Source organism: Corynebacterium sp. HMSC034A01 (assembly GCF_001838175.1).
In the GTDB taxonomy this organism is placed as follows: Bacteria; Actinomycetota; Actinomycetes; order Mycobacteriales; family Mycobacteriaceae; genus Corynebacterium.
In genome coordinates, this window is the sequence record NZ_KV835979.1 from 96,592 (window position 1) to 145,137 (window position 48,546).

At 64.9% G+C, this 48,546-nt stretch carries 49 protein-coding genes and 1 tRNA gene (1 of these 50 only partly in view); 15 read left to right on the forward strand and 35 right to left on the reverse strand.

The window, feature by feature from the left end; translation table 11 throughout:
* The 7 genes in view from tatC to dop are tightly spaced (at most 35 nt apart) and all read right to left on the reverse strand, a layout consistent with a single transcriptional unit that may run on beyond the window.
* On the reverse strand, positions 1-137 hold the 5' portion of the coding sequence (tatC, locus tag HMPREF2791_RS10960) for a twin-arginine translocase subunit TatC (protein ID WP_246825512.1). The gene continues 874 nt to the left of window position 1, outside the view; 137 of the gene's 1,011 nt are visible here — the first part of the coding sequence; the start codon lies at positions 135-137; its stop codon lies off the left edge, out of view.
* Between the two features lie 9 nt (positions 138-146).
* Positions 147-410: a Sec-independent protein translocase subunit TatA gene (gene tatA, locus HMPREF2791_RS10965; RefSeq protein WP_070845303.1), complete on the reverse strand. Its 264-nt coding sequence runs from the start codon at positions 408-410 to the stop codon at positions 147-149.
* A gap of 35 nt (positions 411-445) precedes the next feature.
* Entirely contained in the window at positions 446-1,408 is a 963-nt protein-coding gene (locus HMPREF2791_RS10970; protein ID WP_070845305.1) for a helix-turn-helix transcriptional regulator, read from the reverse strand.
* Positions 1,408-2,379, reverse strand: a complete 972-nt coding sequence (locus HMPREF2791_RS10975; protein WP_070845307.1) for a helix-turn-helix transcriptional regulator — start codon at positions 2,377-2,379, stop codon at positions 1,408-1,410. The genes HMPREF2791_RS10970 and HMPREF2791_RS10975 overlap by 1 nt, the downstream gene beginning before the upstream one ends.
* A gap of 6 nt (positions 2,380-2,385) precedes the next feature.
* Entirely contained in the window at positions 2,386-3,753 is a 1,368-nt protein-coding gene (gene pafA / locus HMPREF2791_RS10980) for a Pup--protein ligase (protein ID WP_141764983.1), read from the reverse strand.
* Positions 3,754-3,781: 28 nt separating this feature from the next.
* Positions 3,782-3,973, reverse strand: a complete 192-nt coding sequence (locus HMPREF2791_RS10985; RefSeq protein ID WP_070845309.1) for a ubiquitin-like protein Pup — start codon at positions 3,971-3,973, stop codon at positions 3,782-3,784.
* A 10-nt stretch (positions 3,974-3,983) separates the two neighbouring features.
* Entirely contained in the window at positions 3,984-5,483 is a 1,500-nt protein-coding gene (gene dop / locus HMPREF2791_RS10990; RefSeq protein WP_070845311.1) for a depupylase/deamidase Dop, read from the reverse strand.
* A 66-nt stretch (positions 5,484-5,549) separates the two neighbouring features.
* Between dop and HMPREF2791_RS10995 the strand changes: the two genes are divergently transcribed.
* On the forward strand, positions 5,550-7,034 hold the full coding sequence (locus HMPREF2791_RS10995; RefSeq protein WP_070845313.1) for a peptide MFS transporter: 1,485 nt from the start codon (positions 5,550-5,552) through the stop codon (positions 7,032-7,034).
* A gap of 38 nt (positions 7,035-7,072) precedes the next feature.
* Here HMPREF2791_RS10995 and pdxS read toward each other — a convergent pair whose 3' ends face one another.
* Positions 7,073-7,948, reverse strand: coding sequence for a pyridoxal 5'-phosphate synthase lyase subunit PdxS (pdxS, locus tag HMPREF2791_RS11000; RefSeq protein WP_070845315.1), 876 nt, complete (start codon positions 7,946-7,948; stop codon positions 7,073-7,075).
* Between the two features lie 70 nt (positions 7,949-8,018).
* Between pdxS and HMPREF2791_RS11005 the strand changes: the two genes are divergently transcribed.
* Entirely contained in the window at positions 8,019-9,389 is a 1,371-nt protein-coding gene (locus HMPREF2791_RS11005; RefSeq protein WP_070845365.1) for a MocR-like pyridoxine biosynthesis transcription factor PdxR, read from the forward strand.
* Between the two features lie 2 nt (positions 9,390-9,391).
* Here HMPREF2791_RS11005 and arc read toward each other — a convergent pair whose 3' ends face one another.
* From arc to HMPREF2791_RS11020, 3 genes are read right to left on the reverse strand one after another with little or no spacing between them, the layout of a single operon-like run.
* A complete protein-coding gene (gene arc, locus HMPREF2791_RS11010; protein ID WP_070473883.1) occupies positions 9,392-10,912 on the reverse strand; it encodes a proteasome ATPase in 1,521 nt (506 codons plus the stop codon).
* A 29-nt stretch (positions 10,913-10,941) separates the two neighbouring features.
* Positions 10,942-11,775 carry a tRNA (adenine-N1)-methyltransferase gene (locus tag HMPREF2791_RS11015; RefSeq protein ID WP_070473884.1) on the reverse strand — a complete coding sequence of 278 codons (834 nt, stop codon included), beginning with the start codon at positions 11,773-11,775 and terminating at the stop codon, positions 10,942-10,944.
* A gap of 15 nt (positions 11,776-11,790) precedes the next feature.
* Positions 11,791-13,002 (reverse strand): M18 family aminopeptidase, encoded by a 1,212-nt coding sequence (locus tag HMPREF2791_RS11020; RefSeq protein WP_070473886.1) that lies wholly within the window; start codon positions 13,000-13,002, stop codon positions 11,791-11,793.
* Positions 13,003-13,028: 26 nt separating this feature from the next.
* Between HMPREF2791_RS11020 and HMPREF2791_RS11025 the strand changes: the two genes are divergently transcribed.
* Positions 13,029-13,889 (forward strand): RecB family exonuclease, encoded by an 861-nt coding sequence (locus HMPREF2791_RS11025; protein ID WP_070474052.1) that lies wholly within the window; start codon positions 13,029-13,031, stop codon positions 13,887-13,889.
* Here HMPREF2791_RS11025 and HMPREF2791_RS11030 read toward each other — a convergent pair.
* The 7 genes from HMPREF2791_RS11030 to HMPREF2791_RS11060 form a co-directional block, all read right to left on the reverse strand.
* Positions 13,886-15,553, reverse strand: coding sequence for a formate--tetrahydrofolate ligase (locus HMPREF2791_RS11030; RefSeq protein ID WP_070845317.1), 1,668 nt, complete (start codon positions 15,551-15,553; stop codon positions 13,886-13,888). The genes HMPREF2791_RS11025 and HMPREF2791_RS11030 overlap by 4 nt on opposite strands.
* A gap of 5 nt (positions 15,554-15,558) precedes the next feature.
* The gene (locus HMPREF2791_RS11035) at positions 15,559-16,869 is read right to left on the reverse strand and encodes an anaerobic C4-dicarboxylate transporter (protein WP_070473890.1); all 1,311 of its coding nucleotides are present in this window, start codon (positions 16,867-16,869) and stop codon (positions 15,559-15,561) included.
* An 85-nt stretch (positions 16,870-16,954) separates the two neighbouring features.
* Entirely contained in the window at positions 16,955-18,394 is a 1,440-nt protein-coding gene (gene aspA / locus HMPREF2791_RS11040) for an aspartate ammonia-lyase (protein ID WP_070473892.1), read from the reverse strand.
* A gap of 54 nt (positions 18,395-18,448) precedes the next feature.
* Complete coding sequence (locus HMPREF2791_RS11045; RefSeq protein ID WP_256381008.1) at positions 18,449-19,117, reverse strand: HAD family hydrolase; 669 nt, start codon at positions 19,115-19,117, stop codon at positions 18,449-18,451.
* Positions 19,110-19,508 (reverse strand): hypothetical protein, encoded by a 399-nt coding sequence (locus HMPREF2791_RS11050; RefSeq protein WP_070473896.1) that lies wholly within the window; start codon positions 19,506-19,508, stop codon positions 19,110-19,112. The genes HMPREF2791_RS11045 and HMPREF2791_RS11050 overlap by 8 nt, the downstream gene beginning before the upstream one ends.
* Positions 19,509-19,532: 24 nt before the next feature.
* Positions 19,533-20,747 (reverse strand): cysteine--1-D-myo-inosityl 2-amino-2-deoxy-alpha-D-glucopyranoside ligase, encoded by a 1,215-nt coding sequence (mshC, locus tag HMPREF2791_RS11055; protein WP_070473897.1) that lies wholly within the window; start codon positions 20,745-20,747, stop codon positions 19,533-19,535.
* A gap of 16 nt (positions 20,748-20,763) precedes the next feature.
* The gene (locus HMPREF2791_RS11060; RefSeq protein ID WP_070474054.1) at positions 20,764-21,609 is read right to left on the reverse strand and encodes an undecaprenyl-diphosphate phosphatase; all 846 of its coding nucleotides are present in this window, start codon (positions 21,607-21,609) and stop codon (positions 20,764-20,766) included.
* A 70-nt stretch (positions 21,610-21,679) separates the two neighbouring features.
* Here HMPREF2791_RS11060 and HMPREF2791_RS11065 point away from each other — a divergent pair, with 70 nt between their 5' ends.
* A complete protein-coding gene (locus HMPREF2791_RS11065) occupies positions 21,680-22,732 on the forward strand; it encodes a YncE family protein (RefSeq protein ID WP_070473899.1) in 1,053 nt (350 codons plus the stop codon).
* Between the two features lie 11 nt (positions 22,733-22,743).
* A complete protein-coding gene (locus tag HMPREF2791_RS11070) occupies positions 22,744-23,823 on the forward strand; it encodes a quinone-dependent dihydroorotate dehydrogenase (protein ID WP_070845321.1) in 1,080 nt (359 codons plus the stop codon).
* On the opposite strand, the gene HMPREF2791_RS11075 is transcribed toward HMPREF2791_RS11070, so the two are convergent.
* From HMPREF2791_RS11075 to tetA, 4 genes are read right to left on the reverse strand one after another with little or no spacing between them, the layout of a single operon-like run.
* Complete coding sequence (locus tag HMPREF2791_RS11075) at positions 23,820-24,176, reverse strand: hypothetical protein (protein WP_070473903.1); 357 nt, start codon at positions 24,174-24,176, stop codon at positions 23,820-23,822. The genes HMPREF2791_RS11070 and HMPREF2791_RS11075 overlap by 4 nt on opposite strands.
* A gap of 10 nt (positions 24,177-24,186) precedes the next feature.
* On the reverse strand, positions 24,187-24,720 hold the full coding sequence (locus tag HMPREF2791_RS11080; protein ID WP_070473905.1) for a YbhB/YbcL family Raf kinase inhibitor-like protein: 534 nt from the start codon (positions 24,718-24,720) through the stop codon (positions 24,187-24,189).
* A 21-nt stretch (positions 24,721-24,741) separates the two neighbouring features.
* Positions 24,742-26,547 (reverse strand): ABC transporter ATP-binding protein, encoded by a 1,806-nt coding sequence (locus HMPREF2791_RS11085; RefSeq protein WP_070473907.1) that lies wholly within the window; start codon positions 26,545-26,547, stop codon positions 24,742-24,744.
* Positions 26,548-28,110, reverse strand: a complete 1,563-nt coding sequence (gene tetA, locus HMPREF2791_RS11090) for a tetracycline efflux ABC transporter TetAB subunit A (protein WP_371336030.1) — start codon at positions 28,108-28,110, stop codon at positions 26,548-26,550.
* 109 nt (positions 28,111-28,219) lie between these two features.
* On the opposite strand from tetA, the gene HMPREF2791_RS11095 reads away from it, so the two are divergent.
* Positions 28,220-28,308, forward strand: a tRNA-Leu gene (locus HMPREF2791_RS11095).
* A gap of 213 nt (positions 28,309-28,521) precedes the next feature.
* Here the strand turns inward: HMPREF2791_RS11095 and HMPREF2791_RS11100 are convergent.
* The gene (locus tag HMPREF2791_RS11100; RefSeq protein WP_070473911.1) at positions 28,522-28,794 is read right to left on the reverse strand and encodes a hypothetical protein; all 273 of its coding nucleotides are present in this window, start codon (positions 28,792-28,794) and stop codon (positions 28,522-28,524) included.
* Positions 28,781-29,341, reverse strand: coding sequence for a hypothetical protein (locus HMPREF2791_RS11105; protein WP_070473913.1), 561 nt, complete (start codon positions 29,339-29,341; stop codon positions 28,781-28,783). The genes HMPREF2791_RS11100 and HMPREF2791_RS11105 overlap by 14 nt, the downstream gene beginning before the upstream one ends.
* 38 nt (positions 29,342-29,379) lie before the next feature.
* Between HMPREF2791_RS11105 and HMPREF2791_RS11110 the strand changes: the two genes are divergently transcribed.
* Together HMPREF2791_RS11110 and HMPREF2791_RS11115 are read left to right on the forward strand one after the other, a co-directional pair.
* A complete protein-coding gene (locus HMPREF2791_RS11110; protein ID WP_070473915.1) occupies positions 29,380-30,075 on the forward strand; it encodes a TVP38/TMEM64 family protein in 696 nt (231 codons plus the stop codon).
* A 176-nt stretch (positions 30,076-30,251) separates the two neighbouring features.
* Positions 30,252-30,821, forward strand: coding sequence for a MarR family transcriptional regulator (locus HMPREF2791_RS11115; RefSeq protein ID WP_070473917.1), 570 nt, complete (start codon positions 30,252-30,254; stop codon positions 30,819-30,821).
* Here the strand turns inward: HMPREF2791_RS11115 and HMPREF2791_RS11120 are convergent.
* Genes HMPREF2791_RS11120 through HMPREF2791_RS11130 form a run of 3 tightly spaced genes read right to left on the reverse strand, consistent with a single transcriptional unit; the run spans position 30,793 to position 33,356 of the window.
* Positions 30,793-32,064: an SPFH domain-containing protein gene (locus tag HMPREF2791_RS11120; RefSeq protein ID WP_070473919.1), complete on the reverse strand. Its 1,272-nt coding sequence runs from the start codon at positions 32,062-32,064 to the stop codon at positions 30,793-30,795. The genes HMPREF2791_RS11115 and HMPREF2791_RS11120 overlap by 29 nt on opposite strands.
* Positions 32,065-32,493 (reverse strand): NfeD family protein, encoded by a 429-nt coding sequence (locus HMPREF2791_RS11125; RefSeq protein WP_070473921.1) that lies wholly within the window; start codon positions 32,491-32,493, stop codon positions 32,065-32,067.
* Between the two features lie 20 nt (positions 32,494-32,513).
* A complete protein-coding gene (locus tag HMPREF2791_RS11130) occupies positions 32,514-33,356 on the reverse strand; it encodes a DUF3097 domain-containing protein (protein ID WP_070473923.1) in 843 nt (280 codons plus the stop codon).
* 40 nt (positions 33,357-33,396) lie between these two features.
* Here HMPREF2791_RS11130 and HMPREF2791_RS11135 point away from each other — a divergent pair, with 40 nt between their 5' ends.
* Entirely contained in the window at positions 33,397-34,149 is a 753-nt protein-coding gene (locus tag HMPREF2791_RS11135; protein WP_070845323.1) for a hypothetical protein, read from the forward strand.
* On the opposite strand, the gene HMPREF2791_RS11140 is transcribed toward HMPREF2791_RS11135, so the two are convergent.
* From HMPREF2791_RS11140 to HMPREF2791_RS11150, 3 genes are all read right to left on the reverse strand, one after another.
* The gene (locus HMPREF2791_RS11140) at positions 34,146-35,183 is read right to left on the reverse strand and encodes a ferrochelatase (protein ID WP_070473927.1); all 1,038 of its coding nucleotides are present in this window, start codon (positions 35,181-35,183) and stop codon (positions 34,146-34,148) included. The two genes, HMPREF2791_RS11135 and HMPREF2791_RS11140, sit on opposite strands and share 4 nt — an antisense overlap.
* 18 nt (positions 35,184-35,201) lie before the next feature.
* On the reverse strand, positions 35,202-36,920 hold the full coding sequence (locus HMPREF2791_RS11145) for a DIP1281 family NlpC/P60 protein (RefSeq protein ID WP_070473929.1): 1,719 nt from the start codon (positions 36,918-36,920) through the stop codon (positions 35,202-35,204).
* Positions 36,921-37,467: 547 nt separating this feature from the next.
* Positions 37,468-37,941, reverse strand: coding sequence for an Rv1476 family membrane protein (locus tag HMPREF2791_RS11150; RefSeq protein WP_070473931.1), 474 nt, complete (start codon positions 37,939-37,941; stop codon positions 37,468-37,470).
* 209 nt (positions 37,942-38,150) lie between these two features.
* Here HMPREF2791_RS11150 and acnA point away from each other — a divergent pair, with 209 nt between their 5' ends.
* The 3 genes from acnA to HMPREF2791_RS11165 all read left to right on the forward strand — a co-directional run bounded on the left by acnA (position 38,151) and on the right by HMPREF2791_RS11165 (position 42,333).
* On the forward strand, positions 38,151-40,928 hold the full coding sequence (gene acnA, locus HMPREF2791_RS11155) for an aconitate hydratase AcnA (RefSeq protein ID WP_210383714.1): 2,778 nt from the start codon (positions 38,151-38,153) through the stop codon (positions 40,926-40,928).
* 93 nt (positions 40,929-41,021) lie between these two features.
* Complete coding sequence (locus HMPREF2791_RS11160; protein ID WP_070845324.1) at positions 41,022-41,573, forward strand: TetR/AcrR family transcriptional regulator; 552 nt, start codon at positions 41,022-41,024, stop codon at positions 41,571-41,573.
* Positions 41,574-41,610: 37 nt separating this feature from the next.
* The gene (locus HMPREF2791_RS11165; RefSeq protein WP_070845326.1) at positions 41,611-42,333 is read left to right on the forward strand and encodes a glutamine amidotransferase-related protein; all 723 of its coding nucleotides are present in this window, start codon (positions 41,611-41,613) and stop codon (positions 42,331-42,333) included.
* On the opposite strand, the gene HMPREF2791_RS11170 is transcribed toward HMPREF2791_RS11165, so the two are convergent.
* Positions 42,330-42,998, reverse strand: a complete 669-nt coding sequence (locus HMPREF2791_RS11170) for an NAD(P)H-binding protein (RefSeq protein ID WP_070845327.1) — start codon at positions 42,996-42,998, stop codon at positions 42,330-42,332. The two genes, HMPREF2791_RS11165 and HMPREF2791_RS11170, sit on opposite strands and share 4 nt — an antisense overlap.
* A gap of 41 nt (positions 42,999-43,039) precedes the next feature.
* On the opposite strand from HMPREF2791_RS11170, the gene HMPREF2791_RS11175 reads away from it, so the two are divergent.
* Positions 43,040-43,309, forward strand: a complete 270-nt coding sequence (locus tag HMPREF2791_RS11175) for an ACT domain-containing protein (RefSeq protein WP_070473941.1) — start codon at positions 43,040-43,042, stop codon at positions 43,307-43,309.
* 9 nt (positions 43,310-43,318) lie between these two features.
* Positions 43,319-44,683: a PFL family protein gene (locus HMPREF2791_RS11180; protein WP_083327999.1), complete on the forward strand. Its 1,365-nt coding sequence runs from the start codon at positions 43,319-43,321 to the stop codon at positions 44,681-44,683.
* Between the two features lie 992 nt (positions 44,684-45,675).
* On the opposite strand, the gene HMPREF2791_RS11190 is transcribed toward HMPREF2791_RS11180, so the two are convergent.
* The 4 genes from HMPREF2791_RS11190 to HMPREF2791_RS11950 all read right to left on the reverse strand — a co-directional run bounded on the left by HMPREF2791_RS11190 (position 45,676) and on the right by HMPREF2791_RS11950 (position 47,610).
* Entirely contained in the window at positions 45,676-45,921 is a 246-nt protein-coding gene (locus tag HMPREF2791_RS11190; protein ID WP_070845331.1) for a PLDc N-terminal domain-containing protein, read from the reverse strand.
* Positions 45,922-46,427: 506 nt separating this feature from the next.
* Positions 46,428-46,820 carry a hypothetical protein gene (locus tag HMPREF2791_RS11940; protein ID WP_141764984.1) on the reverse strand — a complete coding sequence of 131 codons (393 nt, stop codon included), beginning with the start codon at positions 46,818-46,820 and terminating at the stop codon, positions 46,428-46,430.
* 6 nt (positions 46,821-46,826) lie between these two features.
* The gene (locus HMPREF2791_RS11945; protein ID WP_141764985.1) at positions 46,827-47,123 is read right to left on the reverse strand and encodes a hypothetical protein; all 297 of its coding nucleotides are present in this window, start codon (positions 47,121-47,123) and stop codon (positions 46,827-46,829) included.
* Between the two features lie 73 nt (positions 47,124-47,196).
* On the reverse strand, positions 47,197-47,610 hold the full coding sequence (locus HMPREF2791_RS11950; RefSeq protein WP_141764986.1) for a hypothetical protein: 414 nt from the start codon (positions 47,608-47,610) through the stop codon (positions 47,197-47,199).
* A 227-nt stretch (positions 47,611-47,837) separates the two neighbouring features.
* Between HMPREF2791_RS11950 and HMPREF2791_RS11195 the strand changes: the two genes are divergently transcribed.
* Positions 47,838-48,546: hypothetical protein (locus HMPREF2791_RS11195; RefSeq protein ID WP_141764987.1), on the forward strand; the 709-nt coding region annotated here is incomplete at its 3' end.

Here is a 48,546-nt window from a genome sequence, read left to right on the forward strand (position 1 = left end):
ATGATGGTGCCAACCACAATGGCGGCCAGCGAAATGATGACGCGGCGGCGCAGCTCCTGGAGGTGCTCCACCAGCGACATCTCGCCGGTCGGGTTCTTCTGTTTCTTCGGCCTCTTGGGGGTTTTCGTGCGTGCCATTAGGCGGACTTAGCGCGGATTATTCTCCGGACGCTCCCAGAAGTCCGCCTCCTGGGCAGCGCTGCGGGTCTCCTGCGCCGGCGCGGCGTCGATCTGACGCTGCTGGGTCGGGGTTTCCGCCTCGTCTTCGTTGCGCATCTCCTTGACCTCGGACTTGAAGATGCGTGCGGAGCGACCCATGGAACGCGCCAGGTCCGGCAGCTTGTTTGCGCCGAACAGCAGCAGCACGAGGAAGATGACGATGATGAGCTCGGTCCATCCAATGTTTGGCATGGGTTGTCCTTTCCGAAAACGGTCTAACGCGCAGATTAGTCTAACGCTTCCAAGCCGCGCTGCACGCGGGACATGGCCTCGTCGGCGAGAGCTGCGGGTTCGACGATGCGCACCCGGTCCGCCTGGCTCAGGCAGAAGCGCACCAGCCAGTCGTCGCTGCCGTAGCGCATGGTCGCGCGGATCCACTCCCCTGACGCTTCGGCACCTACTTGGTCTTCCCCCGAAGGCTTATCCAGCTCGATCTCCCAGTAGTCCGCCAGCCACGTGGCGTCCGGGTGGATCAGCAGGCGGGCTTGGGCGCGGTCGGCCATGCCGAACGGGTCAGCGGGATCGAAGTCGGTGTCGAAGTCGGTGCCGGTGGCGTCCGAAGGGGCGTCGAGAAGCTCGGCGCGTTGAATCCGGTCCAGGCGGAACGTGCGCATCTCGCCGTTGTGCGCCGCGTGCAGGTAGGTGGCGCCGGACTGATGGAACAGGCGCGCGGGGTCGACCTCGCGCTCGGTGACGGTGTCCGAAGACGCCGAGTAGTACGTGATGCGCAGCTTGCGCTTGGCGGCGAGTGCGTCGGCGACGGTGCCGGCAACGCCCGCCTCACCGGTGTGCTCCGCGTCGCCGACCGCCTGCGACTTGGTCACCGCGCGGATCTTCTCGGCGGCGGTGCGCACGGCGCGGCCGTCCACAAGTCCCGGCATGGTTTCCAAAGAATCCAGCAGGATCAACAGCGCGCTGGCTTCCGCGGGCGACAGGCGCAGCGGCGTGGTCATCCCCTGGTCGTCTTTGATGTTGACGCCCTTCCAGGAGTACTCCAGGTCGATCATCTCACCCGGCCCGGTGCCCACTCCGGAGAGGAACAGCAGCTCGAAATCGTCGCGCACCTGCATCGGGTCCGCGCCCAGGTCGCGGGCGATTTCCATCGGGGTCAGCCCCGGGTGGTTCGAGGAGTAAGCCAGCAGGTTGAGCAGTCGCACCACGCGCTCTTGGCGCTTGAAGTCCACAGCCATCAGTTCTCCCTTTCCAGCGCGGTGCGCAGCAGCTTGACGACGTCCTCACGGACCTCCAACGGCTCCACCTCCACCACGTTTCCGGCGAGGCTGGCGATGGTGCGCACGGCCCAGTCGCGGTCCACGCCGCGCAGTGTGATGGTGTCGATTTCCTCTTCCGTGCCGACTTTGGAGGTACGGGAGCCGACTTTGGAGGCGCGGGTGCCGCGCTGGGCGAGTTCCTCGCCGGTGCCGTGGGTGACGGTGACGGTGGCGTCGATAAGCTCGCCGCGGAGCGTTTCCGCCACCAGCGCCTGCAGGTCGCCCGCGCGCTCGTGGAACGCGTCCGAGTGGCGCACCTTCTTCAGCCGGGAGACCTTTTTCAGGCGGAACACGCGCACGTCGTCGCGGTCGATGTCGTAGCCGACGAAGTAGGCGCGGTTGTTCAGGGAGACCACGCCCCACGGGTCGGCCACGCGGCGCTCCGGGTCCTTGCCGGGGGCGCGCACGAAGTCGAAGGAGATGCGCTGCTTGGCCTGCACGCACTTCACGATGGCGCGCAGTGTGTCGGGGCGCAGCTGGAAGATGTCGTTGGACACGTTCATCAGCGCCGGCGCGTCCATGGAACGCGTCGCCCCAGAGGCGGCGAGCTTGGTCCAGCCTGAGCGGGCGAACTCGCCGAGCGAGCCTGGCTTGCTCAAATCCGCGGCGAGACCCACCACGGAAGCCTCCTCGGCGGTGAGGTCAACTGCCGGCAACTCGTAGAGGTCCTTGACCACCCACACTTCGCCGTCCTGGTAGCGCGCGGGCACGCCGAGGTCGCGCAGCTCACGCACGTCGCGCTCAATCAGGTGCGCGGCAGCGTCGCGGGTGCGGCCGCCGTAGCCGTCCACGTGCTTCTGCACCCAGGCCACGTCGCGTTTTGCGGGCGAGGCCAGCAGGGCAAACGTGAGCCCGACCTGACGCACGACCATGTCGTTGTCGTTGGCCACCGCGACCTACCCTTCTTCGGTTTCTTGCGCCCGCACCCAGCTGATCAGGTCGGCTGCGGCGTCGTCCGTGGTAGCGAACGGGTCCTGCAGCTCCACCGTGCGGGCTTCCGGGCGGTTGACCTTCAAGTGCACCCAGTCGACATTATGCGCAAGGCCCCGCTCGCGCACGGCGGAAAGGAACTCGCCACGGATGGCGGCGCGAGTGGTCACCGGCGGGTTGTCCACCGCCTCCTCGATGGCCGCGTCCTCGATCCAGCGCGCTGCCAGCCCCTTGCGCTCGAGCAGGTAGAACAAACCGCGTTCGGGGTTGATGTCGTGGTACGTCAGATCGATCTGGGCGAGCTTCGGGTGGTCCCAGCCGCAGCCAAGCCGGTCCTTGAACTGGGTGAGCAGCTTGCGCTTAATCATCCAATCGATCTCCGTGTCCACGCCCGAGAAATCCTGCGTGGCAATGGCGTCGAGCACCCGGGTCCACAGGTCCACCACTCGGGCCATCTCCTCGTTCGGCGTGCCCTCGTCCGGGCGCTGTGTGAGCCAGCGCTTCGCGGCGTCGAGGGTGCGCTGCTGCACCTCGAGCGCAGTGACGGTGCCGCCCGCTGCAAGGGTGAGTTCGGTGGCGCCCGTGGGGTCGGCCGCGATGTCGCGGATGTGCGCGATCGGGTCCGCAAGCTCCATATCCGGCAAGTCGAAGCCGACCTCCAGCATCTCGATGACCAGCAGCATCGAGCCGACCTTCAGTGCGAACGTGGGCTCGGACATGTTGGAATCTCCCACGATCACGTGCATTCGGCGGAAGCGGTGGGAGTCCCCGTGCGGCTCGTCTCGGGTGTTGATGATCGGCCTGGTGCGCGTGGTGGCCGACGAGACGCCTTCCCACACCTGGTCCGCGCGCTGGGAGATGACGAACTTCTCGCCCGCGATCTTGCCGGCGCCGCAGATGAGCTGGCGCGTGATCAGAAACGGCAGCAGTTGTTGCCCGAAGGATTTCAGCGCGAGCTCGCGGCTGATCAGGTAGTTCTCGTGCGCGCCGTAGGAGTTCCCGCGGGAATCCACGTTGTTTTTGAACAGGTAGGTCGAACCCGCGAAGCCGTCGTTACGCAGCGCCTCATCGCACTGCTGCGACAACCGGTGGAAGATGCGCTCCCCCGCCTTGTCGTAGGCCAGAAGCTGGCTCAGCGAGTCGCACTCCGCGGTCGCGTACTCCGGGTGCGAGCCCACATCCAGGTACAAACGCGAGGCGTTGGCGGTGAACACGTTGGAGCTGCGGTGCTTCGCGACCACTGGGCGAAACAGGTAGCGCGCCACCTCCTCGGGCGTGAGCACTTGCCGTGAGCCGTCGTAGGCGGCCACGCCGAACTCTGTTTCCACGCCCATCACGCGGCGCGGGTAGCTGGTTGCCAGCTTACTGCCCGCCCTTCTGCACAAACGACTTCACAAACTCCTCCGAGTTGGAGTCCAGCAGCGCGTCGATTTCGTCGAGCAGGTCGTCGGTGCCGGAGGTGTTGATCTGGGCCTGGCCGGCAGATTCCGCGGCGACGTCCTCGCCGTGGTTGTCCCCGCCGCCACCGGAAGCGTGTGTCTGTTGCGTAGCCATAGATGCAACCTTAGCGTTCTGGAGCCAGCCCCAGGCCGGAAAGCAGCTCGCGTGTTGTCGCAGACGTTTCAATCAGCTCGCCCACGTCCGCCTTGGTGTGGCTGCCCAGCAGGTCCAGCGGCACCCGGTAGAGCTGCCCGTCCACGGTGAACAGCATGGACTGCCAGTTCGAAGCGGTTAAGTCTTCGGCGAACTTCTCGCCCGCACGCCCCCGGAAGTAGGCGCGGGTGTCCTCCGGCGGGTGCACTGCGGCGCGCGCGATCTCCTCCGCGCTGACCATCGTGCGCATCGCCCCCTTGCGCACCAGCGCGTGGTACAGGGAGCTTTCGGGGTCGATGTCCGCGTACTGCAAATCAATCGCCTGCAGCTTGGCCTGGGTCGCCCCGCGCTGCTCAAACCTGCGCACCAGCGCCCACTTCGCCGTCCAATCCAGCCGGTCTGCGGTGGACAGCGGGTCGCGCTCAAGGTCGTCGAGGACCTCGCCCCACATCTCGAGCACTTGCTTATCGACGTCGCTCCGCACTGCACACCTTCTCCTGTATTCACGGAGGATAGAGATCGCGGACAACCTTTGGCCGTCGAGAAGCTCGAGCTCATGTGTGAGCGTGGGATCGTGGCTGACCGCCTTAATCTCTTCGACCGGGTTTTTCAGGCGCAGGTCCGAGAAATCCACGCCGGCCTCGATGGCGTCGAGCACGAGCGAGGTCATGCCGAGTTTGAGGAAATTGGAGAACTGGCTCATGTTTGCGTCCCCCACGATGACGTGCAGGCGGCGGAAGTGCTCCTCCGGTGCGTGCGGCTCGTCGCGTGTGTTGACGATGCCGCGGTTGAGCGTGGTCTCCAGCGAAACTTCCTGCTCGAAGTAGTCCGCGCGCTGCGAGATTTGGAAGCCCGGTGTCTCCGACTCCTGGCCGATGCCCACACGTCCCGCGCCGATGATGACCTGGCGGGTGACGAAGAACGAGATCAGCGCCTGGGTGAGGTGTTCGAAGTTGGTGTGGCGCGAGTACAGGTAATTCTCGTGGCTGCCGTAGGAGCGGCCCTTGCCGTCGACGTTGTTTTTGTAGAACTTCAGCGGCGGGCACGGCTCGTGCTTGGCTAGCACGGAGATCTGCTGCTCCCACAGCTCGCGTATGCAGGCGGCGGCGTCGTTGAGGACGATGTCGCCGGCGGCGTCAAAGACCATGGCGTCGAAGGCGTTCGAGCACTCCGGGCTGGAGTACTCCGGGTGCCCGTGGTCGACGTAGTAGCGCGCGCCGTTGGTGGTGACCACGTTGGCCACCCCGATCGCGTTTGCGTCCACAACCGGCACGCTGCGGTAGCGCTGCAGGTTGAAGCCGCGGGCGTCTTTCAGCGGGGCTTCTTCCGCATAGTCCCAGCGGGTGCGGGCCTGGGTGCGCAGCGCCGCGTAGGCAACCACCGCGTGCGTGGAGGTGACCAGCGGGCTGATCTGCGGGTTGTCTGGGCAGGTGATGCCGTACTCCGTCTCGGTTCCCAAGTAACGCGTCATAGGTGACGAGCCTACAGGCGTGTCCGTGTTTGGAAGATAATACGATCAGACGTATTTTATTTGAGTATGACTTCCGTAACACAGCCCGGTGCGGCCGCGCCGCAGACCGAGCGCAAATTTTTCGGTCAGCCCTGGGGGCTGGCCAACCTCTTCGGCATTGAGCTGTGGGAGCGCTTCAGTTTCTACGGCATGAATTCGCTGCTGGGGTACTACATGTACTACTCGGCAACCGAGGGTGGTCTCGGCATTGACGAGACCACCGCGCTGAGCCTGGTTGGTGCCTACGGCGGGTTTGTGTACATGATGGCGCTGCTCGCCTCTTTCGTGGGCGACCGCATCCTCGGCGCCGAACGCACCCTGTTCTACTCGGCGATCCTGGTCATGGTCGGCCACGTCGTGCTCGCCCTCGTTCCGGGCGCCGCAGGACTCGCCATCGGCCTGGTGTGCGTCGGCATCGGGTCCGGCGGCGTGAAAACGGCGACCCAGGTGGTGCTCGGCGACCTGTACACCCGCGAGGACCCGCGCCGCGACGCAGGCTTTTCCATCTTCTACATGTCCGTCAACATCGGCGGCCTGCTCGGCCCCTGGCTCACGGGCTTAGTGTGGGGACAGGCAGGCTTCCACTGGGGCTTCGGTCTGGCCGCCATCGGCATGGCAATCGGCCTGGTGCAGTACATACTCATGCGTAAATCCACCATCGGCGCCGCCGGTGCCGAGGTGCCCAACCCGCTGCCGCGGTCGAAGTGGGCACCCCTCGGTTTTGGCGCTCTGGCAGTTGCCGCGATCGTGGTCGGTCTGCTCACCACGGGCATCCTACCGCTGGACTTGTTGAGCTGGGTCGTCTTCGCCATCGCCCTTGCTGCGACGGTCATCCTGCTGTGGGAGATGTTTGCCTCCGACAAGGTCACCGCCCACGAGAAGTCGCGCCTGACCGGCTACATCCCACTGCTCGCCGGCTCCGTGGCGTTCTTCGCCATCTTCCAGTCGCAGTTCACCGTAGTGGCGCTGTACACGGATCAGCGCGCTGACCTGACCTTCTTCTGGACTGAGCTCGAGCCCTCACAGGTGCAGTCCTTCAACCCGCTGTTCATCATCATCTTCGCGCCGATCTTCGCCACCATGTGGACGAAGCTGGGCGAGCGCCAGTGGGCCTCCGCCACGAAGTTCGGCGTGGCCAACATCATCATCGGCCTGTCGCTGTTCATCTTCCTGCCGTACGTGGGCAAGGGCGAAAACTCCACCCCACTTGCGGTGCTGGTGCTGATTCTGTTCCTGTTCACCATGGGTGAGCTCCTGTTGTCGCCGGTCGGCAACTCGTTGGCCACCAAGGTCGCCCCGGTGGCGTTCAAGTCGCGCCTGTTCGCGGTGTGGCTGATGTCGGTGTCCATGGGCACCGCGCTGTCCGGCGTCCTCGGCTCGCTGTACAACCCGAACGACGCCACCGCCGAGCGCGCCTTCTTCCTCACCCTGTCCGCGGCAACGATCGTGCTCGGGTTGGTCCTGATCGCGATCCGCCGCTGGGTCGTGCGCAAGTTTAGGGACGTGCGCTAGGCGGAGCTGACGTCGCAAAGCTTTACGCGTTTGAAGCCCTACCAGCCGCGCTCAGCCAGGCGGTGCGGCGCGGGAAGGTCGGCGACGTTGATGCCGACCATCGCCTCGCCCAGTCCGCGGGACGCCTCGGTCACGGCGGCGATGTCGTTCCAGTTCTGGGTCGCCTTGACCACGGCCTTGGCGCGGGCCTCCGGGTTGCCGGACTTGAAGATGCCGGAGCCGACGAACACGCCGTCAGCGCCGAGGTGCATCATCAGCGCCGCGTCGGCCGGGGTGGAAACGCCGCCGGCAACCAGCAGCGGCACCGGGAGCTTGCCGTGCACAGCCACGTAGGCCACCAGCTGGTACGGCGCCTGCAGCTCCTTCGCCGCGACGAAGAGCTCGTCGTGGTTGCTGTTCCAGATCGCCTGCAGTGACGCAATTTCACCCTTGATGGTGCGGATGTGTTTGGTGGCTTCCGAAACGTCTCCGGTGCCGGCCTCACCCTTGGAGCGGATCATCTGCGCACCCTCGTTGATGCGGCGCAGCGCCTCGCCCAGGTTGGTGGCGCCGCACACGAACGGCACCGAGAAATCCGTTTTGTCGATGTGGTTGACGTAGTCGGCCGGGCTCAGCACCTCGGACTCGTCGATGTAGTCCACGCCGAGGTGCTCGAGGATCTTCGCCTCCATGTAGTGGCCGATGCGCGCCTTGGCCATGACGGGGATGTCGACCGCCTCGATGATGCCCTCGATGAGGTCCGGGTCAGACATGCGGGCCACGCCACCCTGGGCGCGGATATCGGCAGGCACGCGCTCCAGCGCCATGACGGCGGACGCGCCTGCGTCCTCGGCGATCTTGGCCTGTTCGGGCGTGACCACGTCCATGATCACGCCGCCAATGAATTTCTGGTTCAACTCTTCTGCTTGAGGCATACCGCTTAGTCTGCCCTGGAAACTGGTAGATTCCAAGTGCCAGTTCCATTTAGTTTCTTTGGACCAGTTCATGCTACTGCACATCTCCCGCGACCACCCCACCCCGATCCCCGCGCAGATCGCCGCGGGCATCCGCGACGCCGTCGCCAGCGGGGCGCTTTCGCCTAACGACGTCATCCCGTCCACCCGCGCCCTCGCCGAACAGCTTGGCGTATCCCGCGGCAGCGTGGTCACCGCCTACGATCAGCTCGAAGGTGAGGGCTACCTGCTGACCAGCCAGGGCGCGCCGACGCGGATCCACCCGGACCTCACCGTCGCCGCGCCCCTGCCCGAACCCGCCGGCGGCTCGCCTGCCCGCACAACCCCGAAGGCACGCATCTCCTTGAAGCCCTCGCCCGGCAGCGCGGGCACCATCCGCCCCGCAACTTGGCGTAAGGCGTGGCGCGTGGCCGCAGCGGAACCCGGGAACGCGGTGGACAAGTCCGGTGAGCCGGAGCTGCGCCATGCAGTGGCTGAGCATCTCCGCCTCGCTCGCAGTATGCGCGTCTCACCGGACCAGATCGTGGTCACGGGCGGCTCCCGTGAGGGACTCATGTGCATTCTCTTTGCGCTTGGTCCAAACCTGTGCGTGGGCGTGGAAGACCCCGGGCACCCGGGACTGCGTCGCGTGATCCCGCTCGCCGGCCACGAGGTCGTGGAATGCGCAACCGACGCCGACGGCATCGTGGTCGACGAACTCCCAGACTCCCTCGACGCCTTACTGGTGACCCCGTCGCATCTCTACCCCTTCGGCGGCGCAATGCCCGCCGCCCGCCGCGTGGAGCTGCTCGAGTGGGCCGTGCGCACCAACACGGTTGTGATCGAGGACGACTTCAACACTGAGCTGCGCTACCGCATCTCCCCACAACCGGCGCTGTCCTCGCTGGCAACCCGCGCGGACGTGCTCACCCTCGGCACGTTTTCCACGCTGCTCTCCCGCGAGCTCGCCGCCGGCTACGTCGTGGCCTCGCCAGCGACCGCCGAGGCTTTGCGCGAGGTCCGCAGCGTCTTGGGCATGCCGGTTTCCTCCGTCACCCAGCGGGCGATCGCGCACTTGCTTAACGACGGCGTTGCCCGCCGCGCATCCCGCGCCGTCCACCGGGGATTAGCGCTGCGACGGGAAGTACTACACGAGCGGCTGGTTCCGCTATACGACGGTGCCCGACTCGCACCCGGCGACGGCGCGGACCTCACGGTTCGTTTCGGCACCCGAGAAGAGCGGGACGAGTTTGAAACGCGTCTGCTTGAGGCCGGTATCGCGTCCGGCCACGAATCCACCTTGTGGACCAACAGCGGCGACGGTTTGGTGCTGAGCTTTGCACACCTCAGCGCTGGTGATTTCGAGCAAGCCGTCAGCACTGTCGCCCAGACATTCGCTGCCCTTGGCCACGCCCAGAGGTGAAACTACCCGATGACCTCCGCGGCGACGACGCGCTTGCCGTGGCGGCCGGTGATGCGCGCCCACTCGTCGGGGTTCGCCGTGTTCGGCATGTCTTCGCTCTCGTCCTGCTCGGCGCGGACGGCCTCGCGGAGGTGATCCTCCGTCAGGCCGGCGGTGGACACGCCCGAAAGGTGGTCCTTGATGGCCAGCTTCTTGGCGCGGTCCACCACGTTGGCGATCATCGCGCCGGAGACGAAGTGGTGGTAGTGCAGGGTTTCGGCGGAGCCGTCGACAAGCTCGAGGCGTACGAAGGGACGCGGGGCGAACATGGCGTCCGCGGTGGCGTCGATAAGCACCTCGCGCGGGGCCGAAAGCGGGACCTCCTCGGTGATGTAGCGCGCGAGGATGTCCTTGGCTTCGTCTTTGTTGGGGCGCGAGACGCGGATTTTGATGTCCAGGCGGCCGGGGCGCAGGATGGCCGGGTCGATGAGTTCCTCGCGGTTGGTCGCGCCGATGACGATGACGTTGGCGATGTCCTCCACGCCGTCGATTTCCGTGAGCAGCTGCGGGACCACGGTGGTCTCCATATCGGAGGAGACACCGGAGCCGCGGGTGCGGAAGATGGACTCCATCTCGTCGAAGAAGACGATCACCGGGTTGCCACCGGCGGCCAGCTCGCGGGCGCGCTCGAAGATGAGGCGGATGCGGCGCTCGGTCTCGCCGACAAACTTGTTCAAAAGCTCCGGGCCCTTGACGTTGATGAAGTGCGCCTGTCCCCCGTCGCCGATGCGCTGCGACAGCGAATTCGCCACTGCCTTAGCGATGAGCGTCTTGCCGCAGCCGGGCGGGCCGTACAGCAGCAGGCCCTTTGGCGGGCGCAGGTCGTAGGCCTGGTAAAGCTCCGGGTGGGAAAACGGCAGCTCCACGGAATCCTGGATCGTCTCGATCTGGGAGCTCAAACCACCGATGTCGGCGTAGGTGACCTCCGGGATCTCGTCCAGGGACAGCTGGTTGACCTCGGTCTTCGCGATACGCTCAAACGCGTAACCGGCGGAGGCGTTGACCAGCACCGTGTCGCCGGCGCGGGCGGATTCGCGCAGCGGCTCGGCGAGCATGACAATCGATTCGGCGCCCTGCTGGTCCGCCACAATCGCGCGGTCCACGCCGACCCGCTCGACCATGGTTGCGAGCTGGCCGGTGGGGTCGAAACCGCAGGTCTCCACCACGATCGTGCCCTCGCCCAGCCGCACGAGCGTGCCGGGGACTAGCTTGGACGGATCCACCAGCGGCGAGACCTTCAGCCGCATGCGCCGTCCGGTGGTGTGCACCTCCGCCTCTCCGCTGCGCGGGGCGGGCGCGAGGTAGATCCCGTACGTCGATGCCGGCTCGTTGAGCTCCTCGACCTTCGCGTACAAGTCATTGAGCTTGTCGCGGCTGACTTTCAGCAGCTCAGCGAGCTTCTCGTTGCGCGACCCGAGATCGCGGTTTTTGCGCTTGAGCTCGCGCAGCTCCGGTCCGAAGGCATCGTCGTGGATTTCAGGCATGCGTTCGAGCCTACATAGGAGCGGGCTGCTTATCGACGAGCCTTGCGCTGCGGCCGCGGCGGCGTCACCCCGTCGGCAAGCCTGCGTGTCCACACGAGGAATGCCGTGTGCGCGTTCATGCGGTGCTCCGGGCGCGTGGCAAGGCCTTCAACCTTCCACTCACGCAGCAGAGTCTCCCACGCGCGCGGCTCGGTGAAGCACTTCGCCTCGCGGATGGCCTCCATGATGTTCATCAGCTGCGGCACGGTGGCCACGTACGTCATGAACACACCACCCGGGATGAGCACGTTCTTCACGGTGTCGATGAAGTGCCACGGCTCCACCATGTCCAAGATGACGCGGTCGACCTGGCCGTCCAGGTCCTCCGGGGTGACCTCGCCGAAGTCGCCGAGGCGCGGGGTCCACCACTCCGGCTCGACGCCGAAGTAATCGGCGACGTTGTCTTTGGCGAACGCCAGGTGGTCGTCGCGGATCTCGTAGGAGTAGACGTGACCTTGCGGCCCGACCGCGCGCAGCAGCGACATGGTCAGCGCGCCGGAGCCGGCGCCCGCCTCGAGCACGCGCGCGCCCATGAAGATGTCGCCCTCGACCAGAATCTGGGCGGCGTCTTTCGGGTAGATCACCGCGGCGCCTCGGGGCATGGACAGCACGTGGTCCACCAGCAGGTGGCGGAAGCACAGGTAGTCGGAGCCGAGCGTGGACTTCACCACGGTGCCCTCATCGGCGCCGATGATGTCGTCGTGGCTGACTATGCCCTTGTGCGAGTGGAACTGCCCGCCCTCTTTGAGTTCGATGGTGAAGTGGCGGCGCTTCGCGTCTGTGAGCTGCACCTTGTCGCCTGGCTGGAACGGTCCCGAATACATGGCGGTAAGTATGCCTTACTGCGCCGCCGCATAAAAAGCCGTGAGCGCGCGCACGAAGTAGTCCATGTCGTCCACGCCGCACAGCTCGCGCGCGGAGTGCATGGAAAGCAGTGGCACGCCGACATCCACCGTGGGAAGGCCCAGGCGCGTCGACGAAATAGGCCCGATGGTGGACCCGCACGGCACCGCGTTGTTGCCCACGAACGTCTGGTGCGGCACGCTCGCCGCGCGGCAGGCCAGGATCCACTCCGTCTCCGTGGCGGCGTTGGAGGCGTAGCGCTGATTCGCGTTGATCTTGAGCACTGGCCCCTTGTTCACCAGCGGGTGGTGGGTGGGATCGTGTTTGCCCGGGTAGTTCGGGTGCACGGCGTGGGCTGCGTCGGCGGAAACCTGGATGGAGTCCGCGATGATCTCGGCCGGGTCGCCGAAGCTGGCCGCCACCTTGGTTAACACGCGCTCCAGCAGCGGCCCGCCGGCGCCGGCGGTGGACGCGGAGCCGACCTCCTCGTGGTTGAAGGCAGCCAGCACCAGAATGTCCTCGGCGTCGTCCTTCGCCGCGAGCATCGCCTCCAGGGAGGCCCACACGCTGGTGAGGTTGTCCAGGCGACCCGCTGCCAGCAGGTCGCCGATGACCTCACCGCGCTGCGCGTCAGCGGTGATCAGCTCGTGCGCCACCACGTCTTCGGCGCTGATGCCCGCGGACTCCGCCGCGAGCTCCAGCAGCGGACGGTCCACGCCCAGGATGGGCTGGGTGTGCACCTGACGGTCAATCTCCGGCATGTCGCCGCGGTAGAGGTGGATGGCCAAATTCGGCACGCGCGCGACCGGACCGGTATTCACCAGGTGCTCAGTGCGGTCCGCGGTGACCACACGGCCGGCAAACGTCAGGTCGCGGTCGAACCAGCTGGCCAGAATCGGCCCGCCGTACACCTCCACCGCAACCTGGCGGAAGCCTTCGCGCACCACGTCAGGGTCCGGCTTGGCCATCAGGCCCGGTGAATCGGTGTGGGAGCCGACCACCCGAAAGCGCGGGCGGGCGTTTTCGGGCACCCACCAGGCGACCACGGCGCCGTCGCGCTCGATGAGGTGGCCGCCGGGGGCGTGTGCGCCGTCGTCAAGCGACTTGCTCCGTGTGAACCCCGCGGACTCGAGCCTTTCGGCGACGGTTGCGCTCGCATGGAACGCGGAGGGGCTGTGGGCGATGAAATCGATGAACGGCTGTGTCATGGCTCCACTCTATGATGTTGGGCACCATGTCTGATGCCAGCACTCCCCCACGCCCACTCGCCATCTCGCCGTCGCGCGCCTCCGACTACAAGCGCTGCCCGTTGCAATATAGGCTGCGCGCCATCGACAAAATCCCGGAGCCGTCCACGGAAGCGCAGGTCAAAGGCACGCTCGTGCACGCCGTGCTGGAAGAGATGTTCGCCTGGCCGCGCGAGCAGCGCACGTACCCGGCGGCGGTAAAAAGGCTGAAGCCGAACTGGGAGAAGATGCGCGAAGATGATCCCTCTTGCGCCGAGCCGGTCGAGGACGAGTACCAGTTGCTTGTGGACGCCCGCACGTTGCTGCGCGGCTACTTCACCATGGAAAACCCGCTGGGCTTCGACGCGCACGCACAAGAGATGCCGGTGGACTTCACGCTGCCGAACGGGGTGCCGGTGCGCGGATTCATCGACCGCGTAGATATCGCACCCACCGGGGAGGTGCGCGTGGTCGACTACAAAACCGGCAAGAAGCCGCTGCCGCGGTACTCGCAGGACGCGCAGTTCCAGATGCGCTTCTACGCGCTGGTGTACTGGCGCATGTTCGGCGTCGTGCCCACCCAGCTGAAGCTGATGTACCTGAAGGTGATGGACTCGATGATCCTCGCCCCCTCGCGCGAGGAGCTGGAGTACTTCGAGCGCGACCTGGCGGAGCTGTGGTGGAAGATCGAGGCCGACGGTAAGTCAGGCAATTTCCGCCCGCAGCAGTCCAAGCTGTGCGGGTGGTGCGCCTTCCAGCACCTGTGCCCGGTTTTCGGCGGCACTCCCCCGGCCTACCCCGGCTGGCCGGGGTCGCGGGCGGAGGAGTCTAACGACGGCGGCGCCCCCGAGGCCGGGCCCGAGGCCTAGAACAGGCCGGAGACCACGCCGTCCGCGTCGACGTCGATGTTGTTGGCGGCCGGCTGCTTGGGTAGGCCCGGCATCGTCATCACGTCGCCGGTGAGCACGAGCACGAAACCGGCGCCGGTGCGCGGGACGATGTTGCGCACGTGCAGCGTGTGGCCCTCCGGCGCGCCGAGCTGGGTCGGGTCGTCCGAGAAGGAGTACTGCGTCTTGGAGATGCACACCGGCAGGTTGTCAAAGCCGTTGTCTTTGAGCGTCTGCAGGTCTTTCAGTGCGGCGGCGGAGTACTGCACGTCGGCGGCGCGGTAGATCTCCTTGGCGATGGTCTCGATGGACGCCTCCACACCTTCGGCCGGGTCGTACAGCGGGTGCGAGGTGCCCTCGGTGAGGTTGTCCAGCAGCGTCTCGGCGAGCTCGAGCGCGCCGTCGCCGCCCTTGGCCCAGACGTCCGCTTCCGCCAGCGCGATGCCCTTGGCCTGTGCCCAGTTCTTCAAGAACTCAAGCTCGGCCTCGGAGTCGGTGGCGAAGCGGTTGAGCGCGACCACCGGGGTCACGCCGAATTTGCGCACGTTTTCCACGTGGCGCTCGAGGTTGACGATGCCCTCCTCCAGCGCGGCAATGTTTTCGTCAGAAAGCTCCGCCTTGGCTACACCCGCGTTGTGCTTGATGGAGCGCACGGTGGCCACAATGACGGCGCCGGCGACGTCCAGCTCGCCGTAACGGGCCTTGATGTCGAAGAACTTCTCCGCGCCCAGGTCGGAGCCGAAGCCGGCTTCCGTGAGCACGATTTCCGCGTACTGCTGGGCGGTGCGGGTGGCAATCAGGGTGTTGCAGCCGTGGGCGATGTTGGCGAACGGCCCGCCGTGAATGAACGCCGGGGTGCCGCCGAGGGTCTGCACCAGGTTCGGGTTGACCGCGTCTTTCAGCAGCGCGGCCATCGCGCCCTGGGCGCCGAGGTCGCCGGCGGTGACCGGCTTCTTGTCGTAGGTCAGGCCGATGGTGATGTTGGCCAGGCGCTGCTTTAAGTCCTCCAGGTCCGTGGCCAGGCCCAGAATCGCCATGATCTCGGAGGCGGCGGTGATGGTGAATCCGGTCTCCGCGGGCACGCCGTGGGCCGGGCCACCCAGGCCCGTGACCACGTTGCGCAGCGCGCGGTCGTTGACATCCACGCAGCGCTGCCAGGTCACCCGCCGCGGGTCGATGCCGAGCGCGTTGCCCTGGTGAATGTGGTTGTCAATGAGTGCGGCCAACGTGTTGCTGGCGCTAGTGATCGCGTGGAAATCGCCGGTGAAGTGAAGGTTGATCTGCTCCATCGGCACCACCTGGGAGTAGCCGCCGCCGGCAGCGCCGCCCTTGATGCCCATCACCGGGCCGAGCGACGGCTCGCGCAGTGCAACCATGGCGTTCTTGCCCAGCTTCGCCAGCGCGTCGGTCAGGCCGATCAGCGTGGTCGATTTGCCCTCGCCCGCAGGAGTCGGCGAGACACCGGTGACCAACACGAGCTTGCCCGGCGTGGTGCCCGGGTTCTGGGTGATGTCCACCTTGGCCATGTGCTTGCCGTACGGGATCAGCGCATCGTCGGACACACCTGCCTTTGCGGCGATCTCCGTGATGGGGGCGAGCTCGTGGGCCTGGGCAATTTCGACGTCAGTCAACGGTTGTGCAGTCATGCACCTCACACTACAACGGCACCGATGGCATAACCCAGAATTACGCTGACAAAGATGCACGCCACACCTGGAACGAGGAACGGGTGGTTAAACACGTACTTGCCGATGCGGGTGGAGCCGGTGTCGTCCATCTCCACCGCTGCGAGCAGCGTCGGGTACGTCGGCAGCACGAACAGTGCGGAGACAGCCGGGAAGGCGGCGAGCGCGGTCAGCGGGCTCACGCCGATCGCCAGCGCCGCAGGGATGAGCGCCTTCGCCGTTGCCGCCTGGGAGTACAACAGCGACGCCGCGACGAACAGCACCACCGCGAGCAGCCACGGCTTCGCGGTGAGCACATCGCCGGCAATGTTCTGGATGTCCTCGATGTAGTAGTTGATAAACGTCGTGCCCAGCCAGGCCACACCGAGCACGCACACACAGGCGGACATGCCGGAGCGGAACACCTGGGTGTTCAGGATCTCCGCCGCGGTCGTGCGGGTGAGAAGCACGATGGCTGCCGCTGCACCAAGCATGATGGCCATGATCGCCTCGTTGCGCGGGATGGTCGGGTCCGCAATCAGCCCCACCTGTTCCGAGATCAGCGTGGCGTAGACCATCACGATCACAATCGCTGCGAGGAAGATTCCCACCGAGGCTTTCGCCCCTTGGGGTGGGAGGTAGTTCTCGCGGGCAGCTGGCTTTGCGACGAGCCCTTCGGCCACCCGCTGGCGGTAGACCGGGTCATCCTCCAGCTCCGCGCCGGACTTGTTGGCGATCCACGCCATTGGGAAGATCGCGAAGAACGTCGCCGGGATCATCACCGCTAGCAGCTGGAGGTATCCCACGCCGAGCGGTTCCAGCGCCGAGGCCATGAACACCACCGCGGCAGAAATCGGCGAGGCGACAATAGCCATTTGGGACGCAATCACGGCCGCCGACAGAGGACGCGAGGGCCGGACCTTGCCCTCCTTCGCCACCTCCACAATCACGGGCATGGTGGAAAAGGCGGTGTGACCGGTGCCGGCGAGCACCGTCATCAGCCAGGTCACAATCGGGGCGTAGACCGTGATGCGCTTCGGGTTGCGGCGCAAGAAGCGCTCGGCCAGGTCTACCAGGTAGTCCATGCCGCCGGCGAGCTGCATCGCGGAAATCGCCGCGATGACGCACATGATGATGCCGATGACATCGAACGGAATAGCTTCAGCGCTGACCGGCATCCCGGTCGCGCCGAGCAGCAGCACGCCGAGCCCACCCGCAAAGCCGATGGCGATGGAGCCCATCCGCGCGCCCACCACGATCGCCCCGAGGAGGATGATGATGTGGACGGCGAGTAACACGGCGGGCTCCTTCAGACAGTTATTAGGTCATCCCATTATCTGTCCGAAGGAGCCCGAAACGGAAATGCAGCCGCTGTGATGTTGCCTACGCCTCCAGGCTCGGCTCGTCGTCGACGTAGAGCTTGCCCCGGTACTCCGGGTGCATGAGGTTTTCCTTGCTCAGCAGCTTCTGCAGGTCCTCTTCCTCGATGAGGCCCTTCTCCAGCACGAGGTCGTAGACGCTCTTGCCGGTCTCCGCGGCCTCGCGGCCGATCAGGTCGCCGTTGTGGTGGCCGATCACCGGGTTGAGGTAGGTGATGATGCCGATGGAGTTGGTCACGTAGGCTTCGCACACCTCCTTGTTTGCGGTAATCCCGGTGACGCACTTCTCGCGCAAGGTCTTCGCCGCGTTGGCCAAAAGGCGGATGGACTCGAACAGGGACTGCCCGATCACCGGCTCCATCACGTTGAGCTGGAGCTGGCCCGCCTCGGAGGCCATGGAAATGGTCACGTCGTTGCCGAAGACCTTGAAGCACACCTGGTTGACCACCTCGGGGATCACCGGGTTAACCTTCGCCGGCATGATCGAGGAGCCCGCCTGGCGCTCCGGCAGGTTGATCTCGTTGAGGCCGGCGCGCGGGCCGGAGGACAGCAAGCGCAGGTCGTTGCAGATCTTGGACAGCTTCATCGCAGCGCGCTTGATGGCGCTGTGCATCATCACGTAGCCGCCGGTGTCGGAAGTCGCCTCGATCAGGTCCGGGGACGCCTGGATGTCCAGACCGGTGACCTCGCGCAGGGCGGATACCACCTGGTCGCGGTAGCCGCTCGGGGTGTTGATGCCGGTGCCGATGGCGGTGGCACCCAGGTTGACCTCCAGCAGCGAGTCGGCCGCGCTGCTGATGGTGCGCTGTTCCTCGGCGAGGTTGGCGCCGAAGGCGGTGAACTCCTGGCCCAGGGTCATCGGGACGGCATCCTGAAGCTGGGTGCGGCCCATCTTGATGATGTCGGCGAACTCGTCGCCCTTCGCGCGCAGCGCCTTCTGCAGCTCGTCGAGCTCCTCCAGCAGTCCCTGCACGGCGTAGTACACGCCGAGGCGGAAACCGGTCGGGTACGCGTCGTTAGTGGACTGCGACATGTTCACGTCGTCGTTCGGGTTGATCACCGAGTAGTCGCCCTTTTCGCGGCCGATCAGCTCGAGCGCGAGGTTGGCCACCACTTCGTTGGTATTCATGTTGAGCGATGTGCCCGCGCCGCCCTGGAACACGTCGATCGGGAACTGGTCCATGCACACACCCTCGTTCAGGATCTTGTCGCAGGCCGCGATGATGGCCTCGGACTTGTCCTTGGGCAGGGCGTGCAGGCGGCGGTTCGCCATCGCGGTGGCTTTCTTCACCTGCACCATGCCGCGGATGAACTCCGGCACGTCGTTGATGGTGCTTGCGGAGATCTGAAAGTTGTCCACGGCGCGCTGGGCGTGGATGCCGTAGTAGACGTCGGCGGGAACCTCGGCGGTGCCGAGAAGGTCTTCTTCAGTACGAGTGCTCATGCGCGCCACTATACGTAGCAACACGCTTCTCGACGGGCGCTGCGTACCCCCGTTTTATGCCTGTCGAGCTGCAGAAAACCAACCGTCCACGTCATCGGCGCCCGCGCCGACGAAGTTGTCCGGGTCGAACCTCATCACACCCGCGGGAACCTCATCCGCAAGGCCCAATACCGCGCACCCGGCGGCGGCCCCGGCGGACATGCCGTGCCAGGAGTCCTCCACCACGAGGCACTCCCCCGGTGCCGCGCCCGCGCGCCGGGCGGCCTCCAGGTACATGTCCGGCGCCGGCTTGGAGTGTTCCACCTCGTCGCCGGTGATGGTGCCGGCGAAAAACTCGCGGCCGATTGCGTCGATGCACGGCTCCGCCACCACCCGCTCCGTGTTGGTGCAGATGAACATGGGCGTGCCCCGCCGCGCGAGCGACTCGAGCACGCCGCCGATGCCGGGGTTGAGCTCGATGCCCTGCGCGAACAACTCCGCCATACGGTCAAACATCCAGGTGCGGTAGCGCTCCAGGTCGCCGTCCTGAAGTTCATAGCCCGCCCATTCGGCCACCACGCTCAAAGTGTTGGGGAAGCTGCCGCCGATGGTCTTGGCGCGCACCTCCGGCGTGAGCGGGCGGCCCAGCAGCTCGCCGAGCTCGTAGGTGGCCTTGCCCCACAGCGGTTCCGTGTCGATGAGTGTGCCGTCCATGTCCCAGAGGACGGCCTGTGGCCTACTCAAGTTCCGGAAGCTCGTTGAGAGCCTCGTCCGTGGCACCGGTGGCGGCCGCCGCCCGAAACACCAGCGTCTCGATGTCGGCCTTTTCCTCCGGCTCGAGCACCGCGTTGGCGTGCTTCTCGTTGAACTCCTCGAGGTTCTCGTAGAACGGAGCCACAACTTTCACCAGCGCGTCGCCCTCAGGGTCGTCGCCGATGAGGTCAAGTGCGTCCAGGAACATCTCCAGAAGCTTTTTCAAATCCGGCAGCACCGCCGGGTCGAAAGGCTCTTCCCACAGGTCCTTGTCCTCGTCCTGGAGGTAGGAACCGGTGGCGAAGGTGGTCAGGTCGTCGATGAATTCGTCTACTTCGGGCTGAAACTGGGCCCGAATCGAGTTGTCCGCAGCTGCGCTCATGCGCCCCATTGTGCGTGAGGCGCGCTAAATGCGCACCCCGAGCAGCCCGTCGAGGGCGGTGGCGATGATCTGGTTGCAGTCGCCGGCCGCGCCGTCGAGAAGCGAAAGTGCCTCCGGGGTGTTCAGATCGTCCGCAAGAATCGCGCGAAGCTTATCGACGACATCCGTCGCCTCCGCTTCGCTGACATCGCCGGAGAGCTGCTCGCGCCAACGCGCGAGGCGCTCCTCGGCCTCGGCGAGGATCGCGTCGGAGAAGTCCCGGTCCTCGCGGTAGTGGCCTGAAAAGACCGCCAGGCGGATCGCCGACGGATCGTGGCCCGCTTCCGAGAGTTTGTGCACGAACACGAGGTTGCCCAGGGACTTGGACATCTTCACCCCGTCGAGCGCGATCATGCCGGCGTGGACGTAGTGGCCGGCCATGCGCTCGACCTTCAGCGCGGCCTCGGCGTGCGCCGCGGAGAACTCGTGGTGCGGAAACGCCAGGTCGGAACCGCCGCCCTGGATGGCGAAGTGCCCGCCCAGGCGGTTAGTGGCAATCGCGGAGCACTCCACGTGCCAGCCCGGGCGGCCCGGGCCGAACGGCGAGTCCCAGGCCGGCTCGCCCTCGCGGTGGCCGCGCCACACCAAAGCGTCTAGGGGGTCCCGCTTGCCCTTGCGGTCTGGGTCGCCGCCGCGCTCCGCGAAGTACTCCTCCATGGTGGCGCGGTCAAGGTTGGACTCGTACCCGAACTGCGCGGTGGCGTCGATGGAGGCGTAAATGTCGCCCTGGTCGAGCTCGTAGGCCGCGCCGGCGTCGAGCAGCTGCTGCACCATCGCGATCACCTCGTCCACGGACTCCATCGCACCGATGTAGTCGCGCGGCGGGATCACGGACAGGATCTCCATGTCGCTGCGGAACAGGTCGATCTGGCTTTGCCCCAGTTCGCGCCAGTCCACGCCATCGCGCTCGGCGCGCTCGAACAGCGGGTCGTCCACATCGGTGATGTTCTGCACGTAGTGGACTGTGTGGCCGTTGGCGATGAGCTGGCGCTGCGCCAGGTCGAAGGTGAGATACGTCGCGGCGTGGCCGAGGTGGGTGGAATCGTACGGCGTGATACCGCAGACGTACATCCCCACCTCCCCGTTCGCATCCGGGGTGGTGTCTACTTCTTTGACGCGCTGATCGGCGGTATCAAAAAGCTTCAGCGGCACCGGGGTGCCAGCAACTGCGGGTACGGACGGGTCAGGCCATGCATGCATGCGGACAACCCTACAACTACGCGGCCATCACGCCAGTGCCGAGCAGCGCCATGACGACTAGGCCCAGCGGAATGCGGTAGGCGGCGAACCAGGCGAAGGAGTGGTTGGACACGAACTTCAGCAGCCACGCAATCGAGATGTAGCCCACGACGAAGCCGATGCCGGAGCCGACCAACAGCTGCAGACCGCTCGCCGCCTGGCCCGCCTGGGGGTTGAAGGCGTCAGGCAGGGAGAATAGCCCAGAGGCCAGCACGGCCGGGATGGCCAGCAGGAAGGAGAAACGGGTGGCGACCTCGCGGTCGAGGTTGAGGAACAGGCCGCCGGAGATGGTGCCGCCGGAGCGAGACACACCCGGGATGAGCGCCAGGCACTGCCACAGGCCCATGACAACCGCGTCCTTCATGGTCAGTTCCTCGAACCCGCGGGTCTTCTTGCCGCGGCGCTCGGCCAAGATGAACACCAGGGAAAACAGGATCAGCACGGTGGCGGTGATCCAGAGGTTGCGGAAGTTCTCGCGGATTAAGTCCTTGAGCAGCACGCCTGCGAGACCGACTGGGATGGTGCCGGCGATGACCATCCAGCCCATGCGGTAGTCGAAGTTCCGCTTGGACTTGTCCGCGAGGCCGGCGAACCACGCGGTGAGAATGCGCCAGATATCTTTGGCAAAGAACACCAGCACGGCCAGCTCGGTGCCCAGCTGGATCACAGCGGTGAAACTGGCGCCCGCATCTTCGCCCCAAAACAGTTGGGAAACGATGCGCAGGTGGCCTGAGGAGGACACTGGCAGAAACTCAGTGAGGCCCTGGACGACGGACAGGACGATCACCTGGACCCAGGACATTGTGGTGGCGGGATCAGTCATGGCGAAAGACACTACCCCGCCCGCTTAGCCATCGCGGTGCGCGACGGGCGCGTTGCTAGGCTTTGACCTTGTGAATGCTCGTCTGTTTACCCCCAATTCCCGCTTCCGCATCGCTGTGGCCTCCGGCGCCGTTGCAGCTGCCCTGGCCTTGAGCGCCTGCGGCGCGTCTCCTTCCGCCAAGATCGAGGAAGCCGGCGGTGAGGCCGCTGCGAACATGGGCAGCGCTGAGCCTGCGCAGTCCCCGCAGTCGTCGGACCCGGCGGGCGTGGTGGTGGACTTCGAGTCAGTGCACGACTTAGACGAGACCAACGGACGCATCGGCGTGCGCTCCGGCGACGCTCTGACGATCGGCACGCTCGACGAGATCCAGCAGGATAAAGCCGCGCGACACGAGCTCGATTCCTCTTGCGGCGAAGCCTCCGCCAACGCCGGCACTTTCGCGGTGGCCTGCGCAGGCGAGATCAAGCTCTTCGGCGACCGGGAGGAGACTATCTCGACGGATAAGCCGGTCACGGTGGCCACGGTGGCGTCGACAGGCGAGGTGCTTGCCGGCAGCGACACTGAGCGCGAGGTCTGGGTCTTCGAAGACGGCGAGCTGAAAGACACCATCGACGTCGCACGCGAAACCGACCAGTTGCAGGCTGTGCAGGTGGACGGACAGCGCGACTCGGTGGTGCGCACCAACCGCTTCGACACCACCATCCAGGACATCGACTGGAACGGCTCACGCCAGGGCGGCACCCTGCGCGTCGGCCTGGGCGTGGGCAAGGTGCGCGGCGGCGAACACGGGCTGGTGCTGGCCGCTGATTCCACCGGCAACCAAATCCATGTCTACACCACCGACGACATCATCCGCCTCCAGCAGTCCGCGCCCGTGCCGGACGCGCCCTGGGACGCCGCGTGGGATACCGCACAGCGCCTCGCCTGGGTCAGCTCGCTGGCCAGCAACACCGCCACCGGCTACGACATCTCCCAGGGCATTCCGGTGAAGCGAAAGCACTTCGCCACCGTTGCCGATGCCCAGAGCATCATTACGCTTGACGACGGCACCGTGGTCGCCGCCTCCGCATCCGGCGACGGCATCCAGATCGTCTCCCCCGCCGACCAGACCGAGAGCAACTAGGAGATAGACCCATGACGCTCTACGACCGCGCACTCAAGCTCATGTTCCTGCTCCCACCGGAGCGCATCCACGGCATCATCAGCGGCGCCCTGCAGACGCTGCACCTAGCAACCCCGGTCAACCGCGTCATGGAAAAGGCTGTGCGCGTGCACGACCCGGTGCTGCGCCAGACCGTTTTCGGCGTGGACTTCCCCGCCCCGCTGGGGTTGGCGGCCGGCTTTGACAAGAACGCAGAGGCGATCGACGCCTGGGGCGCAGTCGGTTTCGGCTACGCCGAAATGGGCACCGTGACCCCGAAGTCCCAGCCGGGCAACCCCACTCCGCGCCTATTCCGCCTGCCGGAGGACAAGGCGATTTTGAACCGGATGGGCTTCAACAACAAGGGCGCGTTGACCGTCGCCGACAACCTGCGAGCACGGCGCTCACGCGACGTGGTGGGAATCAATATCGGCAAGAACAAGACCTCCGAGGACGCCGTGGCGGACTACCGCGCCACCGCGACACTTCTGGGGCAGCTGGCGGACTACCTGGTGGTCAACGTCTCCTCCCCCAACACGCCGGGTCTGCGAGACCTGCAGGCGGTGGAAGAGCTGCGCCCGATCCTCGAAGTGGTGAAGAAGTCCACCACCACCCCGGTGCTGGTGAAGATCGCGCCGGACCTTTCCGACGAGGACATCGACGCCGTGGCCGACCTCGCCGTGGAGCTGGACCTGGCCGGCATCGTGGCCACGAACACGACCATTTCCCGCGACGGGCTGAAGACTCCCGCTGCCAAGGTGGAGAAGATGGGCGCGGGCGGGATCAGCGGAGCCCCGTTGAAGAAACGCTCGCTTGAGGTGCTCAAACGCCTCAACGAGCGCGTGGGCGACAAGCTGGTGCTGGTCAGCGTCGGCGGCATCTCCACGCCCGAGCAGGCGTGGGAGCGCATCGCCGCGGGCGCAAGCCTGTTGCAGGGCTACACCCCGTTCATCTACGGCGGGCTGGGCTGGATCCGCGGCATCCACCGCGGGATCGCCGCGCAGATCAAAGCCCACGGCCTGGACTCGATTGAGCAGGCTGTGGGCAGCGGTCTGGAGTGGAAAGCGCTCTAGGCGTGTCCGGCTGCGCTGCGGCGCAGCACCACCGCGCAGAGTCCGGCGGCGAGCGCCCAGCCGATCAGCCAGAACGGTGTGGTGGACATCAGCGCAGTGTCGGGGGCGATGAATCCGAGCCCGATGAGCACCACAGCCGCGAGCAGCGCCCCCACCTGGGTGCGCGAGCCTTCCTGCTTGGTGTTGTAGGTGGCGAAGGCGCCGACGATTGCCACCGCAGCGATGACGGAGAGCACCTGCGGGGTGACGGGAAACGCGGCGTCGCCTCGAAGCAGCGCCAGCACGGCGTAGAGCACGAGCACGAGTGCGATGCCCATGAACGCGCCGCCGACGCGGAGTTGCACTGGAACCATTCAGAAAATCTTACTGGTTTTCGTACCAGCCCCAGATGATTGCCCGGCCCAGCGAGTGGAAGTTGAGGTTGAACCCCAGCTGGGTGGGGTTGGCAATCTGGTCCGCGGGCAGCTCCGTGTCCACCGCGTGGACGGCGAACAGGTAGCGGTGCGGGCCGTGGCCGGCCGGCGGGTTCGCGCCGTAGTAGCCCTGCACGCCGCTGTCTCCGGTAAGCACCACCGCGCCGACACCGAGGTCGTCCTTCGCACCCGCACCGGCGGGCAGCTCGGTGACGTCAGCCGGGATGTTGAACGCGGACCAGTGCCAGAAACCGGAGGCGGTCGGCGCGTCCGGGTCGAAGCAGGTCACAGCGTACGTCTTGGTGCCCTCCGGGGCACCGGACCAGGACAGCTGCGGGCTGGCGGCGTTATCGCCGGCCAGCGTATCGGCGAGGCGCTCGCCGTCGACGATGTCCTCGGAGGCGATGTCGAAAGACGGCACGTCCGTAAGCGGGGCGTACGGGTCGGGGCCGGGGAAACGGTCGGAAACGTAGTTAGCAGTCATGTCCCCATTCCTACCGGAGAGCTAGTGACCGCCGCCACTCCATGCTGCGAACAGTTGCGCGTATCTCCCGCCAGCGGCGACGAGTTCGGCGTGGGTGCCGTCCTCGATGATGCGCCCGGCGTCCATGACCAGGATCCGGTCCGCGGCCGCCGCCTGGTCCAGGCGGTGCGCCACCACCAGCGCCGTGGTGTCCGCGGTAATCCTCGCGGCGGCGTCTTCCAGCGCGTTGGTGGCGTCGCTGCCGGCTTCCGCCGTGGCCTCGTCCAGGATGAGCACCTTCGGGCCCGAAAGCGCCACGCGTGCGAGCGCGAGCTGTTGCTCCACCTCCGGGGGCAGGTCCTCCGCGCCCGCGCCGACGGCGGTGTCCAGCCCTTTCGGGAACAGGCGTGCGAACTGGGTGCCTTCGGGGTCGATCCCGACGCTTGCCAGCGCACGCAGCAGGTCCGCGTCGGTCGCACCCTGCGTAGCCATCGAGAGGTCCTCGCGCAGGGTGCCGGCGAACAAGTGGACGTCCTGGGTGAGCAGGGTGACGTTCTTGGTGGTCCACGTGTCGCTGACCTGCGAGGTATCTACTGCGCCTACCCGGATGCTACCGGCGGTGGGCTCCACCAGCCCGGCGATGAGCGCGGCGAGCGTGGACTTGCCTGCACCCGAGGTGCCAACCAGCGCCGTGGTCGTTCCCGATTCGAGCGTGACGGAAAGGTTGTCCAGCACGTTGGCGCCTCCCGGGTACGCAAACGAGACGTGGTCGACTTCCACGTCCACCGGCTCCGCCAAGTCCTCTGGAACGGCCGTGGCTTCGCGCCCGTCCGCGAGCTTGGCCAGGCTCACCGCGCGGCCCACTGCGGTGGCCGCGCCCTGCAGCTCGCCGACGAAAAACAGGGCGTTGAACACCATGACCTCTGCGCGGATGACCATGAACACCGCAGCACTCGCCTGGCCCGGGGTGACGGCGCCGGCCGACGCGAGCCACGCGCCGACGCCGAGCGTGAGCAGCACCCACGCGGCGAAGGCGACCTGGCCGATGCCCATCAAACGGATGAACCAGGGCACGCGGTCCATCTCCGCCTCCACCGCGCCCCAAGAGGTCCGCCGCATCCGGGCCAGCGCCCAGCGCTCCAGGTCGAAGGCGCGCAGCGTGGGCAAGCCCCGGACGGTGTCCAGCAGCACTGCGTTGCGACGCGCCTCCGCCACGCTCACCGCATTGGAGGCATCCGGGATAGCGCGGACCACCGCGCGGGCAAACGGGTAGGTGCAGATGCAGATCAGAAGCAGGATCAGGGCGAAGCGGACGTCGATAAGCAAGAGCCCAATGAACGTGATCGGGAAAACAAACACGGTGGTGAGCACGCGCGAACCGATGGCAGTGACGGTTTGGACGACGTCGTCGATGTCCTTGGTCATGCGTGTGATGACGTTGCCGGTGCCGAGCTCCATCACCCGCGGCACCGGTGCGCGCAGGATCGCGTCGAGACAGCGTCGGCGCAGGTCGATGGACGCACGTGCGACTTTGAGGCCCACTACGTAATTGCCGAGGGCACGCAAGAACATCTCGACGAGCATGCAGACCAGCGCCAGGCCGACGGTCAAAACGAAGGCGCGGGTGCCGGTTCCCAGCAGTGGCACTGATCCGCCGGTGAGCGGGTCGACGCTGCGGCCGAACAGGTTCGACTGCGTGGTGTAGACGGCGACGATCAGCGCCTGGATGATCAGCAAACCTGCCCACCAGGGCTTGTCCAGAGCGTTGGGTAGCGCTGACAGGTACGCGAAGGTCTCCTTCACGCTCGCGGGGGCGACCGCGTCAGTGCGTTCGTACTCGCGCCGCATCTACGCCACCTCCAATGCGGTGCCGGCGTGCTGCCACGCGGCGTTTCCGGTGATGACCACGGTGCTCTTGTCTGCCCTGAGCGCGGCGACGGCTGCCACGACGTCCGCCTGTGTCACGGAATCGAGGCCAGTGGTCGGATCGTCCAGGATGAGCACCTCCGGGTCGGCGGCGAGCGCCCTGGCAAGCGCGACGCGCTGGCGCTGCCCGCCGGAAAGGTTCAGGCCGGCCTCCCCCAGCGGCGCGTCCGGCAACTCGCCTGCTTCGTTGATACCGCCGAGCCTGCGGAGGATGTCCTGGCAGTGGGCGGCGGCGAGCGCTTGCTTGACCGCGTCCTCCGGCACATCCCCGCGCGGATTCACGTTGTCTGCGATGGTGCCCTCAAACACGTTGACGGTGTGCGGCGGGAACAGTACGTCGTCGCGCTGCGCCCACGCGGCGGCTGTGGCGTAGGAGCGCTCCGCCGGCGCGAGGATCCACAGCCCCGCGCCTGGGACCGGTGTGTCTGTTAGCTCGGGCCCCGCGGTGTCGTCGCCCGCGTGGTGCAGCTGCTCGATGCGCTGGCCACTCGCGACGGCCCTGCCCCACCCGCTGGCCAGATCGCCGAACGCGAAGCCCGCCATGTTCAATGCCGGAGGAACCAAAAGCGCCACCGACGTCAACTGCCCCGGAGTGATCTCGCCGTTCAGCGTCATCCACGCGCTCAAGCCCACAATCGCCAGGTTGCACAGCCACGCCACGCAGAACCTGGCAAAACCCAACCACACCTCCACACGCAGGTGGGTGAGCATCAACCGCTTCGCCTCGGCTGTCTCCGTATGAAAACGCCCGGCCACGGTTGCGCCCGCCCCGAGGCCTTTGACAGTGCGTATGCCTTGCGACGCATCCGTGGCCAAGCCAGCAACATCTGCCTCCGCGGCGCGGCGCTTCAGCGACACCCGCGTCACCGGCCCCGCGGTCCACGCAGCAAACAGGGCGATGATGAGCGCACTGGCCGGGATCGCCAGGGAGATCCACGGGGAAACCGACCACATCGCCACCATCGCTCCGACCGCATAGCCGATGGCCATGAGCGGAAACGACAGCAGCTCGCGGTAGCGGCCGACAGTGTTCGCATCCGCGTCGATGGTGTTGAGCACCGTGCCGGGGCTCATCGCACCCGCCCCACGGCGCAGGACACCCGAGGACAGGTGCTGCTGCGCGTTGTGGGTCACCCGGCGCACCGAGGCTGTGGCCAGGCCGTCGCCGGTGGCCTCGCCGACGAACTGGACAATAAAGATGCCGACCAGCACTGCGAAGAGCCACCACGCGTTGAATGTGTCTGCTTCCACTAGACCGTCCACGATCATGCCCACCACCACCGGCACAAAGGCTGCGATACCGGAGCCGATGAGGTAGCTCAGAATGTGCAGCGCCAACACACCCGGATATGCGCCAACCATGTCCCTGACCACGCGGTTCCCGCTGCTCCAGCGCACCGGGTGGAGCCGTGCCGGATCATCCGCTGGCGGCGCGGGCGGGACGAACCAGCTATACGTCTTCATTCTGCGCGGCGGTGGCATCATTCTGGAAAATCTAGCAAATTTTCAGGGTTGTACTGGCGATTTGGCGGTTCAATCACCCCGCCCTATAGTTATGCGAGTGCCCAGCCGAGAGGCTGAACAAACACCCAAAGCCCGGGTGGCGGAATGGCAGACGCGCTAGCTTGAGGTGCTAGTGTCCTATTAACGGACGTGGGGGTTCAAGTCCCCCTCCGGGCACCATGTGTTGTCTCGAGACATCGTTCCTACGGTGTCTCGAGATTTTTGTTTTCAATGTGTGGAGTAGAACCCAGACCTCAAGCCAAGGGCACCTGCAAACCCCAGGTCGCGCCCACGCTTGAGGTCCGGTTCGTCCAGCACTCTCCTTGAGTACTCCGCGCTCGCCAGCCTGGAATGTGCGTTCAGGGGCAAGATCCTAGGACCAGCCTGGCCCGTTCAAGACACTATCCCCGGTGTCTCCGATTCAGGTGCGGACACCAGCCCTGGCACCACCACTGCGACTACGACGATCACGCAGGCAATCACGATGCGCGCTGACCGCTTCTCACCGGCGCGCACGGCCGCCGCGCAGCCGATCACCACCGCCAGTGCCCTCGCCGCGAGGGCCAGCTCTGCGGACTCATCGTCGACCCACAACGCCACGATGGCGATGAGCAGCGAAAGCAGAAACACAACGACTGAGATGTTGTCGTACTCAGTTCGGTCCATGGGCCGCCTCCGAACGATGATCAGTTCCTGCACGACGTTTCTGGTTTCTGCGGTTGAGCCACACGACAAGCAGGAAAGACGCTATCGCGATGGCGAAGACCATTCCGGCCCAGAGATACCCAATCAGCGGATTTTCCCAGAGTAGGTGAGCGATACGAATCATCACTCTGTGCGGCGCCACGGCAAGCACAATTGCAAGCCCCAGCGCTGCAAGGAAGTGCCATAGTTTGCTGCGTCGCGCAAGCAAGTAGGCCCAGGCAAGGGCCAAGAATGAGACAGCGGGACCGAAAAGGCCGAGCACGATACCGGCGCCGGCGGGCAACCCCTCCGCAATTGGGAGTACCCACGGGGTCGCGGCTGCTGCGATTACGAGACCGCAGGCTCCCACCTTGCGTGCGACGCTTCCGTCGGGCACCTGCGTGGCCGCCACGCAGCCGATGACAAGCGCGGTGCCGCAGAACAGATATGCCAGGCCTAAAAATCCAGGCGCCACCCAGATTCCTAGGAGTGTCAATGTCAGTGAAAGTAGAAACACTCCGACTCTCATGAGCCCCCCTCCTCAAGTTGGTTCCAGACTACCGGCCGATGGAAGATAGCGGGGTGAATCGTTTGCGGAAGGCACCCCGGAACCGGATCGCACTCATCGTTGCGGCCGGTGCGTTGTTCGTCGCAGCATGGATGCTTCTCGACGTCCCCCCGCTTTCGACCCTCCGCACCTGGTCTGATCAGACCGGTGCCTGGTTCCCCGTCCTGTTCTGGCTGCTGTACGTGCTGATCACCCAGTTCCCCATCCCGCGGACCCTGATGACGGTTTCCGCCGGCATCCTGTTCGGCACCGCCCGCGGGATCCTCATCGCGCTGACGGCGACGACGGTCAGCGCAGTCATCTCGCTGCTCATCGTCCGTACGCTGCTGCGGGATTGGGTGGAGCCGCGCCTGACGCACCCGGCCGTGGAGAGGATTAACCGGCGCCTCGAAGAGCGCGGATGGTTGGCCATCTTGAGCCTGCGCATGATCGCGGCCGTGCCATTCTCCGTAATGAACTATGCCGCCGCGCTCACCCGCGTGCCGGTGCTGCCGTTCGCGCTCGCGACCCTCGTGGGGTCCGCGCCGGGCACGATCCTGGTCACCCTGTTCGGCGACACCCTCACCGGCGAGGCGGACCCGGTGTTCGTCGCCGTCATGGCGGTGCTCGCCGTCGTCGGCGTCGCGGGGCTGGTGCTGGACGCGCGCATGCCGACCCGCTCACCTGATCGTCTAGCAACCACTGATCCCCGCTAGACGAACAGCCCGCTATCGACACTCGCATTCAATATCACCTGGGAAAATGTCGAGCTCAATTCCGAATCGTCTAGCAGACCGAAGCAAACCGCTAGACGATCCGGCTGTAGGGCCCGGCCCCACTGGCTACGTGTCGGAGTCAAGCCTCAAGGGTAGACCGGAGTACGCTACGGCCCATGATTGCCGTGCATGCGAGGTACCGGGGCCGTGAGAAGGCCCGCGCCATCGTTGTGGAGCGCTCTGCCGAGGCGCTGAGCGGTCTGCCCGGTGTCGCAGGCTTCGAGGTGCTCGGAGTGGAAGACATCCGCTCGAAGGTCGAGGACGCCGAGGCTGCGCTGAATTTGATCATGGCGCTGCTTTCGGACGGCAACTGGGCCATCGGGCTCGGCATCAGCGACGCTGACAGCTCCACAGGCGACGCCTCCGCCACCGCGACGAAAGCCGTCGGGACGAGGGCGGGCCAGGTACGGGTGATCGTCGATAGGCAACATGCGACGACTGATGCCACGGACATCGCGGCGACCTTCGCGCTGCTGGCGCACGTGCTGCACAAACGCACCTACGAGGGGCGCGAGGCGACGTCGCTGGTGCGGCGCGGCATGAACCAAAATGAGGCCGCCGCAACCCTGGGCATCTCCAAACAGGCGATGAGCCAGCGGTTGCAGGCGGCCGGGTGGCCCGCGGAGCAGGCAGGGTGGCAGCTCGCGCTGAATCTGATTACTCGGGCTGCTGGTCAGGGCGAGTAACCGGGCGCGAGACCGGCTCGGACACGCCAGTTTCGCTGCTGAAGTCCTGCTCGAAGCCGGTGCGCTCCGGCTCGCCCGCGGTGATCTCGCGGCGGGTCGAGGCAGTGCTCTCGGAGGGAGCACCGGCCGCATCCTGGGTCGGGTCCGGGTCGTCCACGTGCTTGTTGGCCACCGCACGCGCCTCGGCGAGAGCCTTCGCCAGCTCGGGGTCGGTGGAGGTGTCGAACCAGCGGTCGGTGTTGTCCGCCTGGGCCATCTCCCGGTCGCGGTCGTTCGGGGTATCCGGCTCGTAGCGGAATACGCCATCGTCGTCTTTGTCGGCGAATGCGCGGGCGAACTGCTGCAGCGAGTCGCCGAACTGGGACGGGATCATCCACATCGTCGCCGCCTCGTTGTTGGCGATCTTCGGAAGCTGATCCAGGTACTGGTACGCGAGCAGCTCCGGGGTAATACCGGAGGACTTTATCGCGGCGTTGACCTTCTGGATCGCGCGGGCCTCGCCCTGCGCAGCCAGGTACTTGGCGGCACGCTCACCCTCGGCGCGCAGCATCATCGCCTGACGCTCCGCCTCAGCCGCGAGGATGGCCGCGTGCTTTTCGCCCTCGGCGGAGAGGATGCGCGCCTGCTTCTCGCCTTCTGCGGTCTTGATGTCGGACTCACGCTTACCCTCGGCGGTGAGGATCATCGCGCGCTTCTCGCGGTCCGCCTTCATCTGCATCTCCATGGACTGCTGGATGGACGGCGGCGGATCAATCGCCTTCAGCTCCACTCGGCTGATGCGCAGGCCCCACTTAGCAGTGGCCGCGTCCAGCTCGCCGCGCAGGCGGCGGTTGATGGTCTCGCGCGAGGTCAGCGTCTCCTCGAGCGTCATGCCGCCGACGACGTCGCGGAGGGTGGCAACAGAAATCTGCTCCACACCCACGAGGTAGTTGTCCACGCCGTAGATCGCCTTGGCCGGGTCGTTGATCTGGAACGTGACCACGGTGTCGATCGCCACGGTCAGGTTGTCCTGGGTAATCACAGCCTGCGGCGGGAAGGACACCACGCGCTCACGGGTGTCCACGCGCTCGCGCACACGGTCGATGTAGGGCACGAGAAACGTCAGCCCGCCGGACGCGGTGCGGGTGTAACGGCCGAGCCGTTCGATAACCGCCGCTTCTCCCTGCGGGATCAGCTTGATTGACGCGGTGAGAACTGCCACCACCAGCGCGATGATGACAAAGAATGTGATAAACCCTCCCATTTAGGGCTCCTTCCACACGACAGCGACGGGGCCGTCAATATCGTAAACGGTCACGCGGGATCCCGCCGGGATGGTCTCCGCCGGGTCGAGGCCGCGGGCGGACCACAGGGAGCCGTCGAAACGCACCTGGCCCTTGCCACCCACAATGTCCTCGACGACCTCGGCCGTGCTGCCCACGAGCGCCCGCGGGGAGTCGTCCAACACCAGCGGCTTTTCCATCCGGCGGCGCAGCGGCGGGCGCAGGAAGAACCAGAACAGCGCGGACGAGACGGCGAACACGGCGACTTCCGCCCACATGGGCACGCCGCCGAGCGCCACCAGCGCGGTGGTCAGTGCGCCCGCGCCGAGCATGAGCAGCGTCAGCTCGCCCACGGTCAATTCCAGCAGCGCCAACAACGCCGCGGCCAAAAACCAAAGCAAAGGTCCCACGTGATTTACCCTACATCTGTCTAGAGGTCGTGTTTGGACAATTCGGGGTTGGTGACGAAGTCCACCAGCCGCTCAACCGCCCCGATGAGCGTGGAATCCAGGTCGCGGAAGGTGCTCACCGAGGAGGACACGCGGCGCCACCCCTCCTTCGGGTCCGACCAGCCGAGGCGGCGGCACACGCCCGTCTTCCAGTCCTCGCCGTAGGGCACCTCCGGCCACGCGGGGATGCCCACGCTGGACGGTTTCACTGCCGCCCAGATGTCGATGTAGGGGTGGCCGGTGACCAGCACGTGCGGGCCGACGTTCTCCACCAGCCGGGATTCCTTCGTGCCTTCAATCAGGTGATCCGCCAGCACGCCGATGCGACGTCCGGGACCGGGCTGGAACTCGTCGAGACGCTCCTGCAAATTGTCCAGGCCTTCGAGGTACTCCACCACCACGCCCTCGACGCGCAGGTCGTGGCCCCAGACCTGCTCCACAATCGCGGCGTCGTGGATACCTTCGACCCAGATACGCGACGGCATCGCAACCTTGGCTTTCACGTTGGCCACCTTGCGCGATCCGGAATTTGACCTCTTCGGCCCTTCGTCGCGCGGTGCCACGTAACGGGTCAGCGTCACGCGCTGGCCCTCCACCATGAACGCGCCGGGGAGCATCTTGAACAGCCGCTGCGTGCCGTAGCGGTCCTCTAAACGCACGAAGTCGCCGTCATACGTGCGCTCGAACTCGACGACTGCGCCGACGAAGTCGTTGCCCACAATCTCCACGATGATGCCGGGCTCTGCCGGCATCTCCGGGTACGTCGGGCGCTTCGTGCGCGCGTGTCCGCTGAAAATGTCTCCACTGTACCGGCTATCTCCCATAATGCGTCCGCATTGTATCGGCCCCGTTACACTGTCCCGGATGCACACGCGCGCCGAAGTCTATTCACCCCTCCAGAACACCGCCGTTTGGCTTGCTGCCTGGCTCTACAACGTCGAGTCTTCCGACGACACTGTCGACGCGCTGACGGACCTCGGAGGTGCACATTCGTACGGCAGCCTGCCTATGGCGCATTTGCTTCACGACGTCCGCTCCGCCGCCGACCTGACCACCCCCGGACCCGCAGTCAGACTCGTCCTCTGGGGCCCAGGCCAGGCGCCGCGCCTTCGGGCCGGCTCGCCCGCGATGGAGGCGCTGACGCAGGCCGGCGCCCTGGTCGTGCGTGGCACCAGCATGCACCACATCCTGGTGCCAGAGTACTCGGGCAGCGGGGTGAACTGGCGCTGGTTCGAGGACCCGGAGCCGCTGCCGGAGCCGGAGTGGCTTTCACCCGGCGAGGCCGACCAGTTGCTCTCGCGCGCGACCGAGCAAGCGGCGGTGCTGATCGAGGCCGCAGGCGGCACCCGCAAGGAGCTGCCGAACCCGCGGCTGGCGGTGGGCACGCTGGCGGACTTTTACGACACCCCGGGGCTTCCCGCCGGCGTCACGCCGCGCGCGGCGAAGCTGTTCGCCCGCGCCGACCGCGTTGCGGCAACGATTGAGACGGTGACCGACCGTCTGGGCGACCACTCCTTCGACCCCCAACTTTTCGCGCTGTGGCGCCACGTCCGTTCCGCCCGCATGGCCGGTGTGGCCGATGCGGTGGTGGATTACCAGCGCGAGTGGTCGAGTTAGCGCTGCGGGCGCTTCACCGGTGCGCAGCAGCCTTCCTTGCACGGCGCGCCGTTGACAGTGCAGCCCTGCACAGTAACCCCAGACAAGGTTTTAGGCTTGACTTCTGCTCCGGCAGCCTCGGCGATGTCGACCACCATGCTCGCGAACGCTGGCTCGAGTCCGACGGTCGGGGTGCGCTCTAAGGTCACGCCCATCTCCTCGCACGCCTGCTTCAGCTCGGTGTCGAGGTCCCAGACCACCTCCATGTGGTCGGTGATGAACCCGAGAGGCACGCAGATGAGGTGCTCCATCCCCTCGCGCTGAAGCTCCTGCGCCCGGTCCACCACGTCCGGCTCCAGCCAGGGCGTCGCCGGGTTCCCGGAGCGCGACTGCCACACCACCTCGTAACTGTCTACGCCTGCGTGCTTTGCGACGAGCTCCGCCGCCTCCGCAACCTGCCTCGAGTACAGGTGCTGGTCTGCCGGGCCGCCGGAGTTCTCGTCCGCGACCGTGGGCACGCTGTGCGCGGTAAACAGCACGCGGGTCTCGCCGGTCGCTTTCTCCACGGCCGCTCGTAGTCCGTCTGCCACAAGCGCGACGAACGTCGGGTGGCCGTAGAACTGCCAGAGCTTGGTGTAGGTGATCTCCGGCGTCACCTCGCGGATGCGCTGGATGTCCTCGTCGTACTGCCGGCAGGCTGAGTACCCGCCCCAGGCGCTGGTGGCGAAGACGAGGACGTTCCTGTGGCCGTCGTTAAGCAACTGCTTCGCTGTCTCCTCCGCGAACGGGTGCCAGTTGCGGTTGCCGAAGTAGACAGGCAGGTCAATGCCACGCGCCGAAAGCTCGGCCTCGATGTTGGCGATGAGCTCGCGGTTCTGCGCGTTGATGGGGCTCACACCGCCGAAGTGGAAGTAGTGCTCGCCGACCGCTGCAAGGCGCTCGCGGGGGATGCCGCGGCCGCGCGTGACGTTCTCGAGAAAAGGAATAACCTCGTCCTCTCCCTCGGGGCCGCCGAAGGAAAGGACGAGGAGTGCGTCGTAGTCGTTGAGAGCCATGCCCTCGAGCTTATCCCGCTAAAGCAGGCGCACCGCGTTCGGAGCCATGCCGGACCAACGCACCGGAGCAATGGTGACGTTCTGGCCGGACTGCGGCGCCTCGATCATGGTGCCGTCGCCGAGGTAGATGGCCACGTGCTGGTTACCGCCCGGGCCCCAGAACAGCAGGTCGCCGCGCTGCGCCTCGCTGGCGGGGATCTGGGTGCCGCGCTGGTACTGGTAGCCGGTGTAGTGCGGGAGTGCCACGCCGGCAGCCGCGAACGCGTAGAGCACCAGGCCGGAGCAGTCGAAGCCGGAGACCGAACCACCGTTGACGCCGTTAGTCGGGCCGTTGGCGTCGCCGCCGCCCCACACGTACGGGGTGCCAATCTGGGACTGTGCACGCGCGATCACAGCCTCCACCTGGGAGGAATCCGACACCGCGGCGACAGACTTCTGCGACTTCGCAGAGACGTCAGCGGCGGTCTCGACCTCTGGCAGCACCGCGGAGAGGGAATCCGCAGAATCTCCGGACTCCGCGGTGTCTGAAGTTTGCTCGACTGTGCCCAAAGCGCCGTTCAGGCCGTCCGCGAAAGCGGTAATCAACTGCGCCGTGTCCGTATTGGAATTGTCGAAGGAGCCGTGGTTCGCCGCTACGCCGCCCACCATCGCGATGCCGGCGGCGACGGCGCCAACCTTGGCAATCGTGTCGCTGTCCAGCGCCGGCAGGCCGCCCTGGGAGGACAGCGCGGCGATGTCGCTGTCGGAGGAGGTCTGCGCAACCGTGCGCACGGCATCCACCACGACTTCGCGGCTGGGTTCGGGAGCCTCTGGGGCGTCGTTGGAGACGCGCTGACGCACCAGGTCCACGACCTCTTCCGGCACCTCGTAGGTGGTGTCGCCCTTGGACACGGTCAGGGTGGCCGCGTAAGGGTCGGCAGTGATGGCGTTGTCGGGGGCAGCCTCGGCGTGCTCTCTGCCTGCAGTTTCAGACTGCGCCTCTGGCACGTCTGGCTGCGAGTCGGTTGGAGTGTCGGCCTGTGCCGGGCGCTGCTGCTCCAGCTCCTTTTGCGCACTGTCCAGTTGAGACTGCGCGGCGTCGCGCTCAGCGACGGAGGATTCGAGCGCGGCGCGGTTGGCGTCGAGAAGCTCACGCGCGCTTGCCTCGGCCTGCTTAGCTTCCGCCTCGGACGCGTCGGCGAGTTCGCTGGCCTCACGCAACGTGGCTTCCTCATTGGCGGCCTCAGCACGTGCCTGCTCGGCCTCGGCGAGCTTCGCCCGCTTTTCCTCAGAGCGCTGCCTCAGGAAAAGCGAACGGTCCAGCACGTCGCGCTGGGTGTCCTTGCCGCTGACGGCGACGAGGGCGTCGCTCGGGCTTGCGCCGCGATATTGCGAACGGCTCAGTTCGTCGAGCTCGGCCCGGAGGACGTCGACACGTTCCTGCGCCTCGTTGAGACGCCGCTTCGCCTCGTCCTTGCCGCGGCGGGCCTGTTCGGCCTTCACCTGCGCATCGTGGAGGTCCACCAGGGACTGGTTGACGGACTCCTGCAGGCCGCCGAGGTCCAGGTTAAGCGCGTCGACGTCGGCTTGAGCGCGGGACACAGCGGTCACGAGCTCGCCCATTGCAGAGGTGGAACTCTGACCGGTGGCGGCGGGGCTGACTAGACCCGCCGCCAAAGAAACAGTTGCGGCACACGCGGTAGCGCCGAGCACATTTCGCGCACGAGCAAACCGGGTGCCCCTTTGTGGATTAGCCACGAAGGTGCTCCTCACACCGCTCGCCGCGCACACTTCAGCAGCACTCGGGCGATCAAGAAAACCCGAGGTGTCAAAGCGCATGCGAAAACCGTGACTAGCGGTTCCACGAGCGGTCTAGATGTTGACTACTGACGCGGCAGCGCGAATCGCGGCTGGCACAGCAGTGCCCTGGAACCTGGTACTCGGCGTGCTTCCCCACATGCCCGAACCTTCGCGGGCGCTTGACTAGAGCGCCCTGACGGTGCCATTGCGTTGCGTGTGACAACCATCGACCCGCGAGCCGATACGGGAACCATACGTCAAGGCAACAAACTTGTATCCCTTTTGTTACAAACAATCTCGGCAGTCAAGGCTATTCACATGATTCACACACGCCTCACCAGCGCAAACCATGGCTCGTGCGCGTTACGTGATGTTTGTCACACCGGCGGATGCGGGTTCGCAAAAGTTGACCGAACCGATAACAATGCAGAATCTGACCTGCGGGTTTTCAGCTGGCGAGTCAACTCTTGCGAGCGGTGCGTCAAGGCAGCAAGCTTGTCGACGATTACCCGCGGCGGGCGGAGAACACAGCCGCCGCGGCTACCGCGGCAAGGACCACGAGCACGACCGCGACAATCAGCGGCCAGTTCACCGAAAACCCGTTGGCTGCGTCGGCGAAGGCGTGGACGCCCGCAACGTAGTCCGGCTCGGCGGCCATGGCCCGCTCCCCGCGCTCCACCTGCGCGCGAGTCAAAGAGTCGCTCACACCGACAGCCACCTGCGGGGTGCGAACCAGTACCGTGTCGAGCCCGGTTTCGGCGGCCGTGTCCTGCGCCAGGTCGCGGAGATCGGCGATCACCGGCGGGGTCTGCTCGAGCACGATCATTCCCGCCGGGTCGAAAGAGTCATTGCCGGCGTCTGCGAGAGCGACCTCCAGTGCTGGACCCAGCTCCGCATTGACTGGATTCTCGGTGCCGAACGCCACTGGAGACGACGCGAGCTGAGTGACGAGCTCTTCAAGCGTTGCTTCGTTCTGCATTGGCCTCGCTCCTTGCACGGTCCAGCGATCTGAGTGGTCGAATGTGGAGTGTAACGATGGAGTCCGAAGGTGTGTCGATAAGCGCAATGCGAAAACATAACGGGCGTACTGTTAATATGGGCGCGGAACTATGGAAGGTCGCATAAACTGGTGGCTTGACCATAGGGTCGCTAACCCCTGATTTGATACGACGAGAATTGGAGCTCACCGTGGCAGAAAGCAAGAACTCGTTCGGTGCCAAGAAGACGCTCGAGGTCGGCGGTAAGTCTTACGACTACTTCGCGCTCGACGCAGTCGAAGGCATGGAGAAACTCCCCTACTCCTTGAAGGTGCTGGGCGAGAACCTCCTGCGCACCGAGGACGGCAAGAACGTCACCGAGGACCACATCAAGGCAATCGCGAACTGGGACCCCTCGGCAGAGCCGAGCGTGGAGATTCAGTTCACCCCGGCACGCGTTCTCATGCAGGACTTCACCGGCGTGCCGTGCGTGGTCGACCTTGCAACCATGCGTGAGGCCGTGAGCACCCTCGGCGGCAATCCGGACCAGGTCAACCCGCTGAACCCGGCCGAGATGGTCATCGACCACTCCGTGATCATCGAGGCATTCGGCTCCACCGACGCGATCGACAAGAACGTCGAGATCGAGTACCAGCGCAACGAGGAGCGCTACCAGTTCCTGCGCTGGGGTGCAGAGAACTTCTCCAACTTCCGCGTCGTCCCGCCGGGCACCGGCATTGTCCACCAGGTCAACATCGAGTACCTCTCCCGCGTCATCTTCGACAACGAGGGCCTGGCCTACCCGGACACCTGCATCGGCACCGACTCCCACACCACCATGGAAAACGGCCTGGGCATCCTGGGCTGGGGCGTCGGCGGCATCGAGGCTGAGGCTGCGATGCTGGGCCAGCCGGTCTCCATGCTCATCCCGCGCGTCGTCGGCTTCAAGCTCACCGGCGAGATCCCGACCGGCGTGACCGCAACCGACGTCGTGCTCACCATCACCGAGATGCTCCGCGAGCACGGCGTGGTGCAGAAGTTCGTCGAGTTCTACGGCAACGGCGTCAAGGAAATCCCGCTGGCGAACCGCGCCACCATCGGCAACATGTCCCCTGAGTTCGGCTCCACCTGCGCGATCTTCCCGATCGACGAGGAGACCATCAACTACCTCCACCTGACCGGCCGTTCCCAGGAGGACATCGATCGCGTCGAGGCATACGCCAAGGCACAGGGCATGTGGCTGGAGCAGGACGCCACCGAGGCGGAGTACTCCGAGTACCTCGAGCTGGACCTGTCCACCGTTGTGCCGTCCATCGCTGGCCCGAAGCGCCCTCAGGACCGCATCCTGCTGTCCGAGTCCAAGGACACCTTCCGCAAGCAGCTGCCGGACTACAACACCGCAGGCGAGGGCACCGAAGAGCCGGTTCGCGCAGAGAAGGTCGACGCTGTCTCCTACAACGAGTCCTGGGCCGCCAACGGCGAGTCCGCCGCCGAGGGCGCAGAGGGCCGCGCGTCCAAACCGGTCATCGTCGAGTCCCCGAAGGGCGGCGAGTACACCCTGGACCACGGCTTCGTGGCCATCGCCGCAGTGACCTCCTGCACCAACACCTCCAACCCGTCCGTCATGGTCGGCGCCGCCCTGCTGGCACGCAAGGCCGCCGAGAAGGGCCTGAAGGCCAAGCCGTGGGTCAAGACCATCATGGCTCCGGGCTCCCAGGTCGTGGACGGCTACTACGAGCGCGCGGACCTGTGGAAGGACCTGGAGGCCGTCGGCTTCTACCTCTCCGGCTTCGGCTGCGCATCCTGCATCGGCAACTCCGGCCCGCTGCCGGCCGAGGTTTCCGACGCCGTCAACGAGTTCGACCTCACCGCAACCGCCGTCCTGTCCGGCAACCGCAACTTCGAGGGCCGCATCTCCCCGGACGTGAAGATGAACTACCTCGCGTCCCCGCTGCTGGTCATCGCCTACGCCATTGCCGGCACCATGGACTTCGACTTCGAGACCCAGCCGCTGGGCCAGGACGCCGACGGCAACGACGTCTTCCTTAAGGACGTCTGGCCGTCCACCGAGGAGATCGAAGAGACCATCGCAGGCACCATCTCCCGCGAAATGTACGAGGCTGACTACGCCGACGTGTTCAAGGGCGACGAGCAGTGGCAGGGCCTGGATATCCCGACCGGCAAGACCTTCGACTGGAATGAGGACTCCACCTACATCCGCAAGGCGCCGTACTTCGACGGCATGCCGGAGGAGCCAGAGGCAGTCCAGGACATTGAGGGCGCACGCGTGCTGGCGAAGCTGGGCGACTCGGTGACCACCGACCACATCTCCCCCGCTTCCTCCATCAAGCCGGGCACCCCGGCCGCGAACTACCTGGACGCCAACGGCGTTGAGCGCAAGGACTACAACTCCTTCGGCTCCCGCCGCGGCAACCACGAGGTCATGGTCCGTGGCACCTTCGCCAACATCCGCCTGCGCAACCAGCTGGTGGACGAGCAGGGCGGCTACACCCGCGACTTCACTCAGGAGGGCGCACCGCAGGCCTACATCTACGACGCCGCGATGAACTACGCCGAGAAGAACATCCCGCTGGTGGTCATCGCCGGCAAGGAGTACGGCACCGGTTCCTCCCGCGACTGGGCCGCAAAGGGCACTAACCTGCTGGGCGTCAAGGCCGTCATCGCCGAGTCCTTCGAGCGCATCCACCGCTCGAACCTGATCGGCATGGGCGTGCTGCCGCTGCAGTTCCCGGAGGGCCAGTCCCACGAGTCCCTCGGCCTGGACGGCACCGAGACCTTCTCCATCACCGGCATCACCGAGTTCAACAACGGTGAGATCCCGGCCACGGTCCACGTCAAGGCTGAGAAGGACGGCGCCGACGCTGTCGAGTTCGACGCAGTGGTGCGCGTGGATACACCGGGTGAGGCGGAGTACTTCCGCCACGGCGGCATCCTGCAGTTCGTGCTGCGTCAGATGGTCAAGAGCTAACAGGCTTTCGGCCGTCGTTTCAGGGGCCCCGCACGCCGCGGGGCCCCTTCCCCATTTTTCTGACCCCTACCTGGAGCCCGAAGGAGCCCCCTCATGCCGATTGTCAGCGACAAAGAGCTGCAGCGCCGCCGCGGCGAGATCATCGACGCCGCCCGCGTCTGCTTCGCACACTACGGCTACGAGGGGGCCACCGTGGCCCGCCTGGAAGAGGCCACCGGCAAGACCCGGGGCGCGATCTTCCACCACTTCGGCGACAAGGAAACACTGTTTCTCGCCATCGCCGAGGCGGACGCAGAAAGGCAGGCCCAGGTGGTCAGCGAGCGTGGTTTGGTGGAGGTCATGCGCGGCATGCTCGTGGACCGCAGCTCCAACGACTGGTTCACCACCCGCGCCGAGATCCTGCGCAAGCTGCGCACCGACCCCGAGTTCGAGGCGCGCTGGCGCGAGCACCAGGAGGTGCTGGACCACGCGGTCCGCGAGCGCTTGGAGTCCAACAAGCAAATGCGTGACGACGTCCCCGTGGCCGTCGTGCAGACCTACCTGGAGACAGTGCTCGAGGGCTTCATCACCAAACTCGCCTCCGGCGAGCCCGTGGAGCGGCTCGAGGAAATGCTCGACGTGGTAGAGCAGTCAGTCCGCGGGTAATTCCGAAAAATAGACTAAGCGGTATAGAATTGCCGCTATGTCAAAGCTGCTTTTCCTCTCCCTTCGCAACGGCGAGATCGGGCCGGACGTCGCCCACGCCGAGTACCACGACGCTCTGCGCGCCACGGGCTTGAGCGAAGTGGAGATGGAACTGCGCGTCATCGACTCCCCCGACTCCGAGCTCGGCCCCCTCGACCCCGTCAGCGGCATCATCGTCGGCGGCTGCTCGCTCAATGTGACCAACCCCGAGCGCGACGCGTGGCACAAGCGTATCGACGACATCCTGTCCGCCACCGTCGAATCGGGCAAGCCCGTCTTCTTCGTCTGCTTCGGCATCTCTTGGCTGGTGGACCACCTCGGCGGCGAGATCGGACGCACCCACCCCGAGCCGTCCGGCCCGACCACCGTGGACGTGGTGGCCGATGATGTTTTGGCCGGCCCCAGCGGCACGTTCACCGCGCTGACGGGGCACACCGAGAACCCGGTGCGCGTGCCAGGTTCTGTCACCGTGGTGGCCACCGCGCCCGACGGGATGGTGCAGATGGTCCGCTACACCGACCGGGTGTGGGCCACCCAGTTCCACGCCGAGATGGACGCCGACGCCATGCGCACCCGCATGGACTTCTTCCACGACTACGGCTACTTCCCCGCCGAGGAGTACGCCCGCATCGTCGCCGACCTGCCCAACCACGACGTAAGCCGGGCGAACGGGCTGCTGCGCACTTTCACCCGGCTCTGCACCGAGGGCCGGTTCGACTAAATCTCGGAGACCTTCGCCTCGCCGCCCTCGAAGTCGAGCGGGTTGCGGTCGAACTGCTTGCCGCAGCCGACCGCTTCCACGATCACATCCGCCACGAGCTCGCGCGGGGTTTCTGACGAGGGGTCCCTTTGGTCGTCGAGAAGCGCGATGCCCTCCGACGGATCATCCGTGAGGCGGGTGGGGCCGAGGATCTGATACGGCAGGTCAGAGGCGAGCAGCCGCTTGTCGACGGCCTTCTTCGCCTCGACGTAGGCGTACCACGCCCCGCCGTCGTCCTCCGTGGTGGCCTCGGCGGCGCCCGCGTAGGAGACCATGACGGTAAACGGTGCGAACTCGCCGAGCTCCTCGAGCGCGTCGATCATCGCCATCGCCGCGTCGCGGTCCACGGCAAAGGTGCGCTCGGCGGAGCCGCCGCCGGCGCCCGCGGACCACACGACCACGTCGAACGGGGTGAGCAGGCGAGCCCAGTCCTCCTCGTCGAGGGTGGTCAGGTCGCGGACGATGGCGGTCGCGCCGTCGTCGACAAGCTGTTGCACATGATCGGGGTTGCGCACGAGCGCGCTGACGCTGTGGCCAGCCTTTACGAGCTTAGGGACGGAGTGGCGCGAGACGTTGCCGCCCGCGCCGAGAACGAGAACGTGTTGGGATTGCTTAGGTGTTTCCATAACGCCCACCGTAACGCTATTTCTGCGCCTATACTTTGCGCATGCACGCAATTATTACGACCACTGGTAAAGACCGCCCCGGCGTCATCGCCGCAGTTGCCAAAACCGCCGCGGACGAGGGGCTGAACATCCTCGACGTCTCCCAGACCATCATGGACGACTTCTTCACCATGATCATGCGAGTCGCGCTGCCCGAGGGCGAGGTGGACATGGGGGCGCTGCAGGAGGCGTTCGACGCCGCCGGTAAACCGCTCGGCATGGTCGTGCGCATCCAGTCCGAGGCCCTGTTCAGCGCCATCAACGACATTTAAGGGGCGGCTGTGAATTTCGAGTTTTCAGACGCGCGGTTCCTCGACGTCATCCGGATGATCGAGGACTACCGCCTGGACATCCGCACCGTGACCATGGGCATCTCGCTCATCGGCTGCACCCGGCCCACGATGAAGGCCACCGCGCAGGCGGTATACGACCGCGTCGTCGAGCGCGCCCGCAACCTGGTACCGGTGTGCGAAGGCATCGAGCGCGAGCTGGGCATCCCGATCGTGAACAAGCGCATCTCCGTCACCCCCGTCGCGCTGGTGGCGGCGGGTGCCGACGGCAACCCGGTGGAGATTGCTCGCGCGCTGGACCGCGCGGCCGGCGAGCTCGGCGTCAACTTCGTCGGCGGCTACTCCGCGCTGGTGGAAAAGGGCGGCACGACCGCGGACAAGAAACTGATCTGCTCCATCCCGGAGGCGCTGAGCGTCACCGATAACGTGTGCGGGTCGGTCAACGTGGCGTCGTCACGCGCCGGCATCAACATGAACGCCGTGGCCAAGATGGGCGAGATTGTGAAGGAGGCCGCGGAGGCGACCGCGGACCGCTCCTCCATCGCCTGCGCAAAGCTGGTCGTCTTCGCCAACGCCGTGGGCGACAACCCGTTCATGGCCGGCGCGTTCCACGGCATCGAGGAGCCGGACACGGTGATTTCGGTGGGTGTGTCGGGCCCCGGCGTCGTCGACAATGCGATTGCTCCGCTCAAGGGGGCGTCGTTGAACGAGGTCGCCGAGGAGATTAAGAAGGCCGCCTTCAAGATCACCCGCGCAGGTCAGCTCGTGGGCACGCTGGCGGCGGAGCGCCTCGGAGTGCCGTTCGGCATCGTGGACCTCTCGCTCGCGCCGACGGCGGAGATGGGCGACTCGGTGGCGCACGTGCTCGAGCGCATGGGCCTGGACCAGGTGGGCACCCACGGCACGACCGCCGCGTTGGCGCTGCTCAACGACGCCGTGAAGAAGGGTGGCATGATGGCCTGCTCCCGCGTGGGTGGCCTGTCCGGCTCGTTCATCCCGGTCTCCGAGGACAAGGGCATGATCGACGCGGTTCACAGCGGTGCCATTTCCATGGACAAGCTCGAGGCGATGACTTCGATCTGTTCCGTCGGCTTCGACATGATCGCCATCCCCGGCGACACTTCAGCCGAGCTCATCGCGGGCATGATCGCCGACGAAGCCGCGATCGGCGTGATGAACCACAAGACCACCGCCTCGCGCCTCATTCCGGTGCCTGGCACCAAGCCCGGCGACGAAGTGAATTTCGGCGGGCTGCTCGGCTACGCGCCCGTCATCCCGGTCAATACCGTGGGCAACGACGAATTCATCCACCGCGGCGGGTTCATCCCCGCGCCGGTGCACGGGTTCAGGAACTAGCGGCCGAGACAATCACCGATCATCCCTGATTCAACATCTGACCGATCACGCCCGTACTCGCACCGTCGCGATGACAATTGCCGTAATAAACAGTGGGATTCCGCATGCTATCCAAACAAACAACATGCCGATACCCCATAGGGCGGTGTGATCGCCTGGCCCCTGAACCGCCGTCATGATCGGGTAATAGAGCGCAGCCCCCGCAGTAGCACCCAGCGCGCCCATGAGCGGTCCACGGACGGGCTGCGCTGGAACCTTTGCGCTTGCCAACAAGCAGACCACAAGCAAGATGGGAATTGTGATAACAGCCAAGTCTTCATCTGCTTGAGACGCAGCCCAACTGTCAATGCCTGCGGATACAAGAGCCACAATAGCGCAGCTAATGACAGCTAAAGTGACCGCGTAGCTGGTGCTGGTTAGACCTGACTGAACGCGACCATCCCTCTTGGTGCCACTACTGCAAACGTAGATCAGTACGGCGACGACCGCGGTAGGAGCCAGGACCAGTAACAAACCAAGCGCGAGTGCGGACACGATACCGTCCATCAGTTCTCCCCTCCAGAAGACGAAGCTATCGCCACTATCTCAAAAATAGATGTCAGCACACCGGCCGGCAGGCCATGGCAGCACGGATTACCTGAATCGCTGCCTCAATGTAAGTTCGATCTGCTCCACCGTACTCCCCCTTGATGTTGTTCATGGTGGCCACAAACGCAACATCGCAGGCAATCATCGCGCAGCGGTCTCCATTTGCGTTTTTGGCCGTCTAGACAGTTCTAGTGCACCTACTTTCCTGCAGGATTGTCGTGGCGGGCCGCACTGCTACTTTCGCTCCGGGCGGCTGCATGGGTGTAATCGCACACCGCCGGAGAGTGCTTCCGGCCCAGCTACGAGGGCCCTGATTTTTTGGCGCTGCGTCGCCCCTGACAGAAGAAGAAACCTGCGCCGGTCAGATGTGTTCGCTTCCATGCGGAGGGCAGCACTGTGAATGATTAGCGTTTCTTGCCCACCGCGAACCAGGCGACCCAGCCCAGGGTGTTGACTGCGCCGATAACCGGGGTCCACAGCCACTTCGGACCCCGGACACGCTTGGAGTTGGTACGTGCGAGGTCGCGCAGCGCGAAAGCCTTACCGGCGGTGTCGATGGTGGCCAGCACGCCAGCGATGGTCTTCTGGTCGGAGGAAAGTCCGTTCCAGGCGTCCTTGATGGTGTCGATGATGTCGTTGTTTCTTGCCATATTGCGAGTGTAGCGGGCTGCTTTGGTAGTCAACGTTTCGTCCGTCGAGAAGCAAGATGCTCACTATAGTGGACAAACTCTTGTGCGGTTTATGTTTCGGTTTGTACGTTCGCGGAAACGAATCTTCCGAACCGATGGAGATTGAAAATGCAACGTCGTAAACTTCTGCACATCATTACCGAACGCGTTAACTGCGAACCCCGCGGGATCACAGTCGATTCAAACATTATGCAGTTCGAGTGGATTCTCGGTGACATTTTTTGCTCGTGGTCGGATTGACGTTGTTGTCTTGGTGACAGTGACCCCCTCGGTGGAAGCTTCAATGCCGGCGTTGGGCCAAATATTTGCAATATCGGCGATTGCTTCACTCGTACGTCTTCTAAAATCTCTCATTTGAGCCGAGGACGTAACAGCTGATGTTGAGAAGTTTGCTGCCATCATGTCCCAGGTGAAGGTGTAGGCGACAATCAGACTGACTATACACCTATCCTAGATATTCTTGAGCATTAGCAGGAAACAACGCCATCAAACCTTGCTTTTTGGTTCCACCAACTGCCAAAGTGATGATCGTGCGTTGCGTGAGGTGCGAGATATACGCATTCAGAATCTTGGCCGAAAGCGATTAAGACTTTGATTCCCTGTTTCCCTGGGCAATTATTTGTTACTTTTACGTTGTCAGCGCTTGGCTGGACGTTAACGCAGGTAGCAACCGGGGATGAGGCGGAAAAGAAGCTAATTTCGCCCTCAGCCGTATTTGGGAGAAAACCGTCTGGGTCGACAGAGAGTGGCACGGTGTCCCCAGGTTGATACTGATTATTTTCAGATGCCTGGGCGGTGACGGGGGACACTGCAGTTAGTAAAGCGCAACCAATTAAAGTGAGCCCTTTTTTCCATACCATTGGTGATCATCCTTTCTGGATATATTCCATAGAATTGAATCTATTCTCTTCAGGGGTTGAGGTAAGGAACATCTCTACAAAACCAGAGCCCTGGAGCATTTCGTCCCACTCGATAGATTCTTCATTTTTACTTAAATCAGGGAATCTTCCCCAAAGACGAACAACTTTTCCTTCGTGAAGTCCAGGGTTAAAGAGATCGAAGTGGTACCAGAGCTGATTTTCGGGGGAGCCGCTGTTTCTTCCCGCTTGGATGCCGACTCCTGCTAAAATTGTTTCCTCTGGGAGTATGGTGTCTTGAAACATTTGGGTGGATATATTTTTCAAAAACTTGATTTCATCAGTCGTGATAGAAATAAATTGATTGATGACTATTCTCCTAGCGGTAGAAAGCAGTGATTATTCCGACAGGTCGGCCGTCTCCGCTTGCGGGATCTACTCGCTCTGTGGCAACAACCGTCATAACTCTTCCATTGATTGGGTAAGAGCATTCTTTCTTGCCATTTCCTGCATTTAAGCCGCCTTTGCATTCGGGGGCGTTATGTAAAACTGTGTCAATCTCTGTAGTGGCTGGAACGAAACCGCCGTGACTGTCCTTGATGTGAGAAAGCCCAAAACCAACACTGCCGGGCTCATCTCCCTGCCCTACGCGGAGTGGAAGATCCTCGCCTTTCGGGCCAATGATTGTTTGGCTAATAGTCCAGTCAATTGGCTGAGCGGCCACTGCAGTGGGGGAAACAAGTAACCCGATAGATGCCACCAAAGTGGCGGATAGAAATTTCTTTACTTTCACGGGCAACACCCTTCAAATATGTTTGGAAGATATGCGACGGGAGAGAATAAACCTTTGGCGCTGATGTTGGGGTCAAGTGAGACATGAATCAAAAAGAAAACCCTGTCTCATTACTTATGATGGTCTAGCTCTCCGTTTCCCGCAAGACCTTTTGTGAAAATATAAATTAATTTATTCAGAATCGACACCTCAGATCCTTTCGGGGGCTGGGGCAGGCACTTACTTGGGTGTTCCACTGGAACTCAACGCCATTCGGTGCGAGCGTCACTGGCGAGCTTCTTGATGTCCACAGCGAAGAATATTTGACGTTGGATTACGCTCGAGGTGAGGTGACCCCGCAGGTCAGTGGGATGCCGAAGATGCGCAGCGCGCTAACCCCAGACGACGTGTATCCCTTATTCGAGCTGGTCTGGGCCAAAAATGAGCCAGACCCATACGGAGAGACACCGAAGTTTCCGAAGCGCTCGGCGGTGCGGCTCATTTGCGAACGCAGTGGAGAACTCGCCTCCGGCATAGACGTCTTCTACCCAGTGGGCGGTGAAGACGCCATAGAGAAGTTCCTTCCCCGAGTTCACTGGGGCCAGACAGTTGATTCACTCTTCTCCGACCTCTGGCACTTCGGAGAGCTGAACGCTTTGGTGAAACCGTTTCAATTCCTGAAAATCGGCAACGAGTACGCGACTACGACACCGCCACCGCTCGAGGTGGATTGCCCGATGTTGACCGTTGATGTCCCCAACGAGTCGGTGCGGCTGAGTACGTCTGACGGTGAGCTGGTGATGATTACGGACTTCACAGATGAGGCCATTGAGCGGGTGTTGGCAGAGTTCGAACGGTTAGTGGATCCCTGGGCGCGGTCTCGCGTGCTCGCAGGTTCACATCCCGACTATGAGCTTTGGGCCGGCGATGTTGCGCGGTCGTATCTAGTAACACCGT

Coding starts and splice junctions, on each gene's coding strand:
- pafA (WP_141764983.1), bottom strand. CDS start 3,753: ATGGGCGTGGAAACAGAGTTCGGCGTGGCCGCCTACGACGGCTCACGG.
- HMPREF2791_RS10985 (WP_070845309.1), bottom strand. CDS start 3,973: ATGGCTACGCAACAGACACACGCTTCCGGTGGCGGCGGGGACAACCAC.
- HMPREF2791_RS10995 (WP_070845313.1), top strand. CDS start 5,550: ATGACTTCCGTAACACAGCCCGGTGCGGCCGCGCCGCAGACCGAGCGC.
- HMPREF2791_RS11150 (WP_070473931.1), bottom strand. CDS start 37,941: ATGCAGAACGAAGCAACGCTTGAAGAGCTCGTCACTCAGCTCGCGTCG.
- HMPREF2791_RS11115 (WP_070473917.1), top strand. CDS start 30,252: ATGATTGCCGTGCATGCGAGGTACCGGGGCCGTGAGAAGGCCCGCGCC.
- HMPREF2791_RS11110 (WP_070473915.1), top strand. CDS start 29,380: ATGGAAGATAGCGGGGTGAATCGTTTGCGGAAGGCACCCCGGAACCGG.
- HMPREF2791_RS11005 (WP_070845365.1), top strand. CDS start 8,019: ATGCTACTGCACATCTCCCGCGACCACCCCACCCCGATCCCCGCGCAG.
- HMPREF2791_RS11075 (WP_070473903.1), bottom strand. CDS start 24,176: ATGGTTCCAGTGCAACTCCGCGTCGGCGGCGCGTTCATGGGCATCGCA.
- HMPREF2791_RS10970 (WP_070845305.1), bottom strand. CDS start 1,408: ATGGCTGTGGACTTCAAGCGCCAAGAGCGCGTGGTGCGACTGCTCAAC.
- HMPREF2791_RS11945 (WP_141764985.1), bottom strand. CDS start 47,123: ATGTTTCAAGACACCATACTCCCAGAGGAAACAATTTTAGCAGGAGTC.
- HMPREF2791_RS11135 (WP_070845323.1), top strand. CDS start 33,397: ATGCACACGCGCGCCGAAGTCTATTCACCCCTCCAGAACACCGCCGTT.
- HMPREF2791_RS11085 (WP_070473907.1), bottom strand. CDS start 26,547: ATGCGGCGCGAGTACGAACGCACTGACGCGGTCGCCCCCGCGAGCGTG.
- HMPREF2791_RS11175 (WP_070473941.1), top strand. CDS start 43,040: ATGCACGCAATTATTACGACCACTGGTAAAGACCGCCCCGGCGTCATC.
- tatA (WP_070845303.1), bottom strand. CDS start 410: ATGCCAAACATTGGATGGACCGAGCTCATCATCGTCATCTTCCTCGTG.
- HMPREF2791_RS11020 (WP_070473886.1), bottom strand. CDS start 13,002: ATGACACAGCCGTTCATCGATTTCATCGCCCACAGCCCCTCCGCGTTC.
- HMPREF2791_RS11025 (WP_070474052.1), top strand. CDS start 13,029: ATGTCTGATGCCAGCACTCCCCCACGCCCACTCGCCATCTCGCCGTCG.
- HMPREF2791_RS11015 (WP_070473884.1), bottom strand. CDS start 11,775: ATGTATTCGGGACCGTTCCAGCCAGGCGACAAGGTGCAGCTCACAGAC.
- HMPREF2791_RS11170 (WP_070845327.1), bottom strand. CDS start 42,998: ATGGAAACACCTAAGCAATCCCAACACGTTCTCGTTCTCGGCGCGGGC.
- HMPREF2791_RS11940 (WP_141764984.1), bottom strand. CDS start 46,820: ATGGTATGGAAAAAAGGGCTCACTTTAATTGGTTGCGCTTTACTAACT.
- HMPREF2791_RS11105 (WP_070473913.1), bottom strand. CDS start 29,341: ATGAGAGTCGGAGTGTTTCTACTTTCACTGACATTGACACTCCTAGGA.
- HMPREF2791_RS11160 (WP_070845324.1), top strand. CDS start 41,022: ATGCCGATTGTCAGCGACAAAGAGCTGCAGCGCCGCCGCGGCGAGATC.
- HMPREF2791_RS11130 (WP_070473923.1), bottom strand. CDS start 33,356: ATGGGAGATAGCCGGTACAGTGGAGACATTTTCAGCGGACACGCGCGC.
- HMPREF2791_RS11120 (WP_070473919.1), bottom strand. CDS start 32,064: ATGGGAGGGTTTATCACATTCTTTGTCATCATCGCGCTGGTGGTGGCA.
- HMPREF2791_RS11050 (WP_070473896.1), bottom strand. CDS start 19,508: ATGAGCGCAGCTGCGGACAACTCGATTCGGGCCCAGTTTCAGCCCGAA.
- HMPREF2791_RS11100 (WP_070473911.1), bottom strand. CDS start 28,794: ATGGACCGAACTGAGTACGACAACATCTCAGTCGTTGTGTTTCTGCTT.
- pdxS (WP_070845315.1), bottom strand. CDS start 7,948: ATGCCTCAAGCAGAAGAGTTGAACCAGAAATTCATTGGCGGCGTGATC.
- HMPREF2791_RS11070 (WP_070845321.1), top strand. CDS start 22,744: ATGACGCTCTACGACCGCGCACTCAAGCTCATGTTCCTGCTCCCACCG.
- HMPREF2791_RS11140 (WP_070473927.1), bottom strand. CDS start 35,183: ATGGCTCTCAACGACTACGACGCACTCCTCGTCCTTTCCTTCGGCGGC.
- aspA (WP_070473892.1), bottom strand. CDS start 18,394: ATGAGCACTCGTACTGAAGAAGACCTTCTCGGCACCGCCGAGGTTCCC.
- HMPREF2791_RS11165 (WP_070845326.1), top strand. CDS start 41,611: ATGTCAAAGCTGCTTTTCCTCTCCCTTCGCAACGGCGAGATCGGGCCG.
- tetA (WP_371336030.1), bottom strand. CDS start 28,110: ATGATGCCACCGCCGCGCAGAATGAAGACGTATAGCTGGTTCGTCCCG.
- HMPREF2791_RS11080 (WP_070473905.1), bottom strand. CDS start 24,720: ATGACTGCTAACTACGTTTCCGACCGTTTCCCCGGCCCCGACCCGTAC.
- HMPREF2791_RS11060 (WP_070474054.1), bottom strand. CDS start 21,609: ATGACTGATCCCGCCACCACAATGTCCTGGGTCCAGGTGATCGTCCTG.
- HMPREF2791_RS11190 (WP_070845331.1), bottom strand. CDS start 45,921: ATGGCAAGAAACAACGACATCATCGACACCATCAAGGACGCCTGGAAC.
- mshC (WP_070473897.1), bottom strand. CDS start 20,747: ATGCATGCATGGCCTGACCCGTCCGTACCCGCAGTTGCTGGCACCCCG.
- HMPREF2791_RS11030 (WP_070845317.1), bottom strand. CDS start 15,553: ATGACTGCACAACCGTTGACTGACGTCGAAATTGCCCAGGCCCACGAG.
- arc (WP_070473883.1), bottom strand. CDS start 10,912: ATGCCTGAAATCCACGACGATGCCTTCGGACCGGAGCTGCGCGAGCTC.
- dop (WP_070845311.1), bottom strand. CDS start 5,483: ATGACGCGTTACTTGGGAACCGAGACGGAGTACGGCATCACCTGCCCA.